The sequence below is a fragment of the Actinoallomurus sp. NPDC050550 genome, assembly GCF_040655075.1.
GTDB lineage: Bacteria > Actinomycetota > Actinomycetes > Streptosporangiales > Streptosporangiaceae > Actinoallomurus.
In genome coordinates, this window is the sequence record NZ_JBFAJC010000064.1 from 1 (window position 1) to 57,415 (window position 57,415).

Annotated in this window: 48 protein-coding genes and 1 pseudogene (1 of these 49 cut by a window edge); 23 read left to right on the top strand and 26 right to left on the bottom strand. The window is 69.2% G+C overall.

Annotated elements, in window-relative coordinates:
* Positions 1–67 precede the first annotated feature (67 nt).
* A complete protein-coding gene (locus AB0I04_RS46905; RefSeq protein ID WP_360900436.1) occupies positions 68–394 on the bottom strand; it encodes a hypothetical protein in 327 nt (108 codons plus the stop codon).
* A gap of 74 nt (positions 395–468) precedes the next feature.
* On the opposite strand from AB0I04_RS46905, the gene AB0I04_RS46910 reads away from it, so the two are divergent.
* The gene (locus AB0I04_RS46910; RefSeq protein WP_360900439.1) at positions 469–1,173 is read left to right on the top strand and encodes a cytidylate kinase family protein; all 705 of its coding nucleotides are present in this window, start codon (positions 469–471) and stop codon (positions 1,171–1,173) included.
* A gap of 132 nt (positions 1,174–1,305) precedes the next feature.
* On the opposite strand, the gene AB0I04_RS46915 is transcribed toward AB0I04_RS46910, so the two are convergent.
* From AB0I04_RS46915 to AB0I04_RS46940, 6 genes and pseudogenes are all read right to left on the bottom strand, one after another.
* Entirely contained in the window at positions 1,306–2,289 is a 984-nt protein-coding gene (locus tag AB0I04_RS46915; protein ID WP_360900442.1) for a GNAT family N-acetyltransferase, read from the bottom strand.
* A 77-nt stretch (positions 2,290–2,366) separates the two neighbouring features.
* A pseudogene (locus tag AB0I04_RS46920) lies at positions 2,367–2,513 on the bottom strand (transposase); the annotation flags it as partial.
* Between the two features lie 157 nt (positions 2,514–2,670).
* The gene (locus AB0I04_RS46925) at positions 2,671–3,444 is read right to left on the bottom strand and encodes a DNA/RNA nuclease SfsA (RefSeq protein WP_360900445.1); all 774 of its coding nucleotides are present in this window, start codon (positions 3,442–3,444) and stop codon (positions 2,671–2,673) included.
* A 243-nt stretch (positions 3,445–3,687) separates the two neighbouring features.
* A complete protein-coding gene (locus AB0I04_RS46930; protein ID WP_360900448.1) occupies positions 3,688–4,629 on the bottom strand; it encodes an NAD(P)-dependent alcohol dehydrogenase in 942 nt (313 codons plus the stop codon).
* A 208-nt stretch (positions 4,630–4,837) separates the two neighbouring features.
* Positions 4,838–5,704 (bottom strand): SDR family oxidoreductase, encoded by an 867-nt coding sequence (locus AB0I04_RS46935; protein ID WP_360900451.1) that lies wholly within the window; start codon positions 5,702–5,704, stop codon positions 4,838–4,840.
* 182 nt (positions 5,705–5,886) lie between these two features.
* Positions 5,887–6,261 (bottom strand): nuclear transport factor 2 family protein, encoded by a 375-nt coding sequence (locus AB0I04_RS46940; protein ID WP_360900454.1) that lies wholly within the window; start codon positions 6,259–6,261, stop codon positions 5,887–5,889.
* A gap of 136 nt (positions 6,262–6,397) precedes the next feature.
* On the opposite strand from AB0I04_RS46940, the gene AB0I04_RS46945 reads away from it, so the two are divergent.
* Positions 6,398–7,405, top strand: coding sequence for a YafY family protein (locus AB0I04_RS46945; protein WP_360900457.1), 1,008 nt, complete (start codon positions 6,398–6,400; stop codon positions 7,403–7,405).
* Between the two features lie 249 nt (positions 7,406–7,654).
* Here AB0I04_RS46945 and AB0I04_RS46950 read toward each other — a convergent pair whose 3' ends face one another.
* Genes AB0I04_RS46950 through AB0I04_RS46960 form a run of 3 tightly spaced genes read right to left on the bottom strand, consistent with a single transcriptional unit; the run spans position 7,655 to position 10,108 of the window.
* Complete coding sequence (locus AB0I04_RS46950; protein ID WP_360900460.1) at positions 7,655–8,278, bottom strand: hypothetical protein; 624 nt, start codon at positions 8,276–8,278, stop codon at positions 7,655–7,657.
* Position 8,279: 1 nt separating this feature from the next.
* Positions 8,280–9,137 carry an alpha/beta hydrolase gene (locus tag AB0I04_RS46955; RefSeq protein WP_360900463.1) on the bottom strand — a complete coding sequence of 286 codons (858 nt, stop codon included), beginning with the start codon at positions 9,135–9,137 and terminating at the stop codon, positions 8,280–8,282.
* An 11-nt stretch (positions 9,138–9,148) separates the two neighbouring features.
* The gene (locus AB0I04_RS46960; RefSeq protein WP_360900466.1) at positions 9,149–10,108 is read right to left on the bottom strand and encodes an alpha/beta hydrolase; all 960 of its coding nucleotides are present in this window, start codon (positions 10,106–10,108) and stop codon (positions 9,149–9,151) included.
* 166 nt (positions 10,109–10,274) lie between these two features.
* On the opposite strand from AB0I04_RS46960, the gene AB0I04_RS46965 reads away from it, so the two are divergent.
* Both AB0I04_RS46965 and AB0I04_RS46970 read left to right on the top strand, forming a co-directional pair.
* Positions 10,275–10,937, top strand: coding sequence for a helix-turn-helix domain-containing protein (locus AB0I04_RS46965; protein ID WP_360900469.1), 663 nt, complete (start codon positions 10,275–10,277; stop codon positions 10,935–10,937).
* Between the two features lie 84 nt (positions 10,938–11,021).
* Positions 11,022–12,350 (top strand): PQQ-binding-like beta-propeller repeat protein, encoded by a 1,329-nt coding sequence (locus AB0I04_RS46970; protein WP_360900472.1) that lies wholly within the window; start codon positions 11,022–11,024, stop codon positions 12,348–12,350.
* Between the two features lie 311 nt (positions 12,351–12,661).
* On the opposite strand, the gene AB0I04_RS46975 is transcribed toward AB0I04_RS46970, so the two are convergent.
* Positions 12,662–14,875: an MMPL family transporter gene (locus AB0I04_RS46975; RefSeq protein WP_360900475.1), complete on the bottom strand. Its 2,214-nt coding sequence runs from the start codon at positions 14,873–14,875 to the stop codon at positions 12,662–12,664.
* Between the two features lie 169 nt (positions 14,876–15,044).
* Here AB0I04_RS46975 and AB0I04_RS46980 point away from each other — a divergent pair, with 169 nt between their 5' ends.
* On the top strand, positions 15,045–16,373 hold the full coding sequence (locus AB0I04_RS46980; protein ID WP_360900478.1) for a histidine kinase: 1,329 nt from the start codon (positions 15,045–15,047) through the stop codon (positions 16,371–16,373).
* Positions 16,370–17,083 (top strand): response regulator transcription factor, encoded by a 714-nt coding sequence (locus tag AB0I04_RS46985; protein WP_360900481.1) that lies wholly within the window; start codon positions 16,370–16,372, stop codon positions 17,081–17,083. The genes AB0I04_RS46980 and AB0I04_RS46985 overlap by 4 nt, the downstream gene beginning before the upstream one ends.
* A gap of 305 nt (positions 17,084–17,388) precedes the next feature.
* Here the strand turns inward: AB0I04_RS46985 and AB0I04_RS46990 are convergent, their stop codons facing one another.
* Entirely contained in the window at positions 17,389–18,288 is a 900-nt protein-coding gene (locus AB0I04_RS46990; RefSeq protein WP_360900483.1) for an AEC family transporter, read from the bottom strand.
* A 120-nt stretch (positions 18,289–18,408) separates the two neighbouring features.
* On the opposite strand from AB0I04_RS46990, the gene AB0I04_RS46995 reads away from it, so the two are divergent.
* Both AB0I04_RS46995 and AB0I04_RS47000 read left to right on the top strand, forming a co-directional pair.
* On the top strand, positions 18,409–18,642 hold the full coding sequence (locus AB0I04_RS46995; RefSeq protein WP_360900486.1) for a hypothetical protein: 234 nt from the start codon (positions 18,409–18,411) through the stop codon (positions 18,640–18,642).
* A 300-nt stretch (positions 18,643–18,942) separates the two neighbouring features.
* The gene (locus AB0I04_RS47000) at positions 18,943–20,274 is read left to right on the top strand and encodes a hypothetical protein (protein WP_360900489.1); all 1,332 of its coding nucleotides are present in this window, start codon (positions 18,943–18,945) and stop codon (positions 20,272–20,274) included.
* A gap of 105 nt (positions 20,275–20,379) precedes the next feature.
* Here the strand turns inward: AB0I04_RS47000 and AB0I04_RS47005 are convergent, their stop codons facing one another.
* Positions 20,380–20,925 carry a hypothetical protein gene (locus AB0I04_RS47005; protein WP_360900492.1) on the bottom strand — a complete coding sequence of 182 codons (546 nt, stop codon included), beginning with the start codon at positions 20,923–20,925 and terminating at the stop codon, positions 20,380–20,382.
* Positions 20,926–21,280: 355 nt separating this feature from the next.
* Between AB0I04_RS47005 and AB0I04_RS47010 the strand changes: the two genes are divergently transcribed.
* The 5 genes from AB0I04_RS47010 (at position 21,281) to AB0I04_RS47030 (ending at position 32,768) form a co-directional block, all read left to right on the top strand.
* Positions 21,281–26,758, top strand: a complete 5,478-nt coding sequence (locus tag AB0I04_RS47010; protein WP_360900496.1) for a biotin carboxylase N-terminal domain-containing protein — start codon at positions 21,281–21,283, stop codon at positions 26,756–26,758.
* A gap of 75 nt (positions 26,759–26,833) precedes the next feature.
* On the top strand, positions 26,834–26,983 hold the full coding sequence (locus AB0I04_RS47015; RefSeq protein ID WP_360900499.1) for a hypothetical protein: 150 nt from the start codon (positions 26,834–26,836) through the stop codon (positions 26,981–26,983).
* A gap of 494 nt (positions 26,984–27,477) precedes the next feature.
* Positions 27,478–28,446: a hypothetical protein gene (locus tag AB0I04_RS47020; protein WP_360900502.1), complete on the top strand. Its 969-nt coding sequence runs from the start codon at positions 27,478–27,480 to the stop codon at positions 28,444–28,446.
* Between the two features lie 207 nt (positions 28,447–28,653).
* The gene (locus AB0I04_RS47025; protein ID WP_360900505.1) at positions 28,654–29,202 is read left to right on the top strand and encodes a hypothetical protein; all 549 of its coding nucleotides are present in this window, start codon (positions 28,654–28,656) and stop codon (positions 29,200–29,202) included.
* Positions 29,203–29,501: 299 nt separating this feature from the next.
* Positions 29,502–32,768 (top strand): S8 family serine peptidase, encoded by a 3,267-nt coding sequence (locus AB0I04_RS47030; RefSeq protein WP_360900508.1) that lies wholly within the window; start codon positions 29,502–29,504, stop codon positions 32,766–32,768.
* 11 nt (positions 32,769–32,779) lie between these two features.
* Here AB0I04_RS47030 and AB0I04_RS47035 read toward each other — a convergent pair whose 3' ends face one another.
* Positions 32,780–33,808 (bottom strand): Gfo/Idh/MocA family oxidoreductase, encoded by a 1,029-nt coding sequence (locus AB0I04_RS47035; protein WP_360900511.1) that lies wholly within the window; start codon positions 33,806–33,808, stop codon positions 32,780–32,782.
* Positions 33,809–33,999: 191 nt separating this feature from the next.
* Positions 34,000–34,197, bottom strand: a complete 198-nt coding sequence (locus AB0I04_RS47040) for a hypothetical protein (protein ID WP_360900514.1) — start codon at positions 34,195–34,197, stop codon at positions 34,000–34,002.
* A 237-nt stretch (positions 34,198–34,434) separates the two neighbouring features.
* On the opposite strand from AB0I04_RS47040, the gene AB0I04_RS47045 reads away from it, so the two are divergent.
* The 3 genes from AB0I04_RS47045 to AB0I04_RS47055 are packed head-to-tail and all read left to right on the top strand — an operon-like array spanning position 34,435 to position 37,138.
* Complete coding sequence (locus AB0I04_RS47045) at positions 34,435–35,094, top strand: urea carboxylase-associated family protein (protein ID WP_360900517.1); 660 nt, start codon at positions 34,435–34,437, stop codon at positions 35,092–35,094.
* Entirely contained in the window at positions 35,091–36,230 is a 1,140-nt protein-coding gene (locus tag AB0I04_RS47050; RefSeq protein WP_360900520.1) for an NADH:flavin oxidoreductase, read from the top strand. The genes AB0I04_RS47045 and AB0I04_RS47050 overlap by 4 nt, the downstream gene beginning before the upstream one ends.
* A 35-nt stretch (positions 36,231–36,265) precedes the next feature.
* The gene (locus AB0I04_RS47055; protein WP_360900523.1) at positions 36,266–37,138 is read left to right on the top strand and encodes a polysaccharide deacetylase; all 873 of its coding nucleotides are present in this window, start codon (positions 36,266–36,268) and stop codon (positions 37,136–37,138) included.
* Between the two features lie 126 nt (positions 37,139–37,264).
* Here AB0I04_RS47055 and AB0I04_RS47060 read toward each other — a convergent pair whose 3' ends face one another.
* Positions 37,265–38,836 carry a PucR family transcriptional regulator ligand-binding domain-containing protein gene (locus tag AB0I04_RS47060; RefSeq protein ID WP_360900525.1) on the bottom strand — a complete coding sequence of 524 codons (1,572 nt, stop codon included), beginning with the start codon at positions 38,834–38,836 and terminating at the stop codon, positions 37,265–37,267.
* A gap of 136 nt (positions 38,837–38,972) precedes the next feature.
* On the opposite strand from AB0I04_RS47060, the gene AB0I04_RS47065 reads away from it, so the two are divergent.
* From AB0I04_RS47065 to AB0I04_RS47080, 4 genes are all read left to right on the top strand, one after another.
* Positions 38,973–40,400, top strand: a complete 1,428-nt coding sequence (locus tag AB0I04_RS47065) for a cytosine permease (RefSeq protein WP_360900528.1) — start codon at positions 38,973–38,975, stop codon at positions 40,398–40,400.
* A gap of 105 nt (positions 40,401–40,505) precedes the next feature.
* Positions 40,506–41,435, top strand: a complete 930-nt coding sequence (locus AB0I04_RS47070) for an NAD(P)-dependent oxidoreductase (protein WP_360900570.1) — start codon at positions 40,506–40,508, stop codon at positions 41,433–41,435.
* A gap of 5 nt (positions 41,436–41,440) precedes the next feature.
* Positions 41,441–42,367 carry an RNA polymerase sigma-70 factor gene (locus tag AB0I04_RS47075; protein WP_360900573.1) on the top strand — a complete coding sequence of 309 codons (927 nt, stop codon included), beginning with the start codon at positions 41,441–41,443 and terminating at the stop codon, positions 42,365–42,367.
* Positions 42,368–42,446: 79 nt separating this feature from the next.
* Positions 42,447–43,214, top strand: coding sequence for an SDR family NAD(P)-dependent oxidoreductase (locus AB0I04_RS47080; protein ID WP_360900531.1), 768 nt, complete (start codon positions 42,447–42,449; stop codon positions 43,212–43,214).
* Positions 43,215–43,302: 88 nt separating this feature from the next.
* Here the strand turns inward: AB0I04_RS47080 and AB0I04_RS47085 are convergent, their stop codons facing one another.
* The 6 genes from AB0I04_RS47085 to AB0I04_RS47110 all read right to left on the bottom strand — a co-directional run bounded on the left by AB0I04_RS47085 (position 43,303) and on the right by AB0I04_RS47110 (position 50,853).
* A complete protein-coding gene (locus tag AB0I04_RS47085) occupies positions 43,303–45,069 on the bottom strand; it encodes a helix-turn-helix domain-containing protein (protein ID WP_360900534.1) in 1,767 nt (588 codons plus the stop codon).
* A gap of 150 nt (positions 45,070–45,219) precedes the next feature.
* Positions 45,220–45,408: a hypothetical protein gene (locus tag AB0I04_RS47090; protein ID WP_360900537.1), complete on the bottom strand. Its 189-nt coding sequence runs from the start codon at positions 45,406–45,408 to the stop codon at positions 45,220–45,222.
* Positions 45,409–45,538: 130 nt separating this feature from the next.
* Positions 45,539–46,282, bottom strand: a complete 744-nt coding sequence (locus tag AB0I04_RS47095) for an SDR family NAD(P)-dependent oxidoreductase (RefSeq protein ID WP_360900540.1) — start codon at positions 46,280–46,282, stop codon at positions 45,539–45,541.
* Positions 46,283–46,461: 179 nt separating this feature from the next.
* Positions 46,462–47,886: an NAD(P)/FAD-dependent oxidoreductase gene (locus AB0I04_RS47100; RefSeq protein ID WP_360900543.1), complete on the bottom strand. Its 1,425-nt coding sequence runs from the start codon at positions 47,884–47,886 to the stop codon at positions 46,462–46,464.
* A 186-nt stretch (positions 47,887–48,072) separates the two neighbouring features.
* Positions 48,073–49,260 carry a multicopper oxidase family protein gene (locus AB0I04_RS47105; protein ID WP_360900576.1) on the bottom strand — a complete coding sequence of 396 codons (1,188 nt, stop codon included), beginning with the start codon at positions 49,258–49,260 and terminating at the stop codon, positions 48,073–48,075.
* Between the two features lie 375 nt (positions 49,261–49,635).
* Positions 49,636–50,853 carry an MFS transporter gene (locus AB0I04_RS47110; protein WP_360900546.1) on the bottom strand — a complete coding sequence of 406 codons (1,218 nt, stop codon included), beginning with the start codon at positions 50,851–50,853 and terminating at the stop codon, positions 49,636–49,638.
* A gap of 146 nt (positions 50,854–50,999) precedes the next feature.
* Between AB0I04_RS47110 and AB0I04_RS47115 the strand changes: the two genes are divergently transcribed.
* The 3 genes from AB0I04_RS47115 to AB0I04_RS47125 all read left to right on the top strand — a co-directional run bounded on the left by AB0I04_RS47115 (position 51,000) and on the right by AB0I04_RS47125 (position 53,739).
* Positions 51,000–51,464, top strand: coding sequence for a MarR family transcriptional regulator (locus AB0I04_RS47115; protein ID WP_360900549.1), 465 nt, complete (start codon positions 51,000–51,002; stop codon positions 51,462–51,464).
* Positions 51,465–51,623: 159 nt separating this feature from the next.
* Positions 51,624–52,505, top strand: a complete 882-nt coding sequence (locus tag AB0I04_RS47120) for a hypothetical protein (protein ID WP_360900552.1) — start codon at positions 51,624–51,626, stop codon at positions 52,503–52,505.
* A gap of 271 nt (positions 52,506–52,776) precedes the next feature.
* Positions 52,777–53,739, top strand: coding sequence for a hypothetical protein (locus tag AB0I04_RS47125; protein WP_360900555.1), 963 nt, complete (start codon positions 52,777–52,779; stop codon positions 53,737–53,739).
* A gap of 126 nt (positions 53,740–53,865) precedes the next feature.
* On the opposite strand, the gene AB0I04_RS47130 is transcribed toward AB0I04_RS47125, so the two are convergent.
* From AB0I04_RS47130 to AB0I04_RS47145, 4 genes are all read right to left on the bottom strand, one after another.
* The gene (locus tag AB0I04_RS47130; RefSeq protein WP_360900558.1) at positions 53,866–54,642 is read right to left on the bottom strand and encodes a pectate lyase; all 777 of its coding nucleotides are present in this window, start codon (positions 54,640–54,642) and stop codon (positions 53,866–53,868) included.
* Positions 54,643–55,022: 380 nt separating this feature from the next.
* Positions 55,023–55,625 carry a class I SAM-dependent methyltransferase gene (locus AB0I04_RS47135; RefSeq protein WP_360900561.1) on the bottom strand — a complete coding sequence of 201 codons (603 nt, stop codon included), beginning with the start codon at positions 55,623–55,625 and terminating at the stop codon, positions 55,023–55,025.
* Positions 55,626–55,726: 101 nt separating this feature from the next.
* Entirely contained in the window at positions 55,727–56,938 is a 1,212-nt protein-coding gene (locus AB0I04_RS47140) for a serine hydrolase domain-containing protein (RefSeq protein WP_360900564.1), read from the bottom strand.
* A gap of 269 nt (positions 56,939–57,207) precedes the next feature.
* Positions 57,208–57,415 carry the 3' portion of a hypothetical protein gene (locus AB0I04_RS47145; protein WP_360900567.1) on the bottom strand. Its footprint extends 23 nt past the window's final position, so the window shows 208 of its 231 coding nt (coding positions 24–231); its start codon lies off the right edge, out of view; it ends in the stop codon at positions 57,208–57,210.

A 57,415-nucleotide genomic window follows, 5' to 3' on the forward strand; every position in this document is an offset into this window, starting at 1 on the left:
CCCACCAAACCCGCGCCCGCAGTAGCCATCACTGGAAACGCTGGCTCCACCACAACCACATCACGATCTAAACCGAAAAGCTCACTGTAGTACTAAGGACGCTGTCACCGCCCTGGCGGAGCAGACCATCGCCGAATGCGAGCGCAAGCTCGTACGGTACCGAGCTGTCCTGGAAGCTCTGGACGAGAGCGTTGACCCGGCGGTCGTCGCTGGACGTATCACCGAGGCCCAGAAGCAGTGCGACGCCGCCCGGGCGCAGCCACAGCACCGACCGAGGCAGGAGCCGATGAGCGAAGCCGCAATCGCCGCCCTCGTCGACGGACTCGTCGACCACGTCGAAGCGATCATGAGCGCCGACCCCGAGCGGAAGGCGGGACACCTTACGCAAGAGCATCCACTACACGTATCGTCTCGATATATCGAATCGATACACTGCAGTGCGGTAGGCAACAGACAAGGGGACAGACGATGCAACACGGCACCCGCGACGATCTCCTCGGCCGACTGACCGCGGAGATCGGATCCGCCACGACCCCACACCCGCTAAGAGTCGCCATCGACGGGCCGCCCGCCGCAGGCAAGACCACGCTGGCCGACGAACTCGCCGTCCTCCTCCGTGCACAGGGCCGCGACGTCATCCGCGCGACGATCGATGACTTCCTGTTCCCCCGCGCCCAGCGCTATCGACGCGGCCAGTACTCGGCCGAAGGCTGCTACTTCGACGCCCACGACCACGACGCGATACGCCGGGTGCTGCTCGACCCGCTGGGCCCGGACGGAGATCGAAGGTTCCAGACAGCGGTCTACCACCGGGAAACGGACACCACACTGTCCCTCCCGATCGCCACGGCCCCCGCGGACGCTGTGCTGCTCTTCGACGGTGTCTTCCTCCTACGCCCGGAGCTGCTCGACCGGTGGGACCTGAGCATCTTCATGGCCGTCACGTTCGATCGGACGTTGGATCGCGCCCAGACCCGAGGCACAGCACTGGCCGGACTCACCGCCGAAACAACCGAGATCGAGCGGTCCTGGCGCGACCGCTACATCCCCTCTCAACAGCTCTACTTCGCTCAGGACCGCCCGACCGACCACGCCGACATCGTCGTGAACAACGACGAGCTCCAGCGGCCCGCCTGGGAAGTCAGAACGCACCGATCGGTACACGAGATTTAACACGGATCAGCCGTCGGCCGAACCGAGTGAACCCCATCACGCCCGGCCACCCGAAACGCAACACAAGCCGCGATGAACGTCCCCAACAGGCCCTCGCTGATCGGCCAAATCCAATCACCAATGACGGGTCGATCAAGCAAGCGGCTTGCGGTAACGGACGTACTCGTTCTGCCGTCGGAACCCTGCGCTCTCGTATAGATCGTAGGACCGGTGCGGATTTGTCGTGCCGGTGAACAGCCGGGCGGTCGTTGCACCCTTATCGCGAAGGCTTCGCAGCCCGTCCAGCAACAGGGTCCGGCCGATTCCGAGGCGTCGCTGGTCCGTCCGGACGCTCAGCTCTTCGACCTCGCCCACGGTGTGGTCGTGGCGGCGGATGGAGCAGAGGGCGACGCCGACCAGGTCCTGCCCGTTCCACGCAGCCCTCCAGCACGCCGGGTCGGCGGTGTCGATGAAGTCCTGGAAAGGCCATTTCTGAGTGAAACCGCGGTCCGCATACGAATCGACGACCGTCCTCCAGGCTGCACGGTAGTGGCTTGTCCTGATCGGTCCCGTCCGTATCCCGGCTGGCAGTTCGCTGCCCCGCTCGGGCAACTGCTGCAGATCGCCCAGCTCCAGCTCGACCAGGCTGAAGACACGTCGGTAGCCGGCTGCGCGCAGTAGCGCGGTGGCGTCCTGCTCGGAGGCCATGGCGTTCGCGCCGATTACCGCCGTCCGTGCTGTTCCATGCTGTTCGACGAGTTGGCGGATGCGCTCTTCGGCCCAGCTCAGCATGGCTGAGCCGATGCCCTGGCGGCGATGCTCGGGCAAGAGGTAGCCGCGGTGCAGGTATAGCCACGTGTCGTCCCGCTCTTGCCACCACCGGATCGTCGAGTAGCCGACGACGCTCCTGTCGTGCAACACCAGGATCTGGTTCTTGGACGGCTCCGGCAGCTTGGCAGAGGCTTCGGCGATCTCGGCCGCTGTCGGGAGCCCTTCCACGACCGAATGGGCATCGACCCGGTCTCGTTCAGCACAACCTAGCCGCACCGCGGCCATGGCGCCGTGGTCCTCGTCGCCGCGGTACGGCCGGAACTCGAAGCCGACCGGAAGGTTCTGTCCTGGCGCGCCATCCGACATGATCGGATGATCTCGAACGTCGAGGCAGGGCCGCCACCCTATTCATGCCGCGGTTGCCCACGGCCGTTCAACGAGGGTATGCGCAGGTGGATGCCGTCGGCCCATACGTAGACGTAGTCGGTGCCGGACAGATCGCGCTCCCCGAACGCCTGGTGGTCGGCCTGCCACTGCTGGGTCAGCCGGGTGACCGTCGCCGGTGACAGGCCCGCCGAGCTACATGCTTGCGTGAGATGTTCGCTCCTGAGGCCGGACCCCGCACAACGAGGGACGAAGCTGCGCGGCCATCCTGCCTGGAAGGCGCCTCAGCAGGACGCCAGATGGCGTGGGGCATGGGCCAAATTACTTCACGGACGACCTAGTCGACGGCTGTCACAGGTTGTCTCAATCCTGGAATTGCCGGGTGAGTTCGTGGTGGCTGAGTACGCGTACGCCGGTCGTGTCCAGTTGGAAGTTGACCTGCCAGATTTCGACTCCCTGGTGCAGGGCCTCGGCGACCTGGGCTTTGACCCAGTTGTGCCGGCTGCTCTTGAGGACCTGGAAGCCGGGATTGTCGTAGAGGAAGCAGACCAGCAAGATCGCGCGCTGGTGCGCGGCGAGGCTGCGTCCTAGTTCGCCGATGTGCCGGACCATGCGGTCGGTCGAATCCAGCGGGGTGTGCGGCCGGGTCCGGGCATGGTCTCCGAGGGTGACCTGGAGGTTGTCCAGCGGGGTTTTGACCTCGATGTAGGTGTCGTCGTTGGCGAGGAAGTCCAGCCGTGACTGTCCAAGGACCTGCTCGCGGCGGAGGCTGTCGGTGGTGACGATGCCGGGCAGGAGCCGGCTGCGTAGCGCCTGTTCGACGTAGCGGTTGGCCGCGTTCTGGCTGATCCCGATCCACGATGGTTCGGCGGGGTCGTCGGGTGCGTCGACGGTGACGGCCTCGACGGTGTAGGGCGTCTTGCGGGAGCTGCTGTGGCTACGGGACAGCAGGCAGGGGAGGCCGTCCAGGACGAGATTGCCGATGCGGCCGGTGGTCGGGCAGTGGCAGCCGACGACGGTGCCGTCGACGTCGACATCGATGATGAAGCGGTTGGGCCGCCGGACGATGATCGCCGGTGACAACGGTTCAGGGAAGTAGATCTTCCCGTCCCGTACGTGCAGGGTGTGGTCTGTCATGCTGTCTCGTCCCCCGGTGTAGTGGCGGCAGCCCATGGCCTGGTTGTGAGCACGGGGCTGGTACGGAGTGTCCGCGCCGCAGGAGAGGAAGCGGTCGCGGTCGGCCGCAGCGTCGCGCCGCTGATCATTGGAAAGAAGCCCTCTTCGAAGGGGTGGAAGGCCCCGCTGATCGCTTGTCCTGCCGGGCTACCGGTGATGCCCGATGGAGGCATAGGCGGCCGGGCGGCGGCGTTCACCGCCCGCTCACGGGGTCGCGTCGATGAGGATGAGTCCCTTGCCGCCGATCTTGCGGCCTTTCTCCAGGTCGGTGATCAGATCGATGGCGGAGTCGAGGGTGACGGTCTCGCCGATCGGCATCCGGAGGCTTCCGTCGACGGCCGCGCGGGCGACCTCAGTGAGGGTCTGCGTGGTCGGCGTGCAGTTGAAGATCTTGTGGCGGCGGTTGAACGCCGAATGCAGGAACTTGGCGGGTGTGGCGTTGATGTCGAGGAAGACGCCGGTGGTGTTCAGCATGCGCATGGCGGTCTTGACCGGCAGGGCGCCGGAGGTGTCGTAGACGACGTCGAAGACGCCTCGTAGCCCGGACAGGTCGGAGGTGGCGTAGTCGTAGACCGCGGCCACGCCGAGTTCGCGGGCCCGGGATGCCGAGGCTGCGCTGCAACTGCCGGCGATGTCGGCGCCGCGCATGCGGGCGACCTGGACGACGGCTTGCCCGATACCGCCGGTGCAGCCGTTGACGAAGACGCGCTGGCCGCGATGGAGCCGGGCGCGTTCGACCAGGCCGTTCCAGGCCATGACGGCAACGGTCGCAAGAGCGGCCGCCTGCTCGAACGACAGCTCGGCCGGCTTAAGCGCGAGGTAGGACTCGCGGGTGATGACCGCTTCGGCGTAGGCGCCGCTCTCCTTCAGGCGTGCGATGCCGAAGTCCTCATCGCCGGGCTTGAACTGCGTGATTCCGGGGCCGACCGCGCGGACCACGCCGGCGAAGTCCGAGCCCATCGCGCGAGGGAAGGACCGGCCGGTCAAGACCTTCAGCTGGCCCTGGCGAAGCTTCCAGTCGATCGGGTTCACCGAGGCCGCCTTGACCGCGACGGCTATCTCATCTGCCTGGGGCGACGGCAGCTCGAACTCCTCGAGCCGCATGATCTCCGGGCCGCCGTATCGGTGGTACTGAATCCTGCGCATGTGAGGGTGCTCCTGAAGATGATCGGGTCGCGGGGATCGGACAAAGCGGTGCGGCCCGTCGATCGGCCATGCCCGCTGCCGCTGCACGACATCCCTCCAGGGGCTGGCAGGCAGCCCCTGGAGGGATGCTCGAACAGCCGGTGTCTGGATGTGCGGTGGGCCACGCACCGTGGGGCGCACCGGAGGATCCCCCTGGTGCGGCCGCGCCTCAGAGGGTCTTGAGCGCGGCGGTGACGACGTTCGCGAGGGGCGTGGTCGGCCGGCCGATGAGCTGCTGCAGCTCAGTGCTGTCGGTGTACCAGTCGCCGCGGGTGATGGCGAGGCTCGTGTCGGCCAGCAGGTCGGCAAACGGCTTGGGCACACCCCGGGCAGTGAGCGCCTCGGCGTACTCCTCGACCGGCAGGTCTTGGTAGACGAGCGGCTTGCCGGACTGCGCGGATATCTCGGCGGCCAGATCCGTCAACGTGAACGCCTCCCCGCCGAGTTCATACGCCTTGTTCGCGAGGCCATCGCCGGTCAGAATGACCGCCGCGGCCGCCGCGAGGTCGGGCCGGGTGGCCCCGGAGATCTTGCCGTTTCCGCCTGAGCCGATCAGCGCGCCGGACTCCAGCGCCGGGGCCAGGTCCCCGAGTTCCCCGCAGTACAGCTCGATGTACGCGCCGTTGCGCAGGAAGATGAAGGGCAGGCCGGACTCGCGAATGCACGCCTCGGCCTGCCTGTGCTCGTCGGCCAGCCGCAGGGTGCTGGTGGCAGCGTTGACGAAGCCGGCGTAGGCGACCAACGGGACGCGCGCGGTGACCGCGGCCTCCACCGCGTTCTTGATCTGGGGGAATCGCCGGCCGTAGACGGCGGAGGGGATCAGCAGGAGTTTGTCGGTGCCGGCGAAGGCCGCCTGGAGCGTCTCCGGCTGGTCGTAGTCGGCGTGGCGGACCTGCACGCCGTGCTCGGCCAGGTCGGCGGCCTTCTCGGGGCTGCGCACGGCGGCGACGATCTCGCCCGCGGGCACACCGCGTTCCAGCAGTTCTGCAATGACAAGACGGCCGAGGCGGCCGGTGGCCGCGGTGATGGTGATCATTGTGAAGCGGCTTTCCTTCTGAGATGTAGCAGGGTGACGGCGAACACAGGCGGCGATGCCCGGCGCAGCGGTAGACGGTGCGCGATCACGGACAGCCGCCTGTGATGAGGCCGAGCAGGTCCGCACGCCTTTCGGAGGCTGTTGCTGTTCGCCGCGTACGGGCCCGCTGGCGTAGGCCCGGGTCAGTGCTGGATGTTGCCTTTGGCCTGGTGCATCGGGAGCAGGTCGAAGACGCTGGTCACGTGCGTGATCTTGCCGTTCTCGACGGTGATGTGGTCGATCCCGCGGAAGTCCTTCAAGAAGGGGGTGTCGGTGGTGTACACGGTCGCCGCGTGGGTGTCGTTGCCCAGGACGTCGATGACGGTGGCGCTGATGAGCGAGGACGCGAATGGCTCGAGGAATCCGCGGTAGCCCTCCACTCCCTCGAACGTGCCGGTCGGCGCCTCGCACACGACGTCGTCCGCGAGGAGGCTCAGGGCCTTGTCGACGTCCTTGCTGGTCCACGCGCGGACGAAGTCCTCGGCGACCTTCCGGGCGAGCCCGTTCGTTCCAGTCACAGCAAAGTTCCTTTCGTGCGTTGTCCCCTGTACGGCCGGGGACCCGCGGAGCGCCCCCTGCGGGCGGCCCGTCTACCTGCAGCGTCACCGAGGTATATGTCAGGTGCTGTCATATACCGAGGTAATTTTGGGAGGCATGAGAGCGGAGCGTCTGCTGTCGATCATGCTGCTGCTGCAGACCCACGGGCAGCTGCCCGCGAGCGAGCTGGCCGACCGCCTGGAGGTGTCGGTCCGTACGGTGATGCGTGATGTGGAGGCGCTGTCGGCGGCCGGAGTGCCGGTCTACACCGTGCGCGGCCCGCACGGCGGCATCGCGCTGCTGCCCGGCTACCGCACCAACGTCACCGGGCTGACCACCGATGAGTCCCGCGCGCTGTTCGTGCTGCTGTCCGACCGCGCCCACACCGAGCTGGGTCTGGGCCCGGCCCTCGGCTCCGCGCTGCGCAAGCTGATGGCCGCGCTGCCCGCCCCGCACCGCCCCGACGCCGACCTGGCCAGCCGCCGGATCCTCATCGACCCGGTGCGCTGGCGCGGCGGCCCCGCTCGCCCGGCCACCGTCGATCTCGCGGTGCTCCAGCAGGCGGTCTTCAACGACCGGCGGCTGCGGCTGCGCTACCGGCACGGCCGCGACAACCGCGTCCGCTCCTACACCCTCGACCCCTACGGGCTGGTCAACAAGGCCGGCACCTGGTACCTGGTCGCCGACCACCGCGGCCAACCCCGGCTCTTCCGCGCCGACCGCGCCCAGTCCGCCGCCGTCCTGGACGAGCCCGTCCGCCGCCGCGACGGCCTGGAACTGGCCGACGTCTGGGACGGCCTGCGCCGCCACATCGACGAGATTCCCGTACCGCTGCTCGTCACGGTCAGCGTCCGGCGGGAGGTCCTCGGCAAGTTCCTGCGCATCCACCAGGCCGACCTGGCCGGGCCCCCTCCCGACGGCCTCCTGCCCGACACCGAATCCCAACCCGAACGCGTGCCGGTCGACCTGCGCTTCCCCTCCCTGCACGCAGCGGAGGTGCTTCTGGGGTTCGGCACCGACGCCGAGGTCCTCGCGCCGCTCGACCTCCGCAAGGCACTGGCCCGCAGGGCGGCCGAGGCCGCCGCCCGCTACGCCGCCGACCCCGACCACCCCGGTCCGGCCTGACACGGCAAGGCCACGCGAGCCGCCGGTGAAACACGCGCCCGAACCCGGCCCCACCACGGCCATACCGTGGCCCCACCAGGAAGATCAAAGCTCTGCCCGGGCGGGCGAAATCCCAGGTCAGGACTGGTAGGGCGCCTGAGACTCGAACCCAGAACCTATGGATTAAAAGCCCTGCGAGAATTCCTAAGTAACCGTTTCGTCTCGCTGAAGAACGCCTGCTGAGGAGCGACCCGTACCGCCCCTGGACGATCACTTGCGCTGGGACTGTTCGAGGGTCTGGATCGCGTCCCCGTCGCCGTTCGTGACCGCGCGGCCGCCGAGCGGATCATGCAGCGAGACATCGGTACGCCGGGTGGTGTACGGGCTTTCGCCGTCTCCCCACCGGCCGCTCGTCGTGCTTTCCTCATTGCAGTCGTCAGGGGTCCCGGCGGTCTCATAGACGGTGACCATCACCCGTGTGGCGGTCTCGTCGACCTTCACGTGGTCGAACGGGCACCTGGTGCCGTCGCCGTACGAGTGCCAGATCAGACGCAGTCCCTTCCCGGTCGGCTCGTAGGAGTCGGGCATGACCGCGACGGCGCCGGCGGAATCGATCTGAGTCGGTGTCTTCGGCCATGACGGCGGGTCCTTGTGCGCCGAGTCGTAGGCATTGAACACCCAGGCCAAGGTAGACACCACGACGAGCCCGAGGCCGATGAGCGCCTGCAGTTCCGTCTGGGCGAGCCAGCCGGAGCTGTAGCTGTCGCCGGGATGGTTCTCGGCCCATTCCTGCTTGGGGCGACGCCAGCCCTTGGTCGGGTGAATGAGCATGCGGATCCCGATGGGAACCAGGGTGACCCACATGAGGATCAACCACCAGGGCGGCCAGGACATATCAGCATTCTCCGGGTGTGCCGGATGCGTGGGTGAAGTCCCGGATGAGCTGAGCGAGTCTCTTCGGCTGGTCCAGGGGGATGAGGGTGTAGCTGTCGTCTATTTCGACCAGTTGTCCTTGCGGGAGGAGTTCGGCGAGGCGGCGGCCGTGTTCGGGTGGCATTACGCGGTCTTCGCTCGCCCAGACCACGAGGGCGGGGCGGTCGAAGCCCGGCAGGCGTTCGGCCGCGCCAAGCAGGAAGTCGGCGTCTGAGGCCGCCGCCCGCAGTGTCCGCACTGTGTCGCGGCGGATCTCAGGTTGTGTCATGACCGGCTTCATCCACCGGGCGGTGGCGGCGTCTCCTCGTTTGGTCAGCCATCCGAACGCGATCGGGAGCCGCCGCACCGGCCGGAGCCGCATCTGCTGCATGAACAGCCCGAACATCCGGGGTGAGAGCTTGCCGGTGAGCACGAGCGTCTTGCCTGTCAGCCCTGGCGGGAAGTTGTCGAACGCATCGCATGAGGCGAGCACGACCCGTCCCACGCGCGCGGTCCCCTCGCACATGAGCAACTGGACGAGCGCCCCGCCCGTGTCATTGCCGACGAGGGTGACGTCATTCAGGTCGAGGCGCTTAAGGAACTCCGCGACCAGCCGAGCCATCCCGGGCAGCGACAGGTCCGCGTCGGGGCGCATCGCGTGACGATGCGCCCCGAGCGGCAGCGTCGGTGCCACGCACCGGTGATCGGCGGACAGATCGGCGATCAGTTCGTCCCACAGCGAGGCATCCATCATCAACCCGTGCAACAACAAGAGCGTGGGCCCGCTGCCGCCGGTGTCCTCGTATTCGACCGTCCCAGCGGACAGCTCGATCTTTTTCACCTTCCTGCGCCTCAGTGCCGCGCGGGATCAGCGTGCGCGGGGCGATCCACTCGCGCAGGATCGAGCAGGTGCCGGCGCAGGAAGGACAGCTGGGCCTCGACCGCCTGCTCGTGCTTCTCCAGGAATGGGGCGTAATGCCGGCCAGATATCCGGACGAGCTCCCCGCGGGGAGCGCGGCTCGCCGCCCGTACGCATGGCTCGACGGGCGATACCTGATCCTGGTCGCAGACGAAGACGAGCAGCGGGCACCGCACCTTGGACACGTCGCGGCCGGGCCGGTAGAGAGTGAGGCGGAGCGCGGAACGGGCAGCGACCATCTGCGTCCAGTCCGGGTACCTGTCCGAACGCAGTGCCCGATCACCGTCGAGGGTGTCCGGTGTCGTGAGCATCACGACGGTCCCCGGTTTCCCCGTAAGCGGCACCAGCCGCGGAGGGCGCCCCACGAGACTGCCGAGGGCATCGAGAAGGCCCCTGCCGGTGAACCGCAGCATCGCGAGCGGCTTTTGATGACGCACGGCGTTGCGGCCGGCGGCCGAACCGTCGGGGTTCGGTGTCTGCGCGATCGCCGCGCCAAGCTGCGGGTTACGCGCCGCGACGCGGAAGACGTGACCACCGGAGGCGGAGAAGGCCCAGACCGCGAGCCTGGCCGGATCGACTCCCGGCAGAGTCCCTGCGAAGTCGATCGCGGCCTGCCAGTCCCCGAGCTGATCCCTCATAGGGAAGACCAGGCGCGGCTCCCCACCACTCTCCCCAAGACGGCGGTAGTCGAAGGCGAGGACCGCGAACCCGGCATCGTTGAATCGCTTCGCGAACAGGTCGGTGGCCGGCTCCTTGGGTACCGCGAACCCCCCGGCCATGATCACGCAGGCACCGTTGGTGCCCGGGTAATACCAGGCGGCGCACTCGGTGTCGCCGCTGGTGAAGCGAACCTTCTCCCGCTCCACGGACTTGGTTGCATCTTGTTCGGTCATCTGGGTTTGTTCTCCGATGCTCATGGGCGCCTTCCCGATTCAGCCGGTCGAGCGGACCCGTATCGTGAGGCACCGCTCAGGTTCGGTCAATCGACTGTAGCACCAACATGAGGCACACCTCACCATCGATTATGTGAGGGGTGCCTCACATCGATATCCTGGGATCATGTCGTCATCCGCCCAAGAGCCCGCCGCCCTGGCCAGACCGCAGCGTCGTGATGCGCAGCGCAACCGGGAGCGCTTCATCGCCGCCGCTCAGGCCGCGTTCGCGGAGCACGGCGTCGACGCCTCCCTGGAACAGATCGCCCGCGACGTCGGCCTGGCGATCGGCACGCTGTACCGGCACTTCCCCACACGCGTCGATCTGCTACTCGCCGCCTTCGAACCCAAGCTGCAGGCGTTCGTCGAGAGCGCCGAACACGCCCTGGCCATGGCCGATGCCTGGGAAGGCTTCTGCGTCTTCCTCGAATCGCTGTTCGGGATGCAGGCCGGCGACCGCGGATTCAACGACTTGGTCTCGATGCGCTTCCCGGCCAGCGAGCGCACCGAGGTAATGCACGACCGGCTCTACCACCTCATTGAGAAGATCCTGCACCGCGCCCAGCAGCAGGGCGACGTGCGGCCGGACCTCACCGAGGCCGACATCATCACCCTGGTCTGGGCCAACGGCCGCATCATTGAGGCCACCAGCCACACCGCGCCACAAGCCTGGCGGCGCAACCTGCATCTCATGATCGATGCGTTCCGAGCCGCGAACCGACACGAACTGCCGGAACCTCCACTGACAGGAGAGCAGCTCTACGCGGCCATGGTCCACCTAAGCGGCTAGCGCGCGGTTAAGCCCCAGCGGGGACACGAGGGAATCCTGGGATCTGCCGACTTTAGGTGGCATAGCGCAAGGTGCGGTGAAGAAATGGACGACGCCGGCGATCTGGCAGCCGCGCCGCGACGACCGCAGCGGGCATCGGAACACGAGCGAGCAGACTCTCTACTGCGGCGCCGCAGCCCGTGGCTGACGACGGGCCTGCCCGCCCTGGTAGCCGCATCCGTCCTGGCCGTGCTCGGTATCTGGTGGTTCAGCCCCTGGGAGTACTTCTCGGGTGCGCGTGGAACCCCTCCCCGGCCGCTGAGCGGTTTGCCATCCCAAGGGGCCGACCGGTTCCGGGACGCCAGCGATCCAGTGCTGGTCGCGGGCACGTTGGTGGAGCGGCACGGGGCCGGTGCCCGAGCGGTCGACCTGCGTACGGGCCGGACCTGGTGGACGATCAGCAGGCCAGGGCGGGCACGGGTGGACGCGGTCGGCAGAGTCGACGGCGGACGCGCGGCAATCGTCTGGAGTGACCGGCGGCTGACCGTCATCGACGTCGCCACCGGCCGCCGCCGGCACGCGGATCTGCCGGACCGTTCCCAGGCCCACGTCGTGCACAACAATCACATCGCACCTGATGACGAGACAGCCGTCGGGTTCACCAACCAGGCCGGACGCTCGCTCGTCGCGGTCATTCAGCGACGCGGGGTCGACACATACGACGCCTCCTCGGGCCGCCACCTGTGGTCCTGGGCCGCGCCGGCGCATTGCGGCTTCAACGACCCGTCGGGAGCAGCGGCGGGCGCCTCGCTGTCCCTGGCCATCGGCTGCGAGCTCACCCCCGGCGCGGTCCGCCAGTGGGTGGTGGACTACGAGGACGCCTACAGCCTGCTGCTCGACGCCTCCTCCGGAAGGCCGCTACCGGGCTTCGGTCATTTCGCCGGCGGTCCGCTTGAGCCGGTGGGCGACCACCTCCTCCTGCAGAACGGGACCCACAATGGGGAGTCCTACGGCTATCGGGTCATCGATTCCCGTACGGCCCGGACACTCTGGCGCTTTCCTGCCGGACAAGTAGTTGCGGCGGGAGGCGACGGCCTGGTGGTCGGCACCACACGGGACGCTCGCCAGAGCACCGTTTATCGGGCCACCGACGGGAAACGGTTGTGGCAGTACAGCGCCAAGAGCGACGACGCTCGACTGCGATATCTCACGGTCGTGAACGGCCAGGTCCGCGCGGTCGATGGTCCCCGGGTCCTCACCTTCGACGGGAGCGGAGCGATCGCCGGTCGGCAGGACTTTCCCATGTTCGCCGCCGGTGGTAATCGCGCAGTCATCGGCGGTGACTACAGAACGCTCGTCGTGGAAGACATGAACGCGGACCGGACCCGGCATCCGCACGTCCGCCCGTACGTACTGCTCACCGCCACCCACTGACCCGATGGCGACAGCCGCCGGGTCGACACGCGGGGCACCGCGTCGGGGCGCCGGTGGTACTCGTGCCGGAAGGCCGTGAAGTGCCGACGCCATTTGGGACGCCAACGCCTTCCGCAGATCTGTTCCGCTACGACCGGCTTGCGCCAAGGGCTGACCTTGCCTGTCCGGGTGCCCGACCGCGCGTCTGGGCGATACCAGCTCGGTCCGGGTTTCGACAGGCGATGAGCTTGCCGGCCCGACACGGAGCAACGAGATGCGCGGCGCCTTGGTCGTGCCAACGGTCCCGGGCGTACGGCGCGGCACCCAGGTCTTCACGATCCGGTCCGTTCCGTTTCTGGGACACGGGCGCCGGCAGCCACGGCGGGCTCGGCCGGTGTCTCTGGATGCTCGAGACGTACGCGCGGTAGCCGGCGATCCAGCCGGGTGGGGAGCCACCATGCGCGGGTCCCGAACAGTTGCATGACGGCGGGCAGGATGAGGCTGCGGATAACGAGGGCGTCGAGGAGTACGGCGGCGGCCAGGCCGAGCCCGAACTGTTTGAGCAAGCGGTTCGGGTCCAGTATGAAGGATGCGAAGATGACGACCATGATCGCAGCAGCGGCGGTCACGATCCGGCCGGTGGTGGCGATCCCCTCCCGTACGGAGTGCGGCGCGTCGTGGGTGCGTTCCCACTCCTCCTGCATGCGCGACAGCAGGAATACCTCGTAGTCCATCGACAGACCGAAGGCGATCGCGAAGATCATCACTGGTACGTACACCTCGACCGGCCCGGGTTCGACGCCGATCAGCCTGCCCAGCACACCGTGCTGGAAGACCATCGTGATGACACCCAGCGACGCGCCGACGCTGAGCAGGTTCAGCGCCGCGGCCTTGAGCGGGATGAGAAGCGATCGGAAGACGGCCATCAGCAACAGCATGGACAGGCCGATCACCACCAGAACGAACACCGGAAGCCGGGCCGACACGGCGTCGGCGAAGTCCTCAGTGGCCGCTGTCGGCCCGCCGACCAAGAAGGTCGCGCCGGTGTCATGCGCAAGCGGCGGCAGGACCTCCCCGCGAAGCCGGGTAACCAGCTTCTGCGTACCGGCCGCCTGGGGCTTGGAGGAGGGATAGACCATGACGATGGTGAGACCCTCCCCGGACGGCAGCGGTGGGGTGGCAGCCGCGACTCCCGGCGTCGCGGCGAGCGCTCGCTGCGCGCGTCCGGCGGCCTGAGCGTCGCCGTCCACGACCACGACGAGCGGGCCGTTGAAACCGGGGCCGAAGCCCTCGGCGAGCAGGTCGTACGCCTGTCGGCTGGTCGTGGACTCGGCTCCATTACCGGCGTCGGCGACGCCGAGACGCATCCCCACCGCGGGCGCGGCGAGGGCGAGCAGCATGGCCACGCCTATGAGAGCCAGCGGCCACGGCCGCCTCTGGACCGACGCCGACCATCGGCGCCATCCATCGCCCTCGGCGCGTCGCCCGCGCTCGGCACGCCGGCGTACACCTCGCTCGATGCGCCCGCCCACGATGGCCAGCAACGCGGGCAGGAGCGTCAGGGAGGCGAACATGGTGACCAGCACGGCCAACGCGACGGCGACCGCGACACCCTGAAGCGAGCCCAGCCCCAGCACGGCAAGGCCCATCAACGCGATGATCACGGTACAGCCGGCGAAGAAGACGGTGCGCCCCGCGGTCTTCAGCGCGGTGCGTAGCGCACGCTCTCGCGACGCGCCACCGAGCAGTTCGCTGCGGTATCGGGAGAACAGCAACAGCGCGTAGTCGATGCCCACGCCCAGGCCGACGAGGACTATCAGCGACGTGGTGAAGTCGGCGACTTTGACCACGTGCGACGCCAGGATGAGCAGGCCGGTCGCGCTGCCGACCGCGAAGACGGCCACCACGATCGGCAGGCCGGCGGCCAGCAGGGACCCGAACAACAGGACGAGGATGATCAGCGCCGCGAGCAGGCCGACGGCCTCGGCCGGGCTGCCGCCTCCGCCCTCGGCCACGGTAACGGCGTCGCCGCCCAGCTCGATCCGCAGACCGTCGCCGCCGGCGTGCCGCGCCGCGTCGATCAACCGGCGGACGTCGACGGCCGGGATCTGCTCCGCCTGCCCGTCGAGGGTGACGGTGGCGTACGCGATCGTGCCGTCCCGTGACACTGCCTGGGTCTGCCCGTACGGGCCGCGGACATCGGACACATGCGGCAGGCCGCGTACACCCGCCAGCATCGCCTCTACGCGCGCGCGGGTCCGCGGCGCCGAGATGCCGTTCCGATCCTGAAGTACGATCTGGACCGTGGCGCCCGCCTGGATCGGCGCGTGTTCCTTGAGCGTGTCCAGTACCCGCTGCGACTCCGTTCCCGGCAGCGAGAAGTCGTTGTGGTAGCGACTCCCCGCAGCCTGTGAGCCGACTGTCACAGTTGCCAGAACGATGACCCATACGGTCACCGCCCACCATCGGTGGCGCTGGGACCATCCCGCGAGTCTCTCGAACAGACCCGCCTGCGGGTGGGGCAGGGTTCGCTGTGCTTCCGCCATCGTCGTGCTACCTCCCAAGAAGATCAGGTTCAACCGCACGGCGACGCTAGGTCTCCGGACCAGCGGCCTGACACACCCCGCGGGGCGAACCGCGCGTCCTCCCGTGGGGGGACGATCGATGCCACCGAAGGGCGATGGAAGAAGAAGATCGCGGGAATACGCTGTGCGAGTGAGACGACGGGAAGCCGCCATCGACGTGGGCATCAGCGCGCTGACGTTCGCCGTCTCGCTGATGCTGCTCGCCGTCCGGGGGTTCGGGACGCCCAGTCCGCACACCCGCGGTCTGGACGCGGTCGGCGTCATGCTGGCGTTCGGTTCCGCACTGCCGCTCGTGGCACGCCGATACGCACCCCTGACGGTGTACGTGCTCACCAGCGCCGCGAGCATGGCCCTGATACTGCTCTGGTACTCCTTCGACGTGCCCGTTGCGCAGTTGTTCGCGGTATACGCGCTCGCGGAGGCCTACGGCAGTGACCCGAGTCGATGGCGACGCTGGGCGGTGATGTTCGCCGCCGCCGTGTTCATCCCGGCGACGGCCGCCGCCTATGCCACCCGCGGCGACGGCGTGCGGGATGCCCTGCCCGCGATGGTCGGCTGGGCGCTGGTCTTCGTCGGCGTGTGGATCGCGGGCACCCCCGGTCGGTGGTGGCGGTGGCTGGTGGTATCCGCCGCCGCCCTGTTCATTCCGGGGACGGTCGCCTCCTTTGCCGTCCGTGACCGTGACGTGCAGGTGATCGTGCCCGCCATGGCCAGCTGGGGACTGGTCTTCGTCGGCGTGTGGATCGCCGGCGACCGCGCCCGGTTCCGGCGAGTGCAACTGGCCGAGCTCGAGGAACGAGCCGCGCGCACCGAACGCGAAGCCGAGCGGGAGGCTCGGCTGGCGGCAGCGGAGGAGCGCACGCGAATCGCCCGCGAACTGCACGATTCCGCCGGGCACGCCATCAACGTGATCCTCGTCCAGGCCGGAGCCGCCCGGCTGCTCCACGGCCGTGACCCCGACCGATCCCGGCAGGCCATCACCACCATCGAAGAAGTGGCCCGCAGCACGATCACCGAAATCGACCGGCTCGTCCTCGCCCTGCGCGACGACCACGGTGTCGAGCCGCCCGCGCCCGCTGAGCCGGCCGCGTTCGACGAATTGCTGGAAGGGCACCGCGCCAGCGGGCTCACGATCGCTGCCGACATCCGCGGATCGCGTGAGCCCCTGCCTCGCAGCATCGCCTGGGCCGCCTATCGCATCCTCCAGGAGGCCCTGACCAACGCCGCGCGGCACGGTCCCGGCAGCGCCGACGTCACTCTGGCCTTCGATCCGGACGCGGTCGAGATCACGGTCACCAATCCGACCGACGCGCGTGCCACCCCGCCGGCCACCGGCGGCCATGGGATCATCGGAATGCGTGAACGCGCCATCGTGCTGGGCGGCATCCTGCAGGCGGGTGCCGACGACGACACGTTCCGGCTGCACGCCAGGCTCCCGAGGTGCCAGGAGACACCGTGACGCTGCTGAGCGTAATGATCGTGGATGACGACGACCTGATGCGTGCGGGACTGTGCGCGGTGCTGTCCAGCGACGAGACCATCGACGTGGTCGCCGAGGCGGCCGACGGCAGGGCGGCCGTACAGACCGCCGCTCAGGTCGTTCCCGACGTCATCCTCATGGACGTACGCATGCCCGGCCTCGACGGCATCGCGGCCACCCGGCAGATCATCGCGGCCGCGCCGGCGGCACGCATCCTGATCCTGACCACCTTCGAAGACGAAGACTACGTCTACGAAGCCCTCACCGCCGGTGCCACCGGTTTCCTTCTCAAACGCACCCGGCCAGAACAGCTCATCGCGGCCATCCACACGGTCGCCGGTGGTGAATCACTGCTGTCCCCGTCGGTCACCCGCACCGTCATCGATCGCATGATCCAGCAGCCCAGACGCGATCCGCGCGCCATGCGACGGCTCCAGGCGCTGACCCCGCGCGAGCGCGAGGTCCTGGAACTCGTCGCTCATGGCCTGTCCAACACCGAGATCGCCGACACGCTCGTCGTCGAGGAATCGACGGTCAAGACCCACATGAAGCGAATCCTCGGCAAGCTCGATCTCCGCGACCGCGTACAGGCCGTCATCCTGGCCTATGAGGCCGGCCTCACGCGCCCGGGGGAGCGGCTGAACGCCGTGGCCGGGCGACGCGGGGATCAGAGGCAGCCGGTTCGATGAGCCGCCATTCGTGATCGATGCGGGCCGCCGCCCGGCGAGCGATACAGACCCGGCAGGCCGCGCGACCCCCTCACAGGCCTAGCAGAATGGCCCGGCCGACGGCGCCACCGGCCGCGACCAGCAGGGCATCACCGCGCCGAGACGGCAGACCGAGCTGGGGGCTACCAGAAGCCGCAGAAACACGCGCGCCTTACCGCTCTCACCTGCATCCTCCGCGACCTGACCACCGGCCGCCAGAGCCCAAGGGTCCGCGCTGGTCGTCCAGCCAAAGATTCCACAGGAGACAGTGTGATGCGCATCATATTTCAGCGATGAGCGGACAGCAGGGAAGTAGTCAGCAGCAACGACCCCATGGACAACACGCTCGACGCGACGATCGTGTTGCGGACCAGCTCGGTCCGCAGGCCGTATTCGCGGGCGTAGATGAACGCGTTCTGCGCGGTGGGCAGCGCCGAGCACGTGACGACTGCCAGCAGGTCGGTCCGCGACAGGTGGATCGCGTACCGCCCGAGGACGAAGGCGACACAAGGCTGAACCACAGTCTTGAGCGCCACCGTGACCGCCAGTTCGCCACGGGAACGCGGCCCGGGCTCGGGCGTACGGCCGTGCAGCGACATGCCGAGGGTGACGAGCGCCGCCGGGACGGCGGCCGCGCCGAGCAGTCGGCATGGCCCCAGGACCTGCTGCGGAACGTGCCCGGACGCGACCACGCCGAGCACGCAGGCGATGATGATCGGATTACGTGCCGGAAGCAGCAGGAAGTCGCGGATCTGGGTGCCGCCGTCGATGACCGTCAGCACTATCGGCGTCACCACGAGGACCTGGAACAGCATCACCGAGACGATGAACGAGGTGTTGCCGAGGAGCTGAACCGCCACCGGGATGCCGAGGTTGGCCGAGTTGACGTATCCGGCCGCCATCCCGCTGATCGCCTGGTCGCCGAGGCCTCGTCCGAACACCCAGCGGCCGGCCGCGAAACCGAGCAGGCAGGTCAGGGCGGTGCCCGCGCCGAACGTCACGATCGCCCAACCGGAGAACCGATCCAGACTCGTCGTGCTCAGCATCGCGAACAGCGCCGCCGGCATGGCGACATGAAAGACGAATCGCCCGAGCACGATCTCGCCCTGGTCGCCGAGGATCCGCGTACGGCCGGTGACGTATCCGACCGCCGTCAACAGCCAGATCGGCAGAAAGCCCGCGATCAATGCGTGTCCATGCGATAGATCGTACGATCGGCGGCATGGACTCGCGGCAGTGGACCGTGAAAGCCCGATCTCCGGGTCCGCTCCCTGCCAGCCCGTGACTACTGCGGGTGCCGAGTGACCGTGGCGGCAGCAACCACCGCCACAACCAGCTACAAAGACGCCTCCGCGGCGATCGACTGGCTCAAAAACGCCTTCGGCTTTCAGGAGGTCCGGGTCTACCTGGGCGAGGACGGCGTCGTCGCCCACGCCCAACTACGGCTGAACCCGGAACCTATGGATCAATCACCCCCGGGTGCGCGGGAGCAGGCACCGAGCCCCGGCCTGGCGAGCAGGGCGCTCTGGAACCATCCGTGAGTCCGCGGAGAACACCTGTCACTACGTGCCTCATGAACTCTCTTGATATTTGTCCATGTGGCCTCTAGCCGCATTTGTCCTACACGCCTTCCCTGACTAGAAATTCGGTCCCGTTTCCTCGCGCGAACGTAGGGCACTAAGTGATGGCGCCGCTACATTCGGTTACTGTGAGGGGTGGGAAGCGGAGCTCGTCATGTGCGAGGAGCTATGACAGCTTCCGTGCAGTGCCAGCCATTTCGCAGTGAATCGCGGCGCGCTATGACGGCCCCGTAAACCTACACAGAGGCGGTAGCAGTCCTCATGGCACAGGAAGCCAGGATCGACGTCGAGCTGACGTGGAATCAGGCCGAGGAGAATTCCTCGGCGGAGAAAGTGGCGGAGTTCGCCAAGAATCTGCCGCCGGGGCCGTGGTTCGGCACCCCGACGGGCGTGGCGCGCGCCGGCGACCGGCAGCCGAAGCAGACCTGGCCGCTGCGGTCCGCCCGACCGTACCGGCGGGAGATGGCCGTCGGCGAGGCTGCGGTCTACCTCGCCGACGGCCATGACGAGCTGGAGCGTCCGTTCATCTTCGCGGACGGCTTCAACTACGGTCCTAGTGACCTGCCGGGGCTGTTCGCCCACTTCAACGCGCCCTACCCGGGCAGCGAGGTCGGCTTCCTCGACCAGCTGCTCGCTGCGGGCATCGATGTCATCCTGGTGGGCTTCGAGCAGCGGCACACTCACATCCAGGCCAACGCCGGCGTGGTGATCAGCGCCATCAACGAGGCCATCCAACGGCGACGCGGCGACGCGCAGCTGATCGTCGGCGGGGTCAGCATGGGCGGCATCATCACCCGCTACGCCCTCGCTGAGATGGAAAAGCAGAACCAGGACCACCAGACCGCGACCTGCCTCTCCTGGGACTCCCCACACAACGGCGCCTGGATCCCGCTGGTCCTCCAGCAGATGGCCTACTTCTTCGAGTCGCTGCCGACCGGACCCGGCAAGATCAAGAAGGCCGAGCTGATCAGGAGCCCCGCCGCGCAGCAACTGCTGTACGCATGGATCCCGGACGCGAAGTACGAAGGCCCCGTCGCCACCTCCAGCGAACTGCGCACGCAGTTCCTGGGTGAAATGCGCGAGCTCGGCCAGTTCCCGAAGCGACCGCACAAGCTGGGCGTGGCCAACGGCACCGGCAGCGGTGCCGGCCGCGACCTGCCGCCCGGTGTGGAGGTGTTCAAGTACCAGGTACCGCTGGTCGTCTACGCCCAGGCGAACTTCCAGCCCGACGGCGGCGAGCGCAAGCCGATCGGTGAGATGCGGGCCGCCGGCCAGGTGCGGCGGGGCTTCACCTCGTACGTCCCCGGCCTCGACGGCGCGCCCGGCGGCACCCTGGACTCCTTCGGCGAGATCGCCAAGGAACTTGGGGCCGACATCCCGGAGACGTACAAGTCCAGCTGCTTCGTCCCCTCCGTGAGCGCGGTCGCGCTGGACTACGACCCGGCCGAGTGGGACGTCAACCCGTACGAGAACGTCGAGGCGGACGGTGTGAAAAGCGCGCTCGACGAGTTCAAGTGCGACAGCGAGAACACCGGGCACAGCCAGGTGACCAAGCCACTGGTCGACTGGATCGTGGAGAGAATCGTCCACTGATGCCAACCGCTTGGAACGTGCGGCCACCTCGGCGGGCTACCGACCCGGATGGCCGCACTGCCCAGGAGTGGCTCAGGCACCGGATCACGCTAGCGTTTCCACCGGTCAGGCGTGTGACGTGTGATTGTCTGCGCTGGGAAGTTCTTCCACGGTCTGCAGCAGGCCCCAGACGAAGTGGGCCACGTACGAGCGCCGACCGTCGCCATCGGGTGCGGAGAAGGCCACGTGCCATCGGCTGGGTATCGTTTCGGCCTGGTGCTGGACCGGCGCGAACTGTTCGGCCACGTCGTTCACGACGCATGACCATGGGGCCAGGTCCGCGACCGTATCCAGCCGCGGTGCCACGGCCGCCTCGGGCCGGATCAGCCACTCCTGAAGGACCGACCCCTCGGGTCCGAGCAGCGCTTCGAACCGCAGGCTCGGCCACAGTGGAAGCGTCCACCGGGCCGTACGGCAGATCACCTCACCCATACGCAGGTCCCCTTCGCCCACCGGCGGCCCGAGCACCAACCGAAGTCGGCGTTCACCGCCGGGGAATCTCGATGATCGCCGGATGCGTTGCCATCTGGCGTTCACCTGACGCATCTCGGTACGCGAGGCGTCCAGCGAGCGGACCGCGGAGGCGACGAGATCGGGCTGGTAATCGGCCATGCGTCGTAGCAGAACCAACTGGAACTCACGCCGCCCGAATCCTTCCATGACCGCATCAATAGTGGATACAGCCTGGTCGGGGCAACGCGACCGTTGACCGTCGCGTCTGTGCAGGTCCCCCGGTCATCGATGCCGCAGGGTGCGGTTGTGCTTTGTGGCAGTCCTCGCGTGAAACGGCGGCAGGGCGGTGTGTCCCTGGTTGCCTCTTGTAGGGTCCCCACAAGCTTGGAGCCTGGAATTCGCTATGCGGGACATTGGTGTACCCGGCGGTAATCGAGCAGGGTATGGACAGGTTCAGGCGACGTTCGAGATCCGGGCGTCGCCTTCTACGTGCTGGTGCTGGGAGGCTCGGTCGGTGTTCAGTCGTGTCGCGATCGTCAATCGTGGAGAGGCCGCGATGCGGCTCATCCACGCTGTCCGGGATCTTTCGGCGGAGACCGGGACACGGATCGAGACGGTCGCCCTCTACACCGACGCAGACCGCAACGCGACCTTCGTCCGTGAAGCGGACGTCGCCTACTCGCTGGGCCCCGCCTCGGCCCGCCCGTACCTCGACCACGCCGTCCTGGAGCGGGCGCTGGTGGAGACCGGGGCCGACGCCGCGTGGGTCGGGTGGGGGTTCGTCGCCGAGGACCCGGCGTTCGCCGAGTTGTGCGAGAAGATCGGTATCACCTTCGTCGGGCCGAGCGCGGAGGCGATGCGCAGGCTCGGTGACAAGATCGGCGCGAAGCTGATCGCCGAGGAGGTCGGTGTTCCGGTCGCGCCGTGGAGCCGCGGTGAGGTCGCGACTCTCGAGGACGCGCTGCGCGCCGGCGACGAGATCGGTTACCCGCTGATGCTCAAGGCGACCGCGGGCGGAGGCGGGCGAGGCATCCGCATGGTCGCTTCGAAGGAGGATCTGACCGACGCCTACGAGCGCACCAGCAAGGAGGCGCTGCGCGCGTTCGGCTCCGGCGTGGTCTTCCTGGAGCGCTTGGTCACCGGCGCCCGCCACGTCGAGGTCCAGGTCATCGCCGACGGGCAGGGCACCGCGTGGGCGCTGGGGGTCCGGGACTGCTCGGTGCAGCGGCGCAATCAGAAGGTCATCGAGGAGTCCGCCTCCCCGGTCCTGGAACCGGAGCAGACCGCCGAGCTGAAGGCGTCGGCCGAGCGGCTCGCCGTGGCCGTCGACTACCGCGGCGCCTGCACCGTAGAGTTCCTCTACCACCCCGGCGAGAAGCTCTTCGCCTTCCTCGAGGTCAACACTCGGCTGCAGGTCGAGCACCCGATCACTGAGATCACCACCGGCACCGACCTGGTCCGGCTGCAGCTGCACGTGGCGGACGGCGGGAAGCTGGAAGGCGCCCAGCCGGGCGAGGCCGGCCATGCCATCGAGGCCCGGCTCAACGCCGAGGACCCGGACCGCGACTTCGCGCCCGCCCCGGGCCGCATCGTGCGTCTGGTGCTGCCCGCCGGGCCCGGCATCCGCGTGGACACCGGCGTCAGCGAGGGCGACGGCATCCCGGCCGACTTCGACTCGATGATCGCGAAGATCATCGCCTACGGCCGTGACCGCGAGCAGGCACTGGGCCGGCTGCGCCGCGCGATGGCCGAGACCACAGTGATCATCGAGGGTGGCGCGACCAACAAGAGCTTCGTGCTCGACCTGCTCGACCAGCCCGAGGTGATCGACGCGAGCGCCGACACCGGCTGGATCGACCGCGTACGCGCCGAGGGCCGCCTGGTCGGCCACCGGCACTCCGCGATCGCTCTGGCCGCCGCGGCGGTCGAGGCATACGAGGACGAGGAGGAGGTCAGCCGGAAGCGGCTGCTGTCCACCGCGCACGGCGGGCGCCCGCAGGTGCAGCACGAGAGTGGCCGTCCGCTGGACCTCAAACTCCGCGGCGTCGACTACCGGGTGAGCGTGGCCCGGGTCGGGCAGAGGCGGTTCCGCGTCGGAGTCTCCGGCGGCGGTGACGTGCACCCCGTCGACGTCGAGGTCGAGCGGTTCGATGAGTACAGCGGCCATCTCGTGGTCAACGGCCGCCGGTTCCGGCTGGTGTCGGCCACGCACGGGCCGATCCACCTGATCGAGGTCGACGGCGTCACGCACCGGATCAGCCGCGACGAGGGCGGTGTCGTCCGTTCCCCGGCGCCCGCGCTGGTGGTCGCGACGCCGTCGTCGGTCGGTGACGAGGTCGAGTCCGGCGCGCCGATCCTGGTGCTCGAGAGCATGAAGATGGAGACGGTGCTGCGTGCGCCGTTCCGCGCCCGCGTCCGTGAGTGCCCGGTGTCGGTGGGCAGCCAGGTCGAGGCCGGCGCGCCGTTGATGCGGCTGGAGCCGCTGGCCGATGGCGGCGCTCAGGACGCGGAGTCGGCCGCCGAGACCGTCGAGATCGAGCTGCCCGCGGAGCCCGCGGCATCGGCGGCCGAGCGCGTCGAACGCGGCCTGCAGGACCTGCGCGGCCTGCTGCTCGGCTTCGACATCGACCCGTACGACCGCGAGCGGGTGCTGTCGGCCTACCTGGCCGCGCGCGGCGAACTGGGCGGGCGGCCGCTCGAGGGTGAGCTGGACCTGCTCACCGTGTTCGCCGATCTGTCCGAGCTGAGCCGCAACAAGCCGGGCGGCGAGCTCGACGTCGAGCCGGGCAGCCCGGTGCACAGCCCGCGCGAGTTCTTCCACAGCTACCTGCAGAGCCTCGACGTCGAGCGCGCCGGCGTCACCGACGGCTTCCAGGCCAAGCTCGGCAAGGTCCTCGCCCATTACGGCGTCGCCGACCTCGACCGCACGCCCGAGCTGGAGGCCGCGGTCTTCCGGATCTTCCTGGCTCAGCAGCGGATGAGCACCGGCGTCGCGATCGTGTCGGAGGTGCTGCGCCAGTGGCTGACCGGCGCGTCGCCGCTCGAGCCGCTCGGCGAGCGCGCCGGGCTCACCCTCGAGCACCTGGTCGAGGCCACGCAGGTGCGCTTCCCCGTGGTGTCCGACCTGGCCCGCGGTGTGGTGTTCCGCTGGTTCACCCAGCCACTGCTGCGCCGTAACCGCGCCAAGGTCTACGCCGCGGTACGCGACGACCTGCGCTACCTGGACGGCGACCCGGACGCGCCGGACCGCGCCGAGCGGATCCAGGCCATGGTGGCCAGCTCCGAACCGCTCGTCCGGCTGATCGGCCAGCGGATCGGCCGGGTCGGGCGGGATCACACGCCGCTCCTGGAGGTGCTGACCCGCCGCTACTACGGCAACCGTGGGCTGTCCGAAGTCACCGCGCGGGAGACCGAGGGCTGCCGGTTCGTCACCGCCGAGCACAGCGGCTCAGGACGCGTGACACGCGTGGTCACCACCGCCGTCGACATCGCCGCCCTGCCCGACGCCATCCGCGCCGTCGGCATGCTCGCCGCCGACGTCCCCGAGCACGGCCTGGTCGCCGACCTCTACGTCACGTGGGAGGACCAGCCGGACGCCGACGCGATGGCGGTGCGGCTCGGGCAGCTCCTCGCCAAGCACCCGTGGTCCGCGGGCGTCCGCCGGATCACCACCACCGTCGCCGGCACCAGCGGCGCGGTGATGCACCACCACTTCACCTTCCGGCCCGACGGCTCGGGATTCGCCGAGGACCGGCTGATCCGCGGCCTGCACCCGCAGATGGCACGGCGCCTGCAGCTGCAGCGGCTACGCGAGTTCGACCTCACGCGGCTGCCGTCCGCCGACGAGGAGATCTATCTTTTCAAGGCTGTGGCGCGCAGCAACCCGGCCGACGAGCGGCTCATCGCGATGGGCCAGGTCCGCGACCTGACGCCGCTGCGCGAGGCCGACGGCAGGCTGGTCGCGCTGCCGGCGGTGGAGGACGCGATCGCTGCGGGCCTGGACGCGATCCGTAACATCCAAGCGCAGCGACCCCAGAACAAGCGGTTCGACACCAACCGGATCATGATGTACGTCTGGCCGTCGACCGAGCTGTCCACCGACGAGCTGAACGCCCTGGTCCAGCGCGTCCTGCCGACCTCGGCGGGCGCGGGTCTGGAGGAGGTCCAGTTCGTGGCCCGCCAGCGCACCGCCTCCGGCGAGCTGGCCGAGGTCGCCGTGCGGATCACCCTTGACCCGGGCCACGGCGCGAGCCTGCAGGTCGGCGAGCCGTCGACGGAGCCGGTGCAGCCGCTGGACGACTACCGCCAGAAGGTGCTGCGTGCCGCTCGGCGCGGGAACGTCTACCCGTACGAACTGACCGGCCTGCTCGCCGGGCCGGGGGGCGGCTTCGTCGAGCACGACCTCGACGACCACGGCGCGCTCGTGCCGGTGGACCGGCCGAAGGGGAAGAACTCCGCGGCGATCGTGGCGGGCGTCGTCACGACGCCGACCGAGCGGCACCCCGAAGGCGTCACCCGCGTGGTCCTGCTCGGCGACCCGACGAAGGCACTGGGGGCGTTGTCGGAACCGGAGTGCTCGCGGGTGATCGCCGCGCTCGATCTCGCCGAGCGGATGCGGGTCCCCTTGGAGTGGTTCGCGCTGTCGGCAGGCGCGCGGATCTCGATGACCTCGGGCACCGAGAACATGGACTGGGTCGCGGCCGCGCTCAAGCGGATCGTCACGTTCACCCAGGACGGCGGCGAGATCAACATCGTGATCGCCGGGATCACCGTCGGCGCCCAGCCGTACTGGAACGCCGAGGCGACGATGCTCATGCACACCAAGGGCATCCTGGTGATGACGCCGGACTCGGCGATGGTGCTCACCGGCAAGCAGTCGCTGGACTTCTCCGGCAGCGTGTCGGCCGAGGACAACTTCGGCATCGGCGGCTACGACCGCGTGATGGGGCCGAACGGCCAGGCGCAGTACTGGGCGCCCAACCTGCCGGCCGCCCGCGACGTGCTGATGGCGCACTACGACCACACCTACGTCGTGCCCGGCGAGACGGCTCCGCGGCGAGCCCGCACCACCGACCCGGCCGACCGCGACGTCTCCGCGTTTCCGCACCCGATCGCCGGCAGCGACTTCACCACCGTCGGCCAGATCTTCTCCGCCGAGCACAACCGCGACCGTAAGAAGCCGTTCGACATTCGCACGGTGATGCGTGCCCTGTCCGACCAGGATCACCCGGTGTTGGAGCGCTGGGCGGGCATGGCCGACGCCGACACCTCGGCGGTGCAGGACGTGCACATCGGCGGTTGGCCGGTCTGCCTGATCGGCATCGAGTCGCGGTCGGTGCCGCGGCGCGGCTTCCCACCCACCGACGGCCCGGACACCTACACCGCGGGCACGCTGTTCCCACGGTCGTCGAAGAAGACCGCGCGGGCGATCAACGCGGCGTCCGGCAACCGGCCGCTGGTCGTGCTGGCGAACCTGTCCGGGTTCGACGGCTCACCGGAGTCGATGCGCAAGCTCCAGCTGGAGTACGGCGCGGAGATCGGCCGGGCGATCGTCAACTTCGATGGGCCGATCGTGTTCTGTGTGATCTCCCGCTACCACGGCGGCGCGTTCGTGGTGTTCTCCAAGGCGCTCAATCCGAACATGACCGTGCTGGCGCTGGAGGGCTCGTTCGCCTCGGTGCTCGGCGGTGCCCCGGCGGCCGCCGTGGTGTTCTCCGGTGAGGTGAACAACCGCACCGCGACCGACCCGCGGGTGACCGAGCTGCAGACGCAGGTCTCGGCGGCCGGCGGTGCCGAGCGGGCGGTGCTGAGCGCCCGGCTCGCCGAGGTGCAGTCCGCCGTCCGGGCGGAGAAGCTCGGCGAGGTCGCCGCCGAGTTCGACCGGGTGCACAGCATCCAGCGCGCGGTCGAGGTCGGCTCGGTAGACGCGATCATCAGCAGCGCCGAGCTGAGGCCGCGGATCATCGAGGCCATCGAGCGCGGAATGGGCTGACGCACGGATGGGCACGCATCACGCGCCCGGCCGCTGACCCGGCCGTCCAGGACCGGCGCACGGTTCTGGACGAGTATGAAGGTTTCAGCCAACATCGCCCTCATCAAGGCCGTTTTTCTCCGCCCGCCGCTGCATGATTCCAGCGAAATGCTCGACATGAGCGCCCGGGCCCACCGTCGAAAGACCGTCACCGGGCTGATCAACGAGTGCTGCGGCGCTGCCTGATCGCACTGCGGACGCCCAGGTCAGCGACACCATCCGCGGTTTTTGGCACCGCACGCGGCTTCGGCCGCCGACCGCGAACTCGGCTGCCCGACTACCCGCCGGATCGTCCTGGCATCGATAACGGCATGTTCAGCGAGCATTGATTTGGGCCTAGTACTGACGATGCCGTCCAATTACCGTCGCCCTCACCCAGCCTGAGGAAGCCACCCCACGCCTTTCACCTGACCGATACCTGACGACCCGCCCCGTCCTCACCCTCGCCAGAGGAGAGCGACCATGCGTGGCTGCCATGCCACGGTGCCGCGTCCTGTCCCCGCGCCCGCGGAACGGCTTTCTCGCCGGCCATCGCGTCACGCTGCGCGAAGCCCACCCCGCCTCATTGACGCTCCGGGCTTGAACCGCACTCGCAGCATATGCAATCTCACGAAATTTCGAACAGGAGGTCGTTACATTGTCCCCCCGCGCATTCGTTTCCGTTCCGTTCGGGGCCTGAAATGAGGGCCTTCGGACATCATCGTGCGACGAAGCGGCAGGCAGGACTGGCCGCGACGATCGCGGCCGGCGCTCTCACATTCTGCCTCGCCACCATCCCCGCAGCCGGCGCCTCCAGTGGCACGCCGTCTCCGCATCCCGCCGCGACCGGCCCGAACCTGTCCGCCCCGGTCTCTTCGCACCCGGTCCCCGGCATCACCGGCCGCGCCGCCGCGAAGTTGTTAACTCCCGCCCAACGCGCCCAGTTCCGCAGCCGCCACGCCCTCTGGCGCAGCGCTCCTACTCGGCACAACACTCCGTCCATGGTTCATGCGGCCGACGACGGCCACCAGTTCTGGGCTGTCTACCCAACGGCCGACGGCGGCCCCACCGGCGTCTACGCCACCCATTCGGTCCTCCCGAACCTGCGCGCCTCGAACAGCAGCGACGTCATCTACGCGCCCACGCTGTACCCGTCCGGTAACGCCTGCATCGAGGACACCACCGCCTACCTGCACGACAGCGCCGTGATCTGGGCCTGGGACTGGTGCCAGAGCCAAACCGTCGGCAAGCTCACGGTAATGGACTCCGCCTTCCAGGCCACCTACGTCCGCAATGGTGCCTACGGGGTCATGATCAACAAGACCGACGCGGCCACCAACACCTGGCAGATGCTGCTCTACAACTTCACAACATCGCAGTGGGATCCCTACTTCACCTCCCAAGGCCCCAATGGCGTCTACGACTTCGGCTGGGACGCCTTCGAGGTCTACTCCGCCACTGACCCCTCCACCGGACGCCCCTATATCTGTGCCGACACCGCCGGCCGCTCTTTCACCGCGAGCAATATCCAGCAACGGGAAAACGGCACCTGGAAGCCACTGACCGGCTCCGATTCCACCACCGACCCCACCGGCACCATATTCGGCTGCCCCAACCTGCACGCCACCTTCACCACCCCGAACTCCACCTGGCGCGTCAGCAACCCCTGAACCCGTCTTTCCGAAGCACCAATCCCATTGGATTGGTGCTTCGGACTTGGTGTGGGGTCGGCTTCGGGCGCTCGCTGACGGACTCGGCGAAACCGGCCGCCGCGCGACCGAGGGGGACGCGTGCTCTCCTCCTGATCGCGTGCCCGATGCCGACCCCTCTACGTGAGACTGGCCTCGGCGTGTTCTCCGAGACGAGGGAGTCGAAGGATGTCGACATCGCACGTGGTCGTCGTCGCGGCATTGGCGACGGCGGCGACCGGGTGTTCGCTCCTGGGCGGGGGAGCGGGAGACCCGGTTCGTGCCACGCCACCGTCCGTGGCCCCGTTCGCCTCGACGGGGACGCCGGTCGGGGCGTGTTCCGCCGGCTACGAGGCCGACCATGAACGGAGTCGAGGACTGGTGAGCGTCGACGCCCGCCCCATCGGTGTCGTCGCCGTGTGGCTGCCGGGAATGAACCAGCGCCCCTGCCGTGCGGCGCTCACTCGCGGGAACGCCGACTTCGCGCGGCGACTCGCCACGGACATCCGAACGGCACCGAAATGGCCGTCAGGGGCGTACAACTGCCCCATGGACGACGCCTCGGGCGCGAGTCTGTACTTCGAGCAATCCGGGACCGCGAAGGCGGAATTGGTGGACGTCCATCTCGCCGGTTGCCGTGGAATCGGCGCCCCGGGCCGGTCGAGTCGCGAACTGACCGACCGGCTCTCCCACGACCTGGCATCGATCGCCCCGGCCCCGTGGCGTACGGGTCTGTGACCAGCGCCCTCGCACTCTTCCACACTTGGTGGCTCCGCCGACATGCGATCCGACCGATGTACGCCTCGCCCGGCGGCCGAGCTTATGAAAGCGATTTTTGCTGCTTTCAGGATTCGTCGCGGCGCGTGACGCCGCTCGGACGTCCATGACGTGCGGTTGTTGCCGATCGCGCCCGCCGGTTCGCGGTGCGACCCGTCGCGGTCGGCTTGACCCTTTGGCGTTGCCCGCGACACGGTCGAGACCGCGTGCTGGGCCGGTTTAGTCCGGCATTCCGGTGGACCTGGGGAAAGGACCGGGGAATGCGAAAGCGAGGACGTGGCGGCCGGGTCGCGACCGCTTTCGGCGTCGTCATCTTGACCATCGCCGCCGTGGGCGGGTGGACGGAGGAGCCGTCCGGCCCGGCGGCCGGCGATTCGCAGCGCGCGCAGCCGGCGGTGGCACACCAGGTCACGCTCCTGACCGGCGACCGGGTGACGGTACAGACCAATAACAAATCCTCCGTACAGGTCGTCCGCGGACCCGGCCGGGCGAACGTGCCGTACGCGGTGAAGGCGTACGGCGGACACGTGTTCGTGGAGCCGGCCGACGCCGCGAGGCTGATCGCCAGGGGCCGGCTCGACGAGCGGTTGTTCGACGTGACCCAGCTGGTGGCGTGGGGGTACGACGACGCGCACACGGCCGACATCCCGGTCATCGCCAAGGGCGCTGCCGTCCTGCCGTACGGTCACGGCACGAGGAAGCTGCCCGCGCTGGGCATGTCGGCGACCCGCATACCGAAGCCGAACGCCGAAGCGACCTGGCGCGACCTCACCGCGGGAGCCGCCGAGCCCACCACGTTCGCCACCCCGACGACGAAGATCTGGCTGGACGGTAGGTTGCGGGTCACCGACGACGTGAGCGCCGCGCAGGTGGGCGCGCCGGCGGCATGGCGCAGGGGGCTGACCGGCGGCGGCGTCACCGTCGCGGTGCTCGACAGCGGGTACGACCCGGCGCATCCCGACCTCAGCGGCGTGGTGACGCAGAGCCGCGGATTCACCGACCAGGGCGCGGCGGATGTGACGGACGACCATGGGCACGGCACCCATGTCGCGTCGATCCTGGCCGGTTCGGGCGCCGCGTCGAACGGGCGGTACAAGGGCATCGCGCCCGGTGCGAAGCTCGCGGTCGGGAAGGTCTGCGACGACGCCGGGTGGTGCGACGCGTCGTGGGTGCTGGCCGGCATGGCTTGGGCGGCGCAGACGGTCAAGGCACGGGTGGTCAACCTGAGCCTCGGCGGCGCCGACTCGCCCGGCGTGGACCCGCTCGAAGAGGCGGTCAACACGCTCACCGCGCAGACCGGGACGCTCTTCGTGATCGCGGCCGGCAACGACGGGCGGGACAGCACGATCGAGTCGCCGGGCAGCGCCGACGCGGCGCTCACCGTGGGTGCGGTCGACTCCGCCGACGCGCTCGCGTCGTTCTCCTCCCGCGGTCCGCGCGTCGGCGACTACGCCGTCAAACCCGACGTCACCGCGCCGGGTGTGGACATCATCGCGGCCAAGGCGGCCGGTTCGGACCTGGGCACGCCGGTGGGCACGGCCTACCAGAAGCTGTCGGGCACGTCGATGGCGACTCCGCACGTGGCTGGGGCAGCGGCGATCGTCGCGGGGGAGCATCCGGACTGGACGGCTCCGCAGCTCAAGGCCGCGCTGACCGGTTCCGCGCATCCCGGCGCCGACGTGTCGGCGTATCACGAGGGCACCGGACGTCTCGACATCGCGCGGGCCGTCACCCAGCAGGTCACCGCCGCGCCGACCGGCATGTCGGCGGCGCTGGCCTGGCCGCACACGGCCGGGCAGTCGGCGGCCCGTACGTACGCGTACACCAACCACGGCACGGTCTCGATCACGCTGACGCTGCGCACGGCCGGCGTTCCGTCCAAGCTCGTCCGGCTGAGCCCGTCGTCGGTGACGCTGCGACCGGGCGTGACCGCGCAGGTCACGGCGACGATCGGGGCCGACGGCGTGACCCCGGGCACCTACAGTGGGCTGATCACCGCCACGTCCGCAGACGGGAAGGTCGTGGTGCGTACGGGTGTCGGCGCGTTCATCGAGCCGGAGGCGTACGACGTCACGGTCTCGGCGGTCGACCGCGACGGGCAGCCGAGCGACACGGGGGTCGACTTCTTCGACCCGGCGACGGGCGTCGTCACCAGGGCGTCGACCGTGGGCGGCACGGCCACCGTACGGCTGCGGGCCAAGCGGTACATCACCCACGCGGCCGTCTTCACGCAGGGGACGGATGTCAGCAGTCTGCTCCAGCCGTACACCGTCGGCGCGAGCGACCACCGGGTCGCGCTCGACGCCCGTACGGCGAAACCGGTCACGGTCACCATCGACCGGGCCGACGCGACCGCCACCCTGAACGCGATGTCCGCCTACAACGGTCGGGGCGGGGCGATCGTCGGCATCGGCAGCGGTAGGCCCGGGCACGTGAGCGTGCTGCCGGTCAAGGACCGCGACATCGTCTTCAACGTCCAGTCGCTGTGGACACAGCAGGACGCGACCGAGACAGCGCCCAGTAAGTACCGGTATGACCTGGCCGACGTCGTCCGCGGCCAGGTGCCGGCCGACCCGACGTACCACCATGCGACGGCCGACCTGGCCGCGATCCAGATGCACTGGCGGACACTGGGCGCGGAGACCATCGGCAGCCATGTCTGGGCGCCCGTGCTGCCGGACGTCTTCCTGTCGGTGGGCACCGGGATACCGATGCGGCTGCCGGCGGCGCAGACGGAGTACGTCACCCCGCGGCAGGCCTACTCGCGGACGCTCTACTACGGTCCGGACGACCGGAGCCTGCTGCAGGGAGGCGCGCTCGCCGCGCCCGACGCCTCGTACGCCGCCAAGACCTATGCGGAGACGTGGAACGCCGCCGCCGTCGGTCCGGCCTTCCCCGGCAACGGAGGCGGCGACCGAACCGGCGACGTGCTGACCTACGGCGGCGACGGGCTGTTCAGCGACGCGGCCGCCGGGCACGTCGGCCGGGACGTGCGGGCCACTGGCACGGTCCAGCTCGTGCGCGGTTCGACCGTGGTCAAGACGGCGAAGCTGAACGGCGGATACGCGGCCCTGACGGCGACGCTGCCCGCGCGTTCGGCGACCTACACGTTGAGCGTGTCGGCCCAGCGGCCGGTGACGCCGTCCACCGCGGTGACGACGGCGTGGACGTTCAGGTCGGGGCACACCGCGAGCCGGCATCCACTGCCGCTGCAGGCCGTGCGGTTCGCGGTGCCGGGGCTCGACGACGCCAACCATGCCGCGGCGGGCACGACGGTGAGCCTTCCGGTGCAGGTCGTCCGCGACCCGGGCGCCCCGTCGGCGTCGGTCGCCGCACTCACCGTGCAGACCTCCGCCGACGACGGTACGACCTGGCAGAACGCACCGCTCGTACGCTCCGGCGGCGGCTGGGTCGCCACCGTGACCAACCCGGCGACGCCCGGGTTCGTCTCGCTGCGGGCCACCGCCGCGGACAGCGCGGGCGACTCGGTCGAGCAGACGATCGTACGGGCGTACACGGTGCGCTGATCACCCCTCGACTACGCCGACGGCGGCGTTGCGCCTGCGTAGAAGGCAGGACGGGGCTTCACGCCGGCGCCGACGACGCCGCCCGACTGCCGGGCCTCGACGGTGGCATTGGAGATGACGGTCGCGGCGTAGCCGTCCCAGGCGGATGGGCCGATGGGCGCGTCGCCCGCCGCGATGCCCGCGATCCACTCGCGGAACTCGGTGTCGAAGGCGTCGGCGAAGCGGCCCACCCAGTCGGTGAGCAGCGCCGTGCTGTGCTGCCCTGCGGTGCGTACGCCGACCGCGGCCGGGTCGGGCAGCCGCACGAGCCCCTCCTCGCCGACCACCTCGCACTGAATGTCGTAGCCGTACTGGCAGTTGACGAAGACCTCCAGGTCGATGCGGACGCCCTTCGCGGTCTCATAGAGCATGATCTGCGGGTCTGTCAGGTGCGCGAACCGCTTGCTCGCGGAGCGTGGCGTGACCACCTGGGCGGAGACGATCTCGTCATCGAGGAGCCAGCGCAGCACGTCGATCTCGTGCACCGCCGTGTCGAGCGCCGCCATGTCGGAAACGTACGACTCCGGAACGGTCGGGTTGCGGTGGGCGCAGTGCACCATCAACGCCTCGCCGATCCGGCCGGAGTCGATGACGTGCTTCAGCTGCCGGCAGCCCGCGTCATAGCGGCGCATGAAGCCGACCTGAACGAGCCGGCGGCCGTGCGCCATCTCCGCCTCGACGATCCGCAGGCAGTCCTCGGTGGTGGTGGCAAGGGGCTTCTCGCAGAACACCGGCTTCCCGGCGGCGATCGCGCCCAGTACATGCTCCGCGTGCGTGGGACCCCAGGAGGTGACGAGCACCGCGTCGACGTCGTCCGCCGTGATCAACTCGGGGCCGTCCGCGAAGACCCGGGCGCCGACGTCGGCCGCCGCGTCCTCGGCGCGTGCGGCGTCGATGTCGGTGACCGCCGTGACCTCGACGCCGGTCACGGTGTCGGTGAGCCGGCGGATGTGTTCCCGGCCGATCCAACCCGTTCCGATCACTCCGACGCGCACAGTCATCGAGATTCCTTTCTGTGCCCCGGCCCGCGGGAGCCGGGAACCTCCTGCCGCACTCGGCGCTCGTGGCCTGATCAGGTGGGTTTGGATCGATCCAAGTGATGCGATGGAGGATTCTCCTCTTTCGGGCAGGTGTCAAGAGTCGGAGCGCCGGGTCGACGGGGTCCGGCTCGCCGGACGCGCGCTCTACGGCGTCACTTGCTGGGCTGGGGAACCTTGCAGTAGGCGCTCGGGTTGAGGCCGATGTAGTTGAGCGGGCCGGCGATCCACGTGAGGCCGATCGTGGCGAAGTTCGCGCAGCTCCCGTCGAACCGGGTGTAGTAATGGCGCTGCCCTGCGGCGAGCCCTCCGATGACCAGCCAGACGACGACGATCCACCGTCCGGTCCGCATCGTCACCTCCGATGTTCTCGCCGCCGACTCTGGAGGTACGACGATAACGACAAGATCGGCCAATAGCTTGCAAGCCGGATGGGCAGTGTCACTTTATCGGTTACCTGGACACCGAGCCCCTTTTGTGTCGGGTGCCGGCGGCGAGACCAACACCTGGCGTTTCGTCCAGTCAAAGTGCCTGAACACTGTACGAAGGTCCATGGCGGGTCGGGCTGCGGTCGGGGTTGACTGACGCCCATGAATTCGACGAGGCACCGGGTCGTGGTGCCCGCCCGAGAGGCACGCGTGGTCCGGCTCGCGACCGGTGATCGGGTCCGCGTGGTCGACCTCGAAGGCCGGCAGGTGGGCGATGTCTTCTGCTTCGCCGCCGAGGACCCGTCCGAACATCTCAGTGCCGCACATACCCGAACCCAGCTCGGCCGGCTGTTTCCGGCGCTGGGGGAGTCGTTCGTCACCGACCGGCGGCGGCCGATCCTGACGCTGGCCGGCGACACGTCCCCCGGGGTGCATGACATGCTCATCGCCGCCTGCGATCCGGCGCGCTACCGGGCCCACGGTGTCGACGGCCGGCACGCCTCATGCGCGGAGAACCTGCACCGCGCCCTCGGAGAGGTGGGCCTGCGGACCGCCGTCGTTCCCCAGCCGGTCAACGTCTTCATGCGGATCTCGATCGACGGGGACGGCGGTCTGAACTGGCTGCCCGCGCTGAGCCGGCCGGGAGACAGCGTGACCTTCGAGGCGGCGATGGACTGCGTGCTGGTGGTCTCCGCCTGCCCGCAGGACGTCGTCGGCATCAACGGGGGGAACGAGCCGACGGCGCTGGCCCTCGACCTGTCGCCCGCCCATGAGTCCGCCGAGCGGGTCCCCGCTCTTCATGACACAGGAGAGAAGCAGTGACCATCATCGACTCCGGAGCCGCGCACCCGGCTCTGGCACCTCTGGACGTCGCGGGCCTGGACCTGCGGAACCGGCTCGCGGTCGCGCCGATGACCCGCGTCTCGGCCGCACCCGACGGCACGCCGACCCGGCAGATGGCCGACTACTACGCGGAGTTCGCCCGCGGCGGCTTCGGCCTGGTGATCACTGAGGGCACCTACACCGACGACCGGCACAGCCCGGGATACTTCAACCAGCCGGGCATCGTTACCGACGGACACGTCGCGGCCTGGCGGGAGGTCACGGAGCGGGTGCACGCGGCCGGTGCCCGTACCGTGCAGCAGCTGATGCACGCGGGAGCACTGTCCCAGGGCAACCCGTACCGGCCGGGGACCGTCGGCCCGTCGGCGGTCGCGCCCCTACGCGAGATGATGCCCGAGTACGGCGGCAGCGGGCCGTGGCCCGTGCCCCGCGAGATGACCGCCGCCGACATCGACGAGGCCGTGGCCGGGTTCGTCGCCGCCGCCGGGAACTCCCTGCGCGCCGGGTTCGACGGCGTGGAGGTGCACGCCGCCAACGGCTACCTGCTCGACCAGTTCCTGACCGACTACACCAACCGGCGCACCGACGGCTACGGTGGCGCGCTGATCAATCGGCTGCGACTCACCGCCGAGGTCGTCGCGGCGATCCGCGCCGACCTCGGCCCGGACGCCGTCATCGGCGTGCGCCTGTCCCAGGGCAAGGTGAACGACTTCACCCACCGCTGGCCCGGCGGCGCCCGCGACGCCGAGGTGATCTTCGGCACGCTGGCCGGGGCGGGGGCGGCGTACCTGCACATCGCGAGCGAGGGGCGAAGCTGGATCGAGAGCGCCACGCTAGACGGCGAGGTCACCATCACTCAGCTCGCGCGCAAGGTGTCCGGGCTGCCGGTGATCGCCAACGGCGGCATGCACGATTCGGGCCAGGCCGCGGAGGTGCTCGAGAACGGGCACGCGGATCTGCTGTCCCTCGGGCACGGTGCCCTCGCCAACCCCGACCTCCCCCGGCGGCTGGAAAGCGGGGCCACGCTGGCAGAATTCGATCATCGACTGCTGCAGCCGATGGCGACGCTGGACAACGCGGAGCGCCACCGCCGTGAGCGGGCCGGCGCGGCGTGAGTCCGGCTCCAGCCGGAGTGGACGGAGATGACGCGATGGACGAGTCGGGCTGGCGGGCCGGGGCCCGGTGCGTGTTCACCCTGACGTTCGACGTGGACGCCGAGGCCGCCGTCCTCGCACATGGACGACGGTTCGCCGACCACGCGATGACGATGTCGCACCAGGCGTACGGCCCGGAGGTCGGCGTGCCACGGCTGCTGGAACTGCTGGCCGACCTCGGCGTGCCGGCGACGTTCTTCGTGCCGGGCTGGGTCGCCGAGCGGCGGCCCGGCCTGGCGGCCGCCATCGCGGAGGCCGGGCACGAGGTCGCGCACCACTCGTACAGTCACCGCCCGCCCACCGGGATGAGCGCGGCCGAGGAGCGCGCCGACTTCGAGCGTGCGCTGGAGGTCTTCGCCGACCAGGGCATCGAGATCGCCGGGCACCGCGCCGCGCTGTGGGAGGCGACGTGGCGTACCCCGGAGCTGATCACCGAGCACGGGCTGCGGTACGACTCCTCGCTGATGGGCGACGACCGCCCGTACCTGCTGACGACGTCGGGCGCCGACATCGTCGAGCTACCGGTGCACTGGTCGCTGGACGACTGGGAGCAGTACGCCTTCCTGCCCGACCCGCACGTCGGCTCGGTCATCGAGTCGCCGGCGAAGGCGCTGGAGATGTGGCGGGCGGAGCTGGACGCCATGCGGCACTACGGTTGCCTGTTCAACCTCACCAACCACCCGTTCCTGACCGGTCGGCCCGGCCGGGCCGTCGCGCTGCGCACGCTGGTGGAGTACGCGCTGGAGTGCGGCGACGTACGGTTCGACCGGTGCGGGGACGTCGCCGAGCGCGTACGCGTGGACCGGACGCTGCCCCGCCGCAGTCCGGAACCGCCTGACGTCGACCCGGCGGTCTACCCGGTCGACTGACCCACGGATCCAGGCCGGGGCGGCGGGCCCTTCGCCGTGACGGACCGACGGGGCGTACATGGTCAACGTGTTCAGGTCGGGGCGGCGGGGCCTTCGTCGCGGCCCTTCGTCGCGCCGTTCGCCCGGTCAGGGGAGCTGCCTGAGCGCGTCGGCCCGTAGTGCGAGGAAGAGGTCGACCAGGTCCTCGGTCCGGTTGACGTCGCGTCCGGTCAGCTCGGCGACCCGCGTCATGCGGTTCCGCAGCGTATTGACGTGCACGTGCAACGCCGCGGCGGTGGCCGCCCAGTGGCTGTCGTTGTCCAGGAACGCGCGCAGGCTGGCCTCCAGCCCTCCGCCGCGCGCCGCGTCGTGGGCCCGCAGCGGGTCGAGTACGGCCGAGGAGAAACGCCGCAGCGTCTCAGGGTCGTGCCGGCCGAGCAGCAGCAGGTGGGTGTTGAGCTCGTCGTACGCCATGACCACCGGGCCGCCGCTCCGGCGGCGGAGCACGCGGCAGGCCTCCCGCGCCTCTAGCACCGGACGGCGCAGTCCGGCCGCGTCCGGGGCGGTCCCACCGAGCCCGGCGACCAGGCGGCGGTCGCCGAACCGCGGCGCCAGGCCGGTCACCAGCCGCCGGGCGAGAGCGGCGAACTCCGTTTCCGCGGCCCGCCAGGACACGATCACGACGACGTCCTGGCTGGCGGCCGCGGTCACCACAGGAACGCCCTGGGTCAGGAAGAACTCGGTCACCGCGTCGCCCAGGCCGGTCGCGCCGAGGCCGTCATCGTCGGCGAACGCCAGCGCGCACACCGCGAGCGGGTGGCTCGCGTCGATCCCGAACGCCCGCAGCCGACCTGGCAGCTCCGCCTGCCGCCCTGGCCCGGACAGCACCATGTCGAGCAGCTCGCCCGCGAACCGCATCTCGATCGCGTGCACGGCCTGCTGCTTGGCGACCTCGAGGCTGAGGAACGACGCCGCCTGACCCAAGGCGTCCTGCTCGGCCGGGCCCAGCTCGGCCATCGGACGCAGGCACACCAGGCCCGCGTCCACCTCGCCGAGCGCCGCGATCAGGAAGATCGACGCGTACCCGCCCGGGCCGAGGTCGATCTCCAGCGGCGGCGGATGCCGGGCCAGGGCCTCGGCGACGAGGCGTGCCTGCCCGGAGTTCAGGTCGGCGCCGGCCGCCGCGACGACCCTCGCCGTACGGTCGATCACGGCCAGCGGAAGGTCGTGGTCGCGGCGCAGCACCCGCAGGATGCCGGACGCGCCGGCTCCCCGTGCCATCACGTCAGTGAGCGCGTCGCTCCGCCGGATGCGCCCCAGCAGGTCCCGCTGGCGCTCCTCGGCGTACGCGGTGGCCATGGCATGGGAGAGCGCGGTGAACGGAACGTCTGTCGACAACTCGATGAGCGGCAGGCGCGCCCGATGGCAGGCGCCGACGAGCTCTGCCGGGACCCGCCGGACGCTCTCTCGCAGGCCGAACACGATCCCGCCCGCACCCGCGCCCGCGACGCGCGCCACGAACGCCTCGGCGTCATCGGGGCCGGCGCACCACAGGCCGTTCGTCAGGACCAGCTCCCGGTCTCGCAGGTAGGGCGACGGATCGGGCAGCTCGGTGGTGTGCACCCAGCGCATCTCGGCGTCCAGCGCGCCGTCGGCACCGGGCTCCAGCAACCGCAGCTTCAGGGTGGGGTCGGCGACCAACCGCCGGATCGTCACCATCCCTGGAAGTTAACACAGTGGCCAGGTGAGCTGACTGGACGTTCATCCACTCTTCAGCGGCTGACGTGCGTGCTTTTGTGAACCCCACGAGAGCACGCCGCGCAGCGTCATCGAGGCGCGGCCCGAGGAGGTCCCCATGTCCGCCGAAACCATCGCCTCCGGGCACGCAGAGACGACGCGCTTCGACGCGCACGGCATCGAGCCGATCCCCGAGCACGGCCGGGACTCGACACCGCTGGAACAGTTCTGGATCTGGGCGGGCGCGAACATCGCGCCGATCAACTGGGTGCTCGGAGCACTCGGCGTCACGCTGGGCCTGACCATGGTGGAGACCCTGATCGTCATCGCGGTCGGCAACCTGTTCGGCTGCGCGGCATTCGGGCTGTTCAACCTGATGGGGCAACGTACCGGCGTCAACCAGATGCTGCTCGGCCGCGCGACGTTCGGCCGTCATGGCGCCGCCGTTCCCGGCGTGATCCAGGGACTGCTCGCGATGGGCTGGGTCGGGGTGAACACCTGGGTGGTCCTCGACCTGGTGCTGGGCATCCTCGCCCGCCTCGGCGTGCACGGCGGCTCCGGTATGAAGTACCTGATCGGAGGCCTGATCATGGCGGCGCAGCTGGGCCTGGCGCTCCTGGGCTTCTACGCGATCCGCACCTTCGAGAAGTACACCGTCCCGCTGACCGTCATCGTGATGGCGGTGATGACGGTCCTGGCCCTCACCCGTGCGCACCCGCACTGGTCCACCCCGATGCATCCCCTCGGCGACGGCGGGAAGGCGACGGCCATCACCCAGCTGCTGACCGCGATCGGCGTCGGCTGGGGGATCTCCTGGCTGCCCTACTCCGGCGACTACAGCCGATTCGTCCGCCGGGACACCGGCGAGCGCGCGGTCTTCCTGGCCACCGCCGTCGGGGTGTACCTGCCCAGCGTGTGGCTCGCGGCGCTGGGCGCGGTGCTCGCCGGATCCGGCGGCGGTAGCGACCCGGCCGACCTGGTCGCCCGGACGTTCGGCGTGATGGCCATCCCGGTGCTGCTGCTGATCATGCACGGCCCGATCGCGACGAACATCCTCAACCTGTACTCCTGTTCCCTCGCGGCGCTGACCGTCGGCGTCCGCGCCGCCCGCTGGAAGGTCACGCTGTTCGCCGGAGTGATCGCTTCGGCGGTGCTTGTCGTGTTCATCCGCTCCGACAGCTTCGCCGGCGCCTTCGACAACTGGATGAGCTCGATCCTGGTGTGGATCAGCCCCTGGGCGGCGGTGGTCGTCGTCGACTTCTTCGTCCGGCACCAGGGCCGACCGGACGTCACCGCGCTGTACGGCGACGACTCCGGCGAGCCGGCGTTCAACCGGCCGGCGCTGGTGAGCCTCGCTCTGGGCATCGTGGCGGCGTGGAGCTGGCAGTACGGCTTGGTGCCGGTGATGCGCGGGCCGCTCGCCCGCCTGCTGGCGCACACCGACTTCTCCTGGCTGGCCGGGATCGTGGTGGCGGGCGGTCTGTACTACGCGCTCGGCCTGCGAGGCGCGGAGCGGCGGCGGATCGTCGCGGAGGAGCTGCGCTGACCTCAGGGGAATCCGGCGGCTTTCACCGTGCCCATGTCACAGGAGGCGGGGCTGTCTTGTCTCGGGTAGCGAGGACAGACGGTTCACGTCGGGAAGGTGATCGGCATGCGGGTGTTCGTGGCGGGCGGGACCGGGGTGTTGGGGCGGCTGCTGGTGCCGCAGCTGGTGGCCAGGGGCCATCAGGTGACGGCGACGACGACGAGCCCGGCCAAGCTGGGCCTGGTCGCGGAGATGGGCGCGGATGGCGTCGTGATGGACGGGCTGGACGCGGTGTCGGTCGGTGAGGCGGTGGCGAAGGCCCGGCCGGACGTGATCGTGCATCAGATGACCGCTCTCAACTTCGTCCATGCCGGTAAGCCCGATTTCAAGTCCGATCGGTATTTCGCGAACACCAATCGGCTGCGCATCGAGGGGACGGACCACCTGCTGGCGGCCGCCGAGGCGACCGGCGTGTCCCATTTCGTCGCGCAGAGCAACGCCGCTTGGAACGGGACCCGCGATGGCGGATGGGACAAGCCGGAACAGGACCCGATAGAGCTGCACGCGGGGCCGGTGGCGCACATGGTGATCAAGCCGATCCGTCACGTCGAGGACGTCGTCCTCAAGGCCGGCGGCGCCGCCCTGCGCTACGGCTGGTTCTACGGCCCGGGCGCCACCGACGATCAGATCGAGCTGATCCGCAAGCGGAAGTTTCCGCTGGTAGGGAGCGGCACCGGTTACTGGTCGTGGGTGCATCTGGACGACGCGGTGAGCGCTACCGTGCTGGCTGTGGAGCAGAAGGCGAGGGGCGTGTTCAACATCGTCGACGACGAACCGGCCCCGGTCAGTGAGTGGCTGCCCTATCTGGCCACGTGCGCGGGGGCGAAGCCGCCGAGGCGGGTGCCCGGGTGGCTGGGCCGGCTGGCGGCCGGAGAACTGGCGGTGCTGATGATGAACGAGGTGTGCGGCTCCTCCAACGCCAAGGCCAAGCGGGAACTCGACTGGGAGCCGCGCTACCCCTCGTGGCGGCAGGGCTTCAAGGAAGCGCTGGCGTGACCCTGATGTCCACCCGCAGCGAGGAGTTCGAGGAGCTGCGGCCGCTGCTGTTCTCAATCGCGTACCGGATCCTGGGCAGCGTGAGCGAGGCCGAGGACGCGGTCCAGGAGACCTGGCTGCGCTTCTCGGTCTCCCCGACCCGGCCCACGTCGGTCAAGGCGTTCTTGTCGGCCGTGGTGACCCGGATCTCGATCAACGTGCTGCGCTCGGCCCGCGTCCGGCGGGAGGAGTACGTCGGGCCGTGGTTCCCCGAGCCGCTGCTGACCGACCCGTACCAGGACCCGGCGCGCTCGGCGGAGCTGGCCGACTCGGTGTCGATGGCGGCCCTGCTGCTGTTGGAGCGGCTGTCCCCGCTGGAGCGGGCGGTGTTCGTGTTGCGGGAGGTGTTCGGGTTCGACTTCCCGGAGGTCGCCTCGGCGGTGGGCCGGTCGGAGGCGGCGTGCCGCCAGCTGGCGGTACGGGCGCGCCGCCACATGGCCACAGGCCGGCCCCGATTCGAGGCCGACCGACGCGAGCGCCAACGGCTCGCCGAACGGTTCTTCGACGCCTTCCGGGACGGAGACCTCGACGGTCTGCGGGAACTGCTGGCCGCCGACGTTCACCTGGTCGCCGACGGTGGCGGCAAGACCCCGCAATGGGGCACGGGCATCATCGGCGCCGACAACGTGACCCGGCTGTTCGCCGCGCTCGTCCCGCCGTTCGCCCGGATCGGCGGCGTCGTGGAGCCGCACGAGGTGAACGGCCAGCCGGGCGCGATCTTCCGCGATCGGGACGGCAAGGTCGTCAACACGTGGGCGCTGGACATCCTCGACGGACGGGTCCAGACGATCCGTACGGTGATCAACCCCGACAAGCTCGGGCACATGGGCCCGGTGGCGGACGCCTGGGCGGTCCTTCGCGAGGCGAACGAGGCCCGCCGGCCCACCGATTGACCCGGATCTTCTCCCGGCTGTTTCCGTCCGCACGTCACAGGCGGCCGGGCTGTCTACCCACCACTGCAAGGAGCCGATCATGAGCGAGCACACCACACACCAGAAGGTCGCGCTGGTCACCGGGGCGAACAAGGGGATCGGCCGGGCGGCTGCCGAACAGCTCGCCGCGCTGGGCATGACGGTCCTGGTCGGCGCCAGAGACCCGCGGCGCGGCGAGGAGGCCGCCGCGGCGCTGCGCGCGGCCGGCGGCGACGCGTACGCGGTCACCCTGGACGTCACCGACCCGGCCACCGTCCAGGCGGCCGCGAAGCAGGTCGAGGAGCGCTTCGGCCACCTCGACGTACTGATCAACAACGCCGGCATCAGCGGCTCCGGGCAGGTCTCGCCCGAAGACGCCCACGATCAGATTCCCAGCTCCGTCGACCTGGACATGGTCCGGGCGGTGTTCGAGACCAACGTCTTCGGGGTGATCGCCGTGACCAACGCCATGCTGCCGCTGCTGCGGCGGTCACCGGCGCCGCGCATCGTCAACGTCAGCAGTCACGCCTCGTCGCTGACCCTCACCAGCGACCCGGACGGCCCGTTCGCGGCACTGCTGCCGTCCGCCGCGTACACGCCCTCCAAGACCGCGCTGACCGCACTGACCGTGCAGTACGCCAATGAGCTGCGGCAGGACGGCATCCTCGTCAACGCCGCCGCCCCCGGCTACGTCGACACGGACGCCAACAACCACACCGGGCACCTCACCCCCGCGCAGGGCGCCGCGGTCCTGGTGCGCCTGGCCACGCTCGGCGCGGACGGACCGACCGCCGGGTTCTTCAGCGAGGAGGGCTCGCTGCCCTGGTGATGCCGGCCCCGGACGAAGGGCTGTCGTCGGCCTCGGTGAGGCGTTCGGCGACGGTCGATCACACCATCGACCGTCGCCGAGCGCCCGCTCATCGCCCGTCGACCGAGATGCCGTACGCGTTGATCTTCCGGTAGATGGTCGCCCGTGAGATACCCAGCAGATGAGCCGCCAGAGCCTTGTCGCCGTCGGTCTCTTGCAGCGTGCGGATGATCGCGTCACGCTCTATGGCCTCCCACGGGGTGAGTACGCGCCGGCTGGTCACGTGGCAGACCTCGGGCAGGTCCTGCGGTTGGATCTCGCCGATCCGCCGGCGGGTCAGCGCGAATCGCAGCGCGTGAAGGAGTTCGGTGACATTGCCCGGCCAGCTGTAGCGCAGCAAGACCCTCATGGCCGCCGGCGAGCACGACACGGACCCGCCGCGGGAGATCCTGCGCAGCAGGACAGGAACGAGATCGCGCACATCCTCGATTCGGTGGCGCAGTGCCGGCACGGTCAGGGTCACCGCCAGCGTGGACAACAGGTCTTCCGGCGGCTCGGCCTCGAGGTAGGTGGTGGCGACCACCCAGGGCCGGCCCGGATGCCCGGAAGCGGCTCGCATCCACTCCAGGAGCGCGGGGATCGCCTGTCGGGGGTACCGCTCGGGGTAGCGCAGCACCACGGTGGCTCCGGGCACGCCGATGGCCGCGCTCATCCGGCGTAGGCAGGCCGCCCGGTCCTCGGCGAGATCCTGGGGCTGGATCACCGCGAAGGGGCTCGCCGGGCCGTGGCTGCGGTGCACGGCTTCAGTGAGCGCCAGTTTGCCCACCCCAGGCTCGCCCTCCAGGAGCACCCAGGTGCGGTTCCGGCAGTGCGTTTCCAGATCGGTGCACGCCTTGCTGAACGCGTGGGAACTGCCGGCCAGCCTGAGTTCGAAGGGCCGGACCAGGTGGCGGGGTGGCCGGGCGTCCGGTGCGACCTGGATCTCGACGACGGCGCCGGCGCCCTCGGTCTGCGCCCGCACCGGGCGGACCCGAATGGTGGCCATGTCCCCGCGTGCCAGCATGACCTGCTCGACCAGCTCCTGGCTGGCCCGCGACAGCTCGGCCACCTTGTCCCTGACGACCGTGTGGTCGGTGGGCTCGAGCAGATGAGCGGCATGCTGGTTGGCGATGATCAGGTCATCGCTGACGGTGACGACGGCGCCGCCGCGCCTGCTGATGCCGAGGAACGCGGTGAGCAGGGCCCGCTCGCGTTCCGATCCGAGTTCCAGCAACCGCTGTTCGATGTCGTCGGCGGCCTCGCTCGCCAGGGCGGCCATCAACGGGTTGGCGTCCTTGGCCCAGCACGTGACGTCGATCAAGCCGACCAGCCGTCCCGTCAGCGGGTCGTGGACGGGTGCTCCCGCGCACGCCATCGCGTGCAGTCGTTCGGTGAAGTGCTCGGTCCCGAAGATGGCGGTGACCTGACGCGCCTCGATCGCGGTCCCGATGCCGTTGGTCCCGACGGATTCCTCTCCGTAACCGAAGCCTGGGGCGAGCTGGAGATGGTCGAGGCATATGGCCAGGGCGACGTGTTCGACCCGCCGATCGAGGATCCGGCCGTAGGCGTCGGTCAGCAAGAGGCTGGTCGCGGCATCGGACAGCTTCTCCTGCAGCCGGTCCAGCACGGGTCTCGCGGCGTGGATCAGGCGGCCGTCGGTGTCGAGGTCGTCGAAGTACGGCGGATCAAGGTGAGCACTGTCGACACCGGACAACCGGGAGCGGCGCCACGACTCCACGATCCCGGTCCGCACCGGCAGCCCGGGACATTCCCTGGCCTCCAGGAAACACTCTCTGGCCTCTGCAACGCAGCGTGGATCGATGGTGGTCTCGATCACTACCGGCCCCCCCAGCGGTAGCGTTCGCGTCCTCACTTCCACCGTACGCCGGAAGCGCGAGCCATGGCAGGAGCGGCGGCCCGGACGCGGAGCGTCTCGGGCCGCCGTGGATGGAGTACCGGCCTCGGACCATGGACGCCGGCCGAAGGCTCACCTGCGTCCCACACCACCGGTCGGGCTGCCGTCGTCCATGGGTGCCATCAGCGGGATCGGGAACGCGCCGAGCGCGACGACGTGGGTGCCTGCGGTGGTCGGGACACTGGCGGCTGCGTACGCCGGCTGGGCGAAGACGGCGGCGGCCGCCGCCAGACCCAGAGCGGCGATCGTCTTCTTCAGCATCGTGATCTCCTAGATGAGTGCGGGGTGGCCGGTCGGCCACGACTCCCAGACAACCCCGCCACGCCATCGTCGGATGTCTAATGTTGAGACGATGCGCCGTTCTTGGGCCGTCAAGCGGCCTCAGCGGCGTTCAGACGGCGGTGCGTCCGCCGTCGACCGACAGGATCGCGCCGTGTACGAAGCTGGAGCGGTCGGTGGCCAAGAAGGTGATCGCGTCGGCGATCTCCTCCGCGGTGCCGGGGCGTCCGGCCGGTGCCTGAGCGGCCAGCTGGTCGAAGTCCTCGCCCATCTTGGCGGTTCCTTCGGTGCGAATGGCGCCGGGGCTGACCGCGTTGACGCGGACCCCGTACGGCCCGTACTCCGCGGCCCAGGCCTTGGTCATCAGCACCAGCGCGGCCTTGCTCGCGCCGTACAGGCTCGCCCCGGGGACGCCGAGCTCGGCGGCCATCGTGCTCAGGTTGATGATCGCGCCATCTCCGCGTTCGGCCATACCCGGCGCGAGCTCGGCGACCAGGAAGTACGGCGCCTTCACATTGAGCGCGATCACCGCGTCGAATTCCTGCTCGCTGGTCTCGTGGGTGGCGCTGAACGGATAGATGCCGGCGTTGTTGACCAGGATGTCGACGTGACCGGCCAGGTCCCTGGCCTGTGCGGCCAGGGATCGGGCGGAGGACTCGTCGCGCAGGTCGGCGGCCACGAAGTCCGCCTGCCCCCCGGTCGAACGGATCTCCTGGACCACCTGCTCGCCCCGCACCGTGTCACGGCCGGAGATCACCACGTGCGCACCGAGCTCGGCGAGCGCGACGGCGGCCGCCCGTCCGATCCCGCTGGTGCCACCGGTCACCAGCGCCGATTTCCCCTGCAGTTTCGTCATCTTCTCCACCTGAATCCCTGTTCCGCGAAATCGCGGATCGGCCGGACGCGTTCCGGCCGAACGAGCTGTAATCCGTCCATGGATTTGAGAGTTCCCATTGGTCTGTTGAAGCCATTTATGGCCGCGATGATCGCCGCGATTCCGCGGACCTACTCGACGTCAGGACCCCGCCAACGCCGCTACAGGCCGTATTCCACGAGGAGGTTGAGCCAGACCTCGCTGGCGGTGGGGAATACGGGGACGGCGTGCCAGAGCCGGTCGAGGGGCACCTCGGAGGTCACCGCGACGGTCGCCGAGTGGAGGAGATGCACCACGTCCGGGCCGATGAAGGTGGCGCCCAGGAGCACGTGACGATCCTCGTCGACGACCAGTTTCGCCCGGCCGGTGTAGCCCTCGGCCTGGAGCATCGCGCCGATCACGGCGCCCATGTCGTACTCCACGGCACGTACCGGGAAGCCGTCGGTGCGGGCCCGGGCCTCAGTGCGCCCGACCGCGCAGACCTGCGGGTCGGTGAAGATGACCTGGGGTGCGCCCCGGTCACCGGCGGTGTCGCGAAGCGCCGGCGTGTCGTCCGGCAGGCCCTTGGCGCGAGCGACGATCACGTCGCCGCAGATACGGGCCTGGTACTTGCCCATATGCGTGAGCAGGTTACGCCCGTTGACGTCCCCGGCGGCGTACAGCCACCCGTCGGGGATCCCGGTCGCACGCATGCTCGCGTCGACCGTGATGGGCCCACCGGCCTCGAGGCCGACCGTCTCCAGGCCGATGTCGTGCACGGCCGGCCTGCGGCCGGTGGCGACGAGGATCTCGTCCGCGTCGATCCGCGAGCCGTCGTCGGTATGGACGGTCACCGGGCCGCCTGGGATCGGCCGTTCCACACGACCGGCCGAGCGTCCGAAGCGTACCTCGATGCCCGATTCGGCGAATGATTTGGCCACCAACTCCCCGGCGATCGGCTCGGTCCGGGGGAGCAGGCGATCTCCGCGTACGAGCATGGTGGTCTCCTGCGCGCCGAGCGCATGCAGGGCCTGGGCCATCTCGCAGGCGACGGGCCCGCCGCCGATCACGACGAGCCGCTTGGGCACCTGCTGAACGCTGGTCGCCTCCTGGTTCGTCCACGGGCGCGCCTCCCGCAGCCCGGGCACGTCGGGGATGCCGGGGGTGCTGCCGGTGGCGACGACGACCGCGTGCCGGGCCCGCAACGGCCGGGTGCCGCCGTCCGGCATGCTCACGTCGACACGCAACGGCCCGGCCAGGCGACCACGGCCCCGTGCGAACGTCGCGGGGAGATCACGCAGCCAGGTCACGTATCCGCTGTCGTTGAAGTGAGACACGAAGTCGTCGCGACGGGCCAGCACCGCCGCGGCGTCGATCGGGCCACGCAGTTCGAGGCCCGGCATGCGGCCGACCTCGGCCGCGAGCTCCATCGGCCACAGCAGCGCCTTGCTCGGGATGCATCCGTAGTAGTTGCACTCGCCGCCCACCAAGCGCTCCTCGACGACGGCCGCTGTCAGGCCGCCCCGTACGGCACGTGCTGCCGCCGTCTCTCCGACGGGCCCTGCACCGATTGCGATCACATCGAAGACGTCATTCTCATTCGCCACGATGACCTCCGGCTAATGGGCACTGACATCGACTAGCAATAATTCCGTCAAACTCCTCAATTTAGGGCAATAGTGCGCTAGATTGCTTTTGGAGTATTGGGCTCGCGGGCGCGAGCAATATGACCGATAGGGCAATGATCGGCCGGCCGGAGCCCCGGCGCGTCGGAGGACTCTCGCCGGATTCGGTCACTTGACGATCTCCAGGACGGCCATCATTCCGGCGTCCTCGTGGTTGAGGATGTGGCAGTGCAGGACCGTCTTTCCGGTGAAGTCGGTGAAGCGGATCCGGATGACGATCTGGCCCTTCGGGGGGACGTTGGCGGTGTCTTGGCGGCCGTGGCCGTGGTGTGGCCGGCCGTTGATGCTCATCAGCTGGAAGCGGTCGGTGTGGACGTGGAAGGAGTGTTCTTCGTTGCTGTCGTTGCGGATGACCCACTCCTCGATCGTGTTCAGTTTGGACCGGATGTCGACTCGGTTCATGTCGAACTGCTTGCCGTTGATGTAGTACTTGGTGCCCGCGGTGTTCTCGGAGAAGACGATGGTGTGTCGTGCGGCGATCTTGGCGTGGCTGAAGTCTTCGACCGGCGCGAATGTGGTCGGGAGCCGTACGGGGCGTACGGGCGAACCGGCCGAGACCAGGGTGGCCAGGGTCCTCTGGGGGAAGGTGTTCCCGGCGGGCCCGGTGCTGTATCGGAGGGTCTCCAACTGTGTGGTGCCCGGCGGGCCGCCCTGGACCAGCACGTCGAACCGGGTCCCCGCGGCGAGCAGGAGCGAGTCGGCGGTCCAGATCCGGTCGACGGGGTCGCCGTCGTGCGCGATCACGTAGAACCGCTGTCCGCGCAGGTGGAGGTGGTAGTAGATGTTGGCGCTGACGTTGGCCAGCCGCCACAACTGGTACTCCCCGGGACGGATCTTGATGGTCGGGTTCAGCTGACCGTTGACCGTGCGAGTGGTGGGCGCGCTGATCTTCAGGTTCTCGGTCTTGACCGAGTCGCCCTGGACCTGGAAGTCCTTGAGCGCGATGACGTGTTCGGTGATGCCGCGCAGCGACCGCGGTAGGTGGTCCTTCAGCCCGTCGACGACGATGACGCCCGACATTCCGCCCGCCACCTGAGGCGCGGAGAGGGGGTGCGCATGCGAGTGGTACCAGTAGGTGCCGGGCTTGAGGTTGCGGGTGAACCGGTAGGAGTAGTGGAACGTCTGATGCGGGTTGATGCGGACGAAGATGTTGTCCGCGTGTCCGCTGGGGGACGCGTGCATCCCGTGGACGTGGAGGTTGGTCGGCGTGTTCAGCCGATTCTCCATCGCCAGTTCGAGTCTGTCTCCGGGCCGGACCCGCAGCGTGGTCGGCATGTAGCGGCCGTTGTAGGTCAGCGCCTACAGCCTGCGGCCGCCCACGTCCACCAGCCGCCGCTCCACCACGGTCTTCGTCCGCAGCACCCCGTCTGGCTCACCACCTGCGGCGGGTCTTGGAGCGCGGCCCCTTCCTGGATCGATGGTGAGGGCGACGGCCCGTCGGCGGAACCGCACAGCAGCGGAGTGATGGCAAGGGCCGTGGCAGCGGACAGATAGGCCCGACCGTTTCGAGACCGCATCCCCACCCCCGTGTCGGATGCCGGTTCGAACACCGCAGCCGGAAAACGCTGGCTCCGGCGCTCTGGGTCACCCACCGTTATCGGCCGGTATCACCCGATCTAAACCGTGGTCGAGGGCTCGTTGACCGGCGTGGCCGCGGAGGAGCGTGGCCGGTCAGTGGCGGAGCGTCGGGGAAGCGGGCCGCCGTTCGGTGGCCGTGCCTGAGTCGGTGACCCGGCTCTGGGCGACGCCACGACGCTCAAGGGCGCCTGAGACGACGGCGAGCACCAGGGCAGAGCCGGCGAGCAGGGCGCCGACCCAGTTGGGTGCGGTGTACCCGAGGCCGGCTTCGATCACGATGCCGCCCAGCCAGGCCGACAGCGCGTTGCCGAGGTTGAAGGCACCGATGTTGACGGCGGACGCCAGAGTCGGAGCACCCGCGGCCTGGTCCAGGACGCGCTTCTGCAGCGGCGGGACGGTGGCGAATCCGAAGGCACCGATCAGTGCGATGGTGATCGCGGCAGCGATCTTATGGTGCGCCGTGATCGTGAAGAGCGCCAGGACGAGGGCGAGGGCGCTCAGCGTGACGTAGAGCATGGCCATCAGGCGGCGGTCGGCGTAGCGGCCGCCGATCAGGTTGCCGCCGATCATGCCGAGTCCAAAGAGCACGAGCAGCCACGTCACGGAGGTGTCCGCGAAGCCGGCGACGTGGGTCATCATCGGCGCGATGTAGGTGATGGCGGCGAACACTCCGCCGAAGCCGAGGACGGTCATCGCCATCGCCAGGAGCACCTGCGTGTTGCGGAAGGCGATCAGTTCGTGGCGGAGGCGGACTCCCTGCGGGCGGGGCTGTTCCGGTACGAGCCTTGCGATGCCGGCGAGCCCGACGACGCCGAGTGCCGAGACGATCAGGAACGTGACGCGCCAGCCGAAGTGCTGGCCCACCAGCGTCCCCATCGGCACGCCCACGACGTTCGCGACGGTCAGTCCGGTGAACATCAACGCGATGGCACCCGCCTTCTTCTGCGGCGCGACCAGATCGGCCGCGACCACCGAGCCGATGCCGAAGAACGCCCCGTGCGCCAGCGACGCGACGATACGGCCGGCGAACATCACGCCGAAGGAGGGGGCGAGCGCGGAGGTCAGGTTGCCCACGGTGAAGAGCCCCATCAGCAGCATCAGCATGCGCTTGCGGGGGACGCGGGTGCCCAGGACCGTCATCAGCGGCGCGCCCATGAGGACGCCAACGGCGTAACCGGTGACCAGCAGGCCTGCGGTCGGGATCGTGACCGAGTAGTCGGTGGCGACCTCGGGCAGCAGGCCCATGATCACAAACTCTGTCGTGCCGATCCCGAAGGCTCCGATGGCCAGGGCCAGGAGTGCGAGGGGCATGGATGACCTTCCCATGGATGTTGCGTACACGCCTAACGCGCTCCAACAATAATTGCACGAGCGGTTATTTGCAAGCGCCGTATATTGCAGCAGTGTCCTATCATGGGCGTGCGCGGATGCCCACGCTTGTCGCAGCAGGAGGACCCATGACCGCCACGGACGCCGCCGACGCCGGTCTTGCTCACAGCTGGTACGCCCTCTCCGTGCTGCAGCAGCGGATCGAGACGCACATCGAGCGCACGCTGGAGAGCCGCCACGGGCTGAGCGCACGCGAGTACTCCCTCCTCGACGTCCTCAGCCACCAGCACAACGGGGAGGGCGGCCACCTGCGCATGCACCAGGTCGCCGACGCGGTGGTCCTCAGCCAGAGCGCGGCCACGCGGCTGGTCTCACGCCTCGAGGACCGAGGGCTCCTGTCCCGCTACCTGTGCCCGACCGACCGCCGCGGCATTTACACCGACGTCACCACGGCCGGTCTCGCGCTGCTCGCCGATGCCCGCCCCACGCACGACACGGCGCTCCGTGAGGCCCTCGACCGCGCCGCCGGCGATCCCAGGCTGCAGCCGCTCGTCAAGGCCGTCGAGGCACTGGACGGCTCAGCGGCGCCGTGACGGAGACGGTCTCCGTTGGTCACCGGGAGAAGGCGCGCAGGCTCAGCGCATGATTCGAAATCCTCGAATCACTCACGCGATTCTGCCGACGAATTCCAGGCGCAGCGCACTAGCCGGGTTAGACCAACGATTGGAACAATCAGGCACGTGGAGCCAGCGATGACGGCTGCGGAGTGGGCGGCTGCACAGGTCTCTGCCGTGAGGGACGACCCAACAGCCCGCCTTGCCCTCGTCAAGCGCACCTATCACGGCCCGTTCGGTCAGGCCCCGCGCCATTTGCCATATCGGCGGGCGGCGATGTCGTTCATGCGATGGCAACTCCGACGCGGCGTGTTGGAGCCGCCGCACGGTATTCGCCCTGGTAGCCCGTGGTGGCGGGCGGTGAACGAGCGGCTGCTGCGCGACGGCTGTGAGGCTGTGGCGCTCAGCGGCCATCTGCCGGGTCCGGTGTCCGCGAACACCGTCAATTACTGGATGTCGTTCGCGGACCGCCCGACCGCCCGACGTTGGTATCGGGCGCATAACGCGAGCGTGGTCGCCGCCTACCTCGAACATCGTGAGCTTGCCGAGGCCGAAAACGCTGCTGAGCGGTTCTTCATGAATGTTGTGCTCTGCCGGGTTCTTTACGCGCACGCACTCGTCGCCGCGCCCCGCCTGTCGCTCGGATGGCTTCGTTCCCTCGCACCTCTGCTGGGAGATCCCAGGCTGGGGATGACCGGAATCTTCCTGAGCTTGTCCCGCGTGCTGCCCGACGCGTATCCACTCACCGGGGACGTCGGTTCCTACGTCGATCGCGAACTCGAGTTCAGCTACATGCTGGACTATGGCGTGATCTTGCCCCGGCTCCAGCAGCTCTACGAGTGGTCCGCCCAGGAGTTCGACGCGCCGGAACTGCTCGGGTGCATCCGCGATGGGAGCATGACCTACGCGTGGCCCTTCGAGGACCGCGATGTCTGGCACCCGAGGCACTCCCTCACTGTACGGACGGTTCGACGCGTGCTGCCGGCGCGGCACCCTCGGCGGTCAACGGACGGCACCTGAGGCGGGGGAGGGGGCCGGGGGAGCCTTCCTCCGCCATGTGCCGCATTTCCGAAAATGTCGTTCGCGGCATGCTGGCGCTCGCTTATCGTCCGTGGCCGTACGCTTCTGCTTCTGGCCCGCGATGTCATCCGCTGTGACCGCAACCCATGCGTCTCGATTCGGCGCCTAGCGGGTCCGGACTCGCTTTGATCAAACGTTGATCAAATCCTTATCGGATCATTATTCAGGCCATCCACCATCACGATGTCCATTCCCGCCAGAAAGGGACATCGTGTCTACACCCCTCCGCAGCGTCACAATGGCCGTCGTCGCCGGTATGGCCGTGTTCGGCGCGCTCATCCCCGGGGCCCACGCGGCCACGTCGTCCGCCGCCGCCCGTCCGACTCCGCCAAAGACCCGTTGGGCGGTCAACCACTCCTCGACTCGAACCGTGCGCTCGTACTGGACCCCGCAGCGCCTGGCTGCGGCAAAGCCCGCTCCGCTTCCCTCGCGTCCCCGCACCGTGAGGATCGCCGGTTCGCACGGCGCAACGCCGCGCATGATCCATGCGACCCGTCCCGCCGGCGCCGCGGGCGGGCTGCACGCCAACGCCAGCGTATGGGTGACGGTCGGACGCCTGTTCTTTCACAACCCGGAGAACGGCGGCGACTACGTCTGCACCGCCAACGTCGTCACCAGCAACAACCAGGATGTGATCGCCACGGCGCGCCACTGCACCATGGACATCAGTACCGGTGCCTGGTACAACAACTTCCAGTTCGCGCCGGACTACAACAAGGGCAACGCCCCGTACGGCTGGTGGACCTGGCGGTCGGCCGGCGTCCGTGTCGACGACACCAGTCCCGGTGGTGACAACGCCTTCATCGTGCTCAATACCGGCGGTAACAGCGGCATGCACGTCCAGGGCGCGGTCGGCAGTTCGGGAATCGGCTTCAACTGGTCGACCAACAATTACGCGCACGCGATCGGCATCCCCGCGAGCGTCGACTACGCGGTGTGGTGCGAAGGCACGCCGACCGACAGCTACAACGGCGGCGTGCACATCCCCAACTGTCAGGGCCTGAGCGGCGGAGCCAGCGGCGGCCCGTTCATTTTCAATTACCAGTCCGACGGGTCGGCCGTACAGACCGCCAGCTTCTTCGGTAGCTGGGGCTCGGGCAGCGACGGCAACTCCTACTTCGCCTACTACCGCGACGCCGCCTGGAACGTCTACAACGGCGCCCAGAACGCCTGAACCCTCGCCCACTGATGTCGCGGCCCCGAATGCTCGGGGCCGCGACATCAGCTTTTGGCCACTGGCCGTAACCTGCGACAAGCGCTCAGAGAGGAAGTCCTCGACGCCGTCGATCGATGAACCGGGTTACTGGTACGTGACGTCGGATTTGGTGACGTGGCAGTACGAGTCGCCCCACCCGTCCTTGAGGTATGTCGGCTCGCTGCCCTTCGGCGCGCCCTTGTACTCGGCGCAGACATGAGCGCTCTTGCCGTTGATGAGCGTGATGTGGGTCAGGGTGGCCTGGTCGCCCCAGTTGGTGTTGATGCCGACGACGTATTTGGCGCTGTCCAGGATGACGTTGTCGACGACCACCTGCCGCTTGTACGACGTGGAGCAGTTACCGCATGCCCGATACAGCTTCCCGATCGTCTTCGCGTAGAAGTTCGAGATGTGTACGGTCCCGGAGCCGTTGTGCTGGAACACCTTGTCCGAAGCCGACTTGGCGCCGCCGCCGATGACATAGGAGTCGCCGTTGGTGCCCTTGAAGGTGGCGGCGTCCTCGCCGACGTCCTCCCACCACACGTTCTGGATGGTGCACCGGCCCTCACAGTGCACGCCGTCGCCGGCCGGGGAGCCGATGATGACGTTCTTCAGCGTCGCGCCGTCGGCCAGGTCGAACACCGCGGGCTGACTCTCGCCCTGGCCGCCGTCCCCGATGCAGCAGTAACGCTTCATCCCGCCATCACGCGTCCCGCTGACCTGAATGGTCTTCGTCACCGTGACGTCGCCCGTCTTGGTCGGCCATGTGGGGACGGTCGCGGCCGAGGCGGTCTGCGTCACGACGAACGCCGCCGTGACCGCCACGACGGCCACCCAGATCGCCGCGAACAAGCCGATTCGTCGCCTGATCCGTGGGTGCATCGCTGCCTTTCCTCTCTCGCTCGCGGCGCACGAGGTGCCACTCGTGAGCATGCGGACGATCGCCTTGGGAAAGCGTTTTCCCGATTGCGGCAGAGCGTATGTGGCGTCGATGATCGACACAACGCGCAGGCCGGGGAGCGATTACTCGGTCACGGGGAACCCGCACAGGCCGTACATCCGGCACGCCCTCGTGAGTGCGTTCCTCCAGCGTTCATGGGGTACGTCACCGCGCCTTGCCGCTGCCGCCCACCTGCTCGACGACCACCCAGGGTTTGAAAGTTTCAGTGCTCGGGGGAAGGCGGCATGCGATCGGTGCGCTGAGCCGATCGCCGATGCAGCTCTCGGACATCGCCGTACGACACCTCGTCGGCCGACCACGCTCAGTCCCGCGGCTTGCGCCAGACGATGCTGTAGCGCCACAGGAGGTGGTGGCGGTACTGGGAACCGGGCAGGATCTCCGCGGCCAGCGCTCGCATCTCCGCGTACGTCACCGGCGGCGGCCACACGATGGGGGACGGGTGCTCCCAGTGGCCTTTCATGGCGCGGTGGAAGGTGCCGACGGCGGTGCCGGCGAGGGCGCGCGGCAGGTCGCCCGGCATGGTGTGGCGCGCGAGGCCGACGACGGCCAGGACGCCGCCGGGGCGCAGGAGGTCGCGCATGCGGGCCAACCCGGCGGCGGCGTCAACGTGGTGCAGCGTGGCCACCGACGCGACTACGTCGAACGAGGCGGGCTCGAAGGGATGGGTAAGGAAGTCATCGCGAATGTAGTCGACGTCGTCCGGGTACTCCCGGGCTTGGTCGAGGCTGGGCGCGTCGAGGTCGATGCCGGTGACGTGCGGCACGGTCCGGCGAAGTTCGCGGACGAGCATGCCCTCGCCGCAGCCGACGTCGAGGGCGCGCTCGGCGCCATCGGGGACCACGCTGAGGATGCGGGGGTGGTAATGGATGTTGTGGTTCCATCGCCTGCCGTTCTTCGCTGCCATGCGATCATCCTGCCGGACACGGTGACACGAGGCCCTGGTCATGATCGGCAAAGGACGGACGGACACCGAGTGGCCGCGCTGCCGCCACCGGTGGGCGCACGCTACCGAGAGACCGAGGACCGGCCATCGCAGAGCGCCGTCCGGACCGCGGCCCTCATGTCGTCGTCCTGCGCTTCCGGACCACCGGGGTCGACGTTCACCAGGACCGTCGCCTGCCTGCCGTCGACCGTGGCACCGCCCACGGTCTCGTACCCCGGGATGTCACCGCCGTGCCCCCAGTAGAGGCCGCCGCAGGGCAGTGGCCTGCTCTCCAGGCCGAGGCCGTACGCCCGGCCGTCCGGGTTGCCGGTCGGCCGGGTCTTCATCATCTCCCGCCGCTGTGCCGGGCGCAGCAGCCGGCCGCGTACGAGCGCGTCCAGGAACCGGTCGAGGTCGGTGCCGCTGGAGATCATCTCGCCGGCCGAGCCCGCGACCGAAGGGTTGATGGCGGTGATGTCCATGAGCGGCGCGCCCTCACCCGGCCGCACGTACCCGCGCGGGTGCGGTCCGGGGATCGCCGAGGCGTCACCGGGCACGTACGTCTCGCGCAGGCCGAGCGGTGTGATGATGCGCCGGCGGATCTCCTCGCCGTACGTGTGGCCGGTCACCTTCTCGATGAGCATGCCGGCCAGCAGGTAGTTCGTGTTGGAGTAGTGCCAGCGGGTGCCGGGTTCGAAGGCCGGAGGGTGGGCGAGCGCGATGTTCACGAGGTCGCGGGTGTCGTGGTGGGCGAGCGGGTCCTTGAGGACCTCCCGCGGGGTGAGGTACGTGAGGTAGTCGGGCAGGCCGCTGGTGTGCTGGAGCAGTTGGCGGACGGTGATCAGCCGCCCGTCGTTGCCGTGTCCGCGGACGACGCCGGGCAGGTAGCGCTCCACCGGCGCGTCGAGGACGACGCGGCGCTCTCCCACCAACTGGAGCACGACCGTCGCCACGAAGGGCTTGGTCATACTGCCGATCCGGAACCTGCTGTCGCGGCGCATCGGCGCGTGGCTCCTCACGTCCGCGACGCCGCTGGTCAGCACCGCGCTGCCGCGCCGGTCCCGCACCTCGACGAGCGCTCCGGGCCCGCCGTCGACCGTGGTCAGTCGCTGAAGGAGTGCGCGCAGTCGAGTGTGGTCGGCGGCGCCGGTGGAGTCCGCCGTGGTGGATCCGGCGGCGGTGACCGCGGCGGCGCCCCGTCCCGGCATGCCGTTACCCGCCGGCCCGCCCACCGCGACACCCACCGCCACGGCCAGCGCGAGTGCGCCGCCCAGCGCGTGCTTGCGCTTGATCACGTGTACTCCCCTGATCCCGAGAGCCATCACGCTAGGGACCGCGGTGTTCGGCGCGCGTCACCCGCGAGAGCCACCGCTCGCGTCGTACCGGAGGTGGACGCGGTTCCCCGGCTCAAAGATCCATCATCGTGAGGACGAGACGCTCAACATCGTCGACCATCGGGACTTGAACCGGTGCGGGGAGCTCAGACGCGCGTAATCGAACGCCGGGCCGGAGCGCCGGCGCGGCGGTGTACCGGGACCGCCGGGCCGTGCCCGGCGGTGACTCGTCAAACGCCCTGGTCACCGGGCCGTGAGTCGTCTTCCAGCGCCTGGATCGCGCCGAGCAGGCCGCGCAGGCCTGTTCTTTCGCGCTCGGTGTCGGCGGGGTCGAACAGCCAGTCCGTGACCGGCACGTCGGTGGCCTGTTCCGGGTTGCTGATCTCGGTCACGGTCAGTTCCTCTTCGACCTCGATCTCCAGCTCGTACAAGAAGCCG

What these genes read in the sequence shown, in the direction of transcription:
- AB0I04_RS46905 (WP_360900436.1), bottom strand. Translation starts at nt 394, where the DNA reads ATGCTCTTGCGTAAGGTGTCCCGCCTTCCGCTCGGGGTCGGCGCTCAT.
- AB0I04_RS46910 (WP_360900439.1), top strand. Translation starts at nt 469, where the DNA reads ATGCAACACGGCACCCGCGACGATCTCCTCGGCCGACTGACCGCGGAG.
- AB0I04_RS46915 (WP_360900442.1), bottom strand. Translation starts at nt 2,289, where the DNA reads ATGTCGGATGGCGCGCCAGGACAGAACCTTCCGGTCGGCTTCGAGTTC.
- AB0I04_RS46925 (WP_360900445.1), bottom strand. Translation starts at nt 3,444, where the DNA reads ATGACAGACCACACCCTGCACGTACGGGACGGGAAGATCTACTTCCCT.
- AB0I04_RS46930 (WP_360900448.1), bottom strand. Translation starts at nt 4,629, where the DNA reads ATGCGCAGGATTCAGTACCACCGATACGGCGGCCCGGAGATCATGCGG.
- AB0I04_RS46935 (WP_360900451.1), bottom strand. Translation starts at nt 5,704, where the DNA reads ATGATCACCATCACCGCGGCCACCGGCCGCCTCGGCCGTCTTGTCATT.
- AB0I04_RS46945 (WP_360900457.1), top strand. Translation starts at nt 6,398, where the DNA reads ATGAGAGCGGAGCGTCTGCTGTCGATCATGCTGCTGCTGCAGACCCAC.
- AB0I04_RS46950 (WP_360900460.1), bottom strand. Translation starts at nt 8,278, where the DNA reads ATGTCCTGGCCGCCCTGGTGGTTGATCCTCATGTGGGTCACCCTGGTT.
- AB0I04_RS46960 (WP_360900466.1), bottom strand. Translation starts at nt 10,108, where the DNA reads ATGACCGAACAAGATGCAACCAAGTCCGTGGAGCGGGAGAAGGTTCGC.
- AB0I04_RS46965 (WP_360900469.1), top strand. Translation starts at nt 10,275, where the DNA reads ATGTCGTCATCCGCCCAAGAGCCCGCCGCCCTGGCCAGACCGCAGCGT.
- AB0I04_RS46970 (WP_360900472.1), top strand. Translation starts at nt 11,022, where the DNA reads ATGGACGACGCCGGCGATCTGGCAGCCGCGCCGCGACGACCGCAGCGG.
- AB0I04_RS46975 (WP_360900475.1), bottom strand. Translation starts at nt 14,875, where the DNA reads ATGGCGGAAGCACAGCGAACCCTGCCCCACCCGCAGGCGGGTCTGTTC.
- AB0I04_RS47000 (WP_360900489.1), top strand. Translation starts at nt 18,943, where the DNA reads ATGGCACAGGAAGCCAGGATCGACGTCGAGCTGACGTGGAATCAGGCC.
- AB0I04_RS47005 (WP_360900492.1), bottom strand. Translation starts at nt 20,925, where the DNA reads ATGGCCGATTACCAGCCCGATCTCGTCGCCTCCGCGGTCCGCTCGCTG.
- AB0I04_RS47015 (WP_360900499.1), top strand. Translation starts at nt 26,834, where the DNA reads ATGAAGGTTTCAGCCAACATCGCCCTCATCAAGGCCGTTTTTCTCCGC.
- AB0I04_RS47020 (WP_360900502.1), top strand. Translation starts at nt 27,478, where the DNA reads ATGAGGGCCTTCGGACATCATCGTGCGACGAAGCGGCAGGCAGGACTG.
- AB0I04_RS47025 (WP_360900505.1), top strand. Translation starts at nt 28,654, where the DNA reads ATGTCGACATCGCACGTGGTCGTCGTCGCGGCATTGGCGACGGCGGCG.
- AB0I04_RS47030 (WP_360900508.1), top strand. Translation starts at nt 29,502, where the DNA reads ATGCGAAAGCGAGGACGTGGCGGCCGGGTCGCGACCGCTTTCGGCGTC.
- AB0I04_RS47035 (WP_360900511.1), bottom strand. Translation starts at nt 33,808, where the DNA reads ATGACTGTGCGCGTCGGAGTGATCGGAACGGGTTGGATCGGCCGGGAA.
- AB0I04_RS47040 (WP_360900514.1), bottom strand. Translation starts at nt 34,197, where the DNA reads ATGCGGACCGGACGGTGGATCGTCGTCGTCTGGCTGGTCATCGGAGGG.
- AB0I04_RS47045 (WP_360900517.1), top strand. Translation starts at nt 34,435, where the DNA reads ATGAATTCGACGAGGCACCGGGTCGTGGTGCCCGCCCGAGAGGCACGC.
- AB0I04_RS47055 (WP_360900523.1), top strand. Translation starts at nt 36,266, where the DNA reads ATGGACGAGTCGGGCTGGCGGGCCGGGGCCCGGTGCGTGTTCACCCTG.
- AB0I04_RS47060 (WP_360900525.1), bottom strand. Translation starts at nt 38,836, where the DNA reads ATGGTGACGATCCGGCGGTTGGTCGCCGACCCCACCCTGAAGCTGCGG.
- AB0I04_RS47065 (WP_360900528.1), top strand. Translation starts at nt 38,973, where the DNA reads ATGTCCGCCGAAACCATCGCCTCCGGGCACGCAGAGACGACGCGCTTC.
- AB0I04_RS47070 (WP_360900570.1), top strand. Translation starts at nt 40,506, where the DNA reads ATGCGGGTGTTCGTGGCGGGCGGGACCGGGGTGTTGGGGCGGCTGCTG.
- AB0I04_RS47075 (WP_360900573.1), top strand. Translation starts at nt 41,441, where the DNA reads ATGTCCACCCGCAGCGAGGAGTTCGAGGAGCTGCGGCCGCTGCTGTTC.
- AB0I04_RS47080 (WP_360900531.1), top strand. Translation starts at nt 42,447, where the DNA reads ATGAGCGAGCACACCACACACCAGAAGGTCGCGCTGGTCACCGGGGCG.
- AB0I04_RS47090 (WP_360900537.1), bottom strand. Translation starts at nt 45,408, where the DNA reads ATGCTGAAGAAGACGATCGCCGCTCTGGGTCTGGCGGCGGCCGCCGCC.
- AB0I04_RS47095 (WP_360900540.1), bottom strand. Translation starts at nt 46,282, where the DNA reads ATGACGAAACTGCAGGGGAAATCGGCGCTGGTGACCGGTGGCACCAGC.
- AB0I04_RS47110 (WP_360900546.1), bottom strand. Translation starts at nt 50,853, where the DNA reads ATGCCCCTCGCACTCCTGGCCCTGGCCATCGGAGCCTTCGGGATCGGC.
- AB0I04_RS47115 (WP_360900549.1), top strand. Translation starts at nt 51,000, where the DNA reads ATGACCGCCACGGACGCCGCCGACGCCGGTCTTGCTCACAGCTGGTAC.
- AB0I04_RS47120 (WP_360900552.1), top strand. Translation starts at nt 51,624, where the DNA reads ATGACGGCTGCGGAGTGGGCGGCTGCACAGGTCTCTGCCGTGAGGGAC.
- AB0I04_RS47130 (WP_360900558.1), bottom strand. Translation starts at nt 54,642, where the DNA reads ATGCACCCACGGATCAGGCGACGAATCGGCTTGTTCGCGGCGATCTGG.
- AB0I04_RS47135 (WP_360900561.1), bottom strand. Translation starts at nt 55,625, where the DNA reads ATGGCAGCGAAGAACGGCAGGCGATGGAACCACAACATCCATTACCAC.